Genomic DNA, 57,671 nt, shown 5'->3' with positions numbered 1-57,671 from the left:
GCCGGCGAGAAGCTGCACACGGGCCGCTCCCGCAACGACCAAGTGCTGGCCGCTCTCCGGCTCTATCTCCGCAGGGCCCTCGCCACAATCGGCCGCCGGACCGCCGCGCTGGCCGAGGCGCTGTGTGACCTCGCCGAGCGGCACCCGGACGTGCTGATGCCCGGCTACACGCACCTGCAACGGGCCATGCCCTCCACGGTCGCCCTGTGGGCCCTAGGCTACGCGGAGACGCTGACGACCGACCTGGAGGCCCTCCGGCATGCCCGGCACCAGATCAACGTCTCCCCCCTCGGCAGCGCTGCGGGGTACGGCGTGCCGGTCCTCGACCTCCCCCGTGAGGCCGTCGCCGAGCGCCTCGGCTTCCGCGACGTACAGACACACGCGACCGCCGTGCAGCTGGGCCGCGGCAAGCACGAGCTCGCCGTCAGCCACGCCTGCACGCAGGTCGGCGCCACCGGCAACCGGCTGGCGTCCGACCTCGTGCTCTTCGCCACCGCCGAGTTTGATTTTGTCGACCTTCCCCCCGAGCATTGCACCGGCAGCAGCATCATGCCGCAGAAGCAAAACCCGGACGTGCTGGAGCTGGTGCGGGCCTCCCACCACCGCCTGGCCGCCGAGATGCAGTCACTGGCCACCGGCCCGTCGAACCTGCCCGGCGGCTACCACCGCGACCTTCAACTCACGAAGGCGGCCGTACTGCGCAGCGTGCAGATGACGTCCGATATGCTCACGGCGCTGACCAACGTGGTCCGTGGCGTCGCCTTCAATCCCGAGCAGACCCGGGCAGCGTGCACCCCGGCACTCCTGGCGACCCAGCGGGCATTGGAGCAGGTCGCCGAGGGCGTGCCATTCCGGTCCGCCTACCGGACGGTGGGGCAGGCATCTACCGCCGAGCGCGCCGACCCGGACGCCGTTCTCGACGCATACGAGACCGACGGCACTCCGGGCCAGGAACGCCCCGACCGCGTCCGGGCCCAGCTCGACCCGCACCGCGCCTGGATCGCGACCTCCTAGCCCTCACGTTGCGTCCAGGGCTTTTTGCTCGGTCACCGCTCCTTTTCAACCGCACGCTCCACCGCCCGCCGCAGCTTGTACAGGTGCATCGGCGCCTCCGTCTCCTCGTCGCGCACGGCGCTCAGGTTGAGCATCTCGACGGGCAGCGAGAAGGCCATGGCCGAGTAGATGTACCCCTTCGAGATCTGCTGGCCGAGCCCCTCCGCCACGAGTGTGACGCTAACAAGGGGCAGAGAGCTCAGTGCCAGGGTAGCATGTCGGTCCTATGAGCCCCTTCCCTCTCAGACAGGACGTGGATTTCCGTCGTCGCCTTGCCGATCAAGAAGCACCCACCGACCCGCAAAGTCAGATCGCGCCCGCTGAAGGCGTACGCGAACACGGAGAAGAGGGGCGCAGTGAGGAACATTCCCCGGCTGATGGAGAACAGCAGCGGGATGCGTCCGGCGAAGGCCAGTCTCGGCCCTACCTGGTGCGCGAGGGGCTGCTGATCCGTCGGCAGCTTGTTCGACAGGATCGAGATGAAGACGATGTTGTCGATCTTCAGGGTCGTGAGCGCGCCGAGGGCGATCCAGGCTTCGGGAGAGGCGGTCCACGCCGTGGGGCTGGAGATTTGCCTTGAGACCGCGCCGGGGGGTAGTCGGGACTTGCCCCGCTGACTACGCGAGCGGCTCGGCCAGAAAGGAGGCGAGGTCCTCGACGTGCTCGCGGTCGAGAAGGGGCTCAAGGGCCTGCACGATGAGACTCACACAGGTGGCCCGGTAGATGAGCGGCTGTTCCGGACGGCCATTCTGAGCCGTCTGGTGCTGGATGCGTGTGTTGAGCATCGTCCAGTGGCACTTCATCTCAGCGTATCCGAGGGCAAGACCTCGCCTGAGTTCATCGACCGTGTCGGCGGCCAGCAGGCTATCGAGCACCCGGTCTCGGAGCTCGGTCACGTACCGGCGCACGGCCTGGCGTTCGGACGGGCTTCCTTCCGCCCACTGCCCCAACACCTCGTCCCACTCTTTCTCCAACGAGCCGTGCAGGGCCGTTTCGACCTGCTGTCTAAGATCGTCGAACGTGGGGGTGGCCCCCGTCGGCTGGCCTGTGTTTTGTCCCATGTGCTTCTGCCACAGATTCAATGACGGTCGCTGTGCTCTCCCAGTTGTGCTCTCCCCAGTTCGGCGACGACTTCGAAAAGTGATGCGTAGTCCGTAGGTTGATGTCCTCGATGGAGTCATATTGAAGGCATTAGCCAAGGATTCTCGCGGGCTGCCCGGGACTTTGTTCATAGCGGATTGGTTACATCCGCCTCTTCCCCAAAACGAGGACGCCACCGTCCACACGGTGGATTGAGGCCGTTCATCCCGAACGCAATGTTTTCCGACCACGACAGGGGACGTGAACTGCCAGAAAGGGTCTCTTCCACCGCCTAGACGTGGGCCTGCAGACATCACCACCTTCTTGACAGTCTCTCTGCCGCGCTCGCCCTCATGTCTGACGCCCAGAATCCATACTCATACCTGCGCGAGGACGGCCCGGAGTCGTCCTCCGGCGACACTGATGGCCCCAAGGAGCCCGAGCCCCCGGCGACAGACCTGGAGTTCGGCGACGACGGCGTGGGGGAGGCGCTACGCCATGCCGACGAGGACGAGTTGAACGCAGCTCCGTTCGGCATTATTCAGATCAACGACGCTGGGGTTGTGCAGCTCTACAACCGCTACGAGTCGAACCTGAGTGGCATCGATCCCGCAGATGCCGTCGGGGCCAACTTCTTCACCGAGCTGGCCCCGTGCAGCAACAACCCTCTGTTCTTCGGCCGCTTCAAGGATGGGGTTCGGGAGGGGGGGCTCGACGAGTACTTCACGTATACGTTCACCTACCAGATGCGCCCCACCCTGGTGGACGTGCGGCTCTACCGCGACGAAGCAGAGAACAACTGGATTCTGATTCAGAAGCGCTGAGGGCACACGGGCCTACGCTCCTCCACTGACCGCTGATACCTCTCCTGTCGAGGGCGTGGTGGTGCCGGTCGTGTCGGACGATGTCGGGGGCGGGACGGTGCCGGTCGTGTCGGGAAGCGGCACGTCGTTGAGGACCCGCTGCAACTCGTCGAACCGATCGCCAAAGGTGGCAAAGTCGCCTCCCTGAAGGGCATCCCGTGCCTCCTGGATAAGGTCTTTGGCCCGCTCCAGCCCCTCCACCTGCTCCGGGGACGCCGCCTGTGCCGTCTGTGCGGCCTGCTCCATCTGGGCCAGCGCCTGGTCGCGGGTCTCCACCACCTGCTCCCCTAGCACGCTGTTGAGCGACTGGCGCAGGGTGCGCTGCATGGCCACCCCCTGATCGGTCGCCGCGATGACGCGCTGCATTTCCGGAATCTGGATGTCGTCGGCAATCAGGTAGATCGGCTCCACGTAGAGGAACGACTCCTCAATAGGCACCACAATCAAGTTGCCGCGGATGACGCTCGACCCCCGCTGGTCCCACAGCGACAGCTGTTGGGAGATCTCAGTGTCCTGGTCGATGCGCGACTCAATCTGGTTGGGTCCGCGAATGAGCCGGTCCTTCGGGAGCTCGTAGACGACGACCTCTCCGTAGTTTTCAGGGTCGGAGCGGGCCGCCACCCAGCCGATCATGTTGTCCCGCCCGTCGGGCGTCATGGGCAGCATGAGCATGAATTCCAGCCCGGCATCGTCTTTTCCCGGCAGGTCCGTGAGAATGTAGTACGGCTCCATCTTGCGCTGCCGGTTCGCGTACTGCTCGTTCGGACGCGTCCAGAGGTCCTCGTTGTTGTAGAAGACCTGGGGCTGCGTCTGGTGGTAGCGCCGATACCGCTCCATCTGAATCTCGAAAAAGTCTTGCGGGTACCGGATGTGGTCCTGCAGCAACTGCGGCATGGTGTCAAGCGACTGGAAGAGCTCCGGGAAGATTCGCTCGTAGGTCTGAACAATTGGGTCTTCCGAATCCGACACGTACAGGGACACCTCTCCACTGTATGCGTCGACCACCACCTTCACGGAGTTTCGGATGTAGCGCGTGCCCTCGTAGCCCTGCTGCCCCCGAATGGGCTCCGAGTAGGGAAAGAAGTTGCTGGTCGTGTAGGCGTCCACGATGTAGTAGTGGCGGTCGTCGCCGTGGACCAGATAGGGGTCCTTGTCGAGCTTCAAGAAGGGCGCCACGTGGCGCACCCGCTCTTCCACCTGATTCCAGAACTGAATCTGACTGTCGTCTTGGACGTAGTCGGTGAGGAGGATGTTGAAGTCGCTCAAGTAGTACGAGAAGAGCAGCTGCTTCCAGAAGCTCCCCACGGACACGCCTCCTTCGCCGCCGTACCGGGTGTACTTGTTGCCTCCAGACCGGGGAAAGTCCAGCTCCAATGAGTCTTCCGAGACCCCCGCCGGCACGATGCGGTAGTTGGGCGTGCGCTCCCCGTAATAGAGCGCCGGATTGTCGACGTCCAACGACTCGTACCTGGACTGCGGCGGAATGTCCTGCGTGAGAAACTCCGGACTCCCCTCCGACCCCTCCCGCGCCACGAGGTTGGACACCGAGCCGTACCCGTGCGTGAAGCGGACATGCCGGTTGTCCCAGGTATCCTCCGGAAGCTGCTGGGTAAGCTCTCGGGGCGACACCATTACCTGCCGGTAGTCCCCGTCAAGCATGTACCGGTCCACGTCCACGTTGTAGAACTCATAGTAGAGACGAATCTCCTGCAGCTGCCGGTAGGTGTCGATGAGAAGCCGGGGGTCCCAGAGCCGCACGTTGTCGATGGTTGCCTCGTTGTCTTCCACGGCGTCCGCCGGAAGGTCCGGCTGGGCCGGATACGACCGCTCCTTGAAGTCCTTAAGCGCGTACGCCTCCCGGGTCATGTCGATGTTGTTCTGCAGGTAGGGGCGCTCCACCTGCAACTCACTCGGCAGCACGGTCAGCTGCGTGACGAGGGACGGGGCCAACACCAGCCCGCCGATCAGCAGCGCAATGTACCCCACGGCCCCGATTCCAAGGAGCCGAAGCCGCCGCCGGTACAGGTTGAGCCCAATCAGTGCCGCGAGCCCGATGGTAGCCGCGACCATCACGTAAAGGGCCGGAATCATGACATTGACGTCCGTGTAGCCCGCGCCATAAACGGCCCCTCCCCCCTCCTGCAACAGCTCATACAGGTCCAGATAGAAGCCCCAGGCCCATCCAACCAGAAGAAAGATAATATTCGCCCCCAGATGCCGGAGGGCCCCCGAGTCGGCCTCGAACCCACCGTCTTGAATGCCGATCTGTCCGGCGATAACGTATCCGGTCACGAGCGCCAGCAAACCGAGAAACGCCAGTCCGACGACACCGCTCTGGAGGGCCTGCAGAAACGGAAGCTCCAGCATGTAGAACGCCAGGTCCACCCCGTAGACAGGGTCGCTTTGTCCGTAAGAGCCCGCGTACCAGAACCGGAGCAGGTCATTCCACCGCCCCGAAAACCCCGCAGCGAAAAGCAGGCTGAGCACCCCCGCAACAACGTAGGCCAGGCGCTCCAGGCGACCGCGCGTGAGCGGCTCGCCCCCCACTTGGGGCGCCTCTCCCTCCTGCGCCCACCGCGAGGCCCAGAGGGGGGGAATGTTGCGGACCAGGACGCGAAAATTGCCCCCGAAGTACAACCCCGCGACCAAAAAGACGAGCACAAACAGCAATACCTGCGTGCCCCGAATCGTCCAGAACACGCTCGAGTAGTCCAGCTCGCTCAACCAGAAGTACTCAACGACCAGCTCCGGGGTCACGAGCAACACGGTAAACACGACACCAACGACGCCGAGCAGGACCTGGAGGAGGCGACTCGACCGGAGAATCGACATAAGGCGGGGAGGAAGTATGGGAAATGTAATGCCGAGGCCGGGGAAAACATTCCGGTCAGCAGTTTAAGTGGATTCAAATCCAATGCACGCGGACGAGTGGGGTTCGATTGTGCACCTCAGATCCATCTGGTCTCCGCATTTTTCCCCGTCTCCACGTGGACGACACAGACGGAGGTCACCGATCGGCACCGTCGGTCAACAGAAACGATGGGGCAGAACCAATACGCGAGGTGTCCCCCAGTCCCGCGGGAGGATCTGTGTCCAACGTCCCCCTCTTGTCTCCACCGTCATGTTTCTCAGGGCCAAGGGGACCTGTCCCCTTGTCGGGATTGTCCGCCGGATCTCTGGGAAGAGCATCGATTCTTTTGTACACGCCCCTTCATCTACTCACAACAACTTGAACTTCTTCCTTCATCTGATGATCGTCGTCGTAAAGATCTATCTATCCCAAAACTGTGGGGGCTTTCTCTTGTATTACCTGATCCGGCTTCGAGGAGGCACAATACCACAAACTGGTCTAAAAAGTTGGATTGTCTTCCTCAACGATGCCCCCAATTTTTTCGGGCACGCTGCCCATCGACCTCATACATTCTAATCAAACCACATAAGCTTCATATGGCTGTATATCTTACACTCGCTTTTCTCTGGACTGCGTACGTTGGGCTCGAGACGTACATTTTTGGGCGTCCACAGTCGCGTCCACACATCGTCGGGTTCTTGATTCTCAACACACTGCTTGCCCCGGTCTCATTCATGCTTTCCGCAACGGGCGGCGTGCTTCGCGAGCGCGTTGAAACGGCCTACCGGACCGCGTGGGCGTCCAAGCAACAGTTTGCACGAACAGACCGCAAGAAGCTGATTGGGTGAGTCCTTCCCGGTCCTGCATTCCTGCCGGACTGGTATTGTAAGAAGGCTGATACGCCTGTCCGTTTGGCCGCTGTGGGACAACCCCCCAGCGGTCATTTGCATTGGGGCAGCTCCCCGGTTTTCCGTCATCGCTGCGTCGCCCGCCCATGTCTAAATCTCTACTTTTCACAACGGGCAGTCTCATGCTCGTGCTCATGGCCGGCGGCCTACTGGGCGTCCCGGCCCCGAACATTCCTCCCACACAAGTCCCTTCCGCTCGGTCGGACACAACCGATACATCGGAGGTCTACACCCAGCGCTCGCCGAGCCGAAACGGCATCGGCAAGGTGTACATGGGCCGTGAAATTTCGAAGGTCATGGGCCACCGCGGGGCAGACTGGCTAGAGCGCCCTGCGCGGGAGAAGAAGGAGCGCCCCGACCTGCTCGTCGACAGTCTGCCGCTCGACCCGTCCGACACCGTGGCCGACATCGGGGCCGGAACAGGGTATCTCTCGTTCCGCGTCGCCCCGCGGGTGCCGCGGGGCAACGTCCTCGCGGTCGACATCCAGCCGGAGATGCTGACCATGATGCGGGAGCGCATCGACGAGCGGGGCGTGGAGAACGTGGTGCCTGTCCGCGGGACGGCGACGGACCCACAGCTCCCAGCCGACTCTGTCGACCTCGCCTACATGGTGGATGCCTACCACGAGTTTTCCCACCCTTACGAGATGATGACAGCACTCGCAGAAGACCTCACACCCGGCGGGCGCGTCGTGCTTGTCGAGTATCCCCGGGAGGACCCAAGCATTCCCATCAAGACGCTGCACAAGATGACGGAGACCCAGGCCCGAAAAGAGATGCGGGCGGTGGGCCTGGAGTGGGTGGAGACCAAAGACATGCTTCCCCGCCAGCACTTCATGGTCTTCCGAAAGCCAGTCGAGTAGCCGGCACACGGCTTCGTCGCCAGCACCGCTCTAGTCGCTTTGCGATCGGCTTTCTCCGGCCGCGCCATCCCCAGACGGGTGCGACGTCTCACCGTCGGACCGCAGCGTGAACTCGTCGAGCGAGAGGCCATCGATGACCGACTCGTACTTCGTCAGGTCGGCCGGCAAGAGCACCTCGTTCTCCTCTTTGCCCAGCTTGGCAATCGTGTCGAGGTACTGCTCCGCCAGGCGCAGCTTCACGGCCTCCTCTCCCCCCGGGGCGGAAACGGACGCGGCCACGCGCTCGATCGCCTCCGCCGTCGCCTCGGCCAGCGCTTCGATTTCTTGGGCCTGGCCTTCGGCCTCGTTGATCCGGCGCTGCTTCTCCCCTTCCGACTGGTTGATCAACTCCTGCTTCTCGCCCTCCGCGTCGTTGACCGTGGACTGCTGCTTGCCCTCGGACCGGGCCACCGTGGCGCGGCGCTCCCGCTCGGCAGTCATCTGCCGCTCCATGGCCTGCTGCACCGTGCGGGGCGTGTCGATGTTCTTGATCTCGTAGCGGTGCACCTTGATGCCCCACGTCTGCTCCACCTCGCTCAGCACCTCGACGACCGCCTGGCTGATGGCCGCCCGCTCCTGGAAGGTGGTGTCCAGCTCCATGCGCCCGATGACCGAGCGGGTCGTGGTCTGCGCCAACTGAATGGCCCCGCGGCGATAGTCGGTCACGCCGTAGGCCGCATTCTCCGGATTGGTGACGCTCAGGTAGATGATGCCGTCAACCTCGACCCGCACGTTGTCTTCCGTGAAGCACTCCTGCGGTTCCACGGGGATGGCCTGCTCCCGAAGGTCGAGCGTGTAGGCGACACGGTCGATGAAGGGGATCAGGGCATGGAAGCCGGCGCGCAGCGTCTTGTGGTAGTTGCCGAGCCGCTCCACCACGTATGCGTTCTGTTGCGGCACGAACCGGATGGCCCGCAGGAACTTGTAGGCCACGTAGATCGCCAACAGCGACAGGATGCCGAGGCTGAGGGTGTTGAGGAATTCAAGGGGAGACGCGTCCATAGAACTAAGGGACTTGACGTAGAGAGCGGAGCAGGCGGGAAGCGGACTACGTGTTCTGGATCGGGTTTGTAACCTCGGACGCCCCTTCGAAGAACGACTTCAGGTTGGCAGCCTCCATCGGAAGCACACTCACGTTGGCACCGTCCACAACCTCGCCGAGGCGATCCACGAATTGCTCGGTAAGGCGCATCTTGACGGCAAGGGAGCCACCGGGCTGAGCGATCGCGTCCGCGATGCGTTCAATGCCGTTGGCCGTCGCCTCCGCAATGAGCTCCATTTCGCGGGCCTCGCCCTCCGCCTCGTTCACGCGGGCCTCCCGCTGGCCCTCCGACATGAGGATCGATTTCTGCCGGTTTCCTTCCGACACGTTGATCCGGGCGTCGCGCTCTCCGCTCGACTCCGTGATCTCGGCGCGCTTCTCGCGCTCGGCCTCCATCTGCTTCTCCATCGTGAGCACGATGTCCTGCGACGGCTGAATGTCCTTTAGCTCGTAGCGCATCACCTTCACGCCCCACGGGTCGGAGGCCTTGTCCAGCTCCTCCACGATGGCCTCGTTCATCGAGTCTCGCTCACTGAACGTATCGTCGAGCGTAATTTTGCCCACCTCGCTCCGCATGGTCGTCTGTGCCAGGTTGACGGCGGCCAGACGGTAGTTGTTGATGCCGTAGCTGGCCTTGTAGGGGTCCATCACCTTCAGGTAGACGATGCCGTCCACATCCACCTCAATATTGTCCTGCGTGATGCACTTCTGGTGCGGCACGTCGAGCACCTGCTCACGGGTCTCCTGCCGGTAGGCCACACGGTCGACCAGCGGAATGGTAAAGTGGAGCCCGGGATGCAGCGTGTCGTGATACTTGCCGAAGCGTTCGAGGATGACCTCCTCGCGCATCTCGACGATCACGAACGTGTTGTAGAAGATAAACAGCCCCAGGGCAATGAGGGCAAGCAGAAGGGTCCACATGAGCACGAAGAAAGCGGGTGTGAGAAGCGAACGGGCAGGGGACTAGCTGGGCGAGCGCGCGGATGGGTCGTATCCCAACCCCGAGCCTTCCGACGTCGTGTCGTCGGTGCCCGACGAACGGTCGGCGCTCCGCTTGGACACGTCGGAGCCGATTGCCTCCGACAGCTCGGCGTCAAGGTCGGCGTGGGCGGCGGGCTCCACAACCCACGTCAGGTTGTCGCGGTAGAGCAGCTGGGCCTCGGCCCCCTCCGGCAGTCGGCCCTCAAGCGTTCGGGCGTCCCAACCGGCCCCTCGAAAGCGAATGCGCCCCGGGCTCTCCGGCCCGACCGGTTCAAGAACCGTGACGGTCTCCCCCATGGCCTCCGCGTCCTCGTCGGTCATGGCCAGCGACACATCGCCCCGCACAAAGCGCAGCATGAGGGGCCGCAGCGCAATCGTGAGGCCGGTCGACAAAAACACCCACGTCACGACCGACGACAGGGGATCGACCAGGAGGCCCATTCCCCGAAGTCCCCCCACCACCACACCCCCGATCCCGAGAAAAAATGCAATGCCGCCCGGCACCACGGCCTCGATCAGCATGAGGAGCACCCCGCCGACGACGAAGGCCCAGGTGAGGAGGGTTGGATCCAAGTCCATAGAGCAAAGAATCGTGTTTGAGAGCACTCGCCCTTTGGAACCAGGGAATTTTTGGCACGCGTGAAGGAGGCAGAGGTTGCATCGGCTTCGCCGTTCCGATCCCCCCACTCCACGTTTCGCGAACCGATCCGCGCACTTTCTGTTAGGTCGACGAACTACACTTTTTTCCATTCACCGTCCTCCCTCGTGCCTCGGGCCTCCACGACCCACCGGTCGCCCCTTCTCCGCCCCCGCATCTTTGCGCACGTGCCATCCGTGGGGGCCGGCATGAGCACTCGTCACGGCGGCGTGAGCGGCCCGCCCTACGACACCCTCAACCTGGGACGCCACGTGGGGGACACAGCCAGTTGTGTAGAAGAGAACCGACGCCGGTTTTGTGCCTCCTTCCACACCGACCCGGCCCGGTTGGCCACGGCCGGACAGGTCCACGGGTCCACCGTACGGGTGATCGATGCGCCACGACACGAGCCCTTTTGCGACGGCCTCGTCACGACGACCCCCGGCCTACTCCTCGCCATCGCCACGGCCGACTGTGCGCCTGTGCTTCTGGCCGATCCGGCGCACGAGGTCGTCGGGGCGTGCCACGCCGGGTGGCGGGGCACGGTTCGTCGGGTCGCCGGCGACACGGTGGCGACCATGGTGGACTGCGGGGCGGAGCCCGCACAGATCCGCGCCTACGTGGGACCGTGCCTCTCCCGGCAGGCCTTCGAGGTGGGCCCGGAGGTCGCGGCCGAATTTGACGACGCCGTCGTGGCTCATCCCGAGGACGCCGACCGTCCCCACGTCGACCTCAAGGCCGCCCTCCGCCGCCAGCTCGAAGCGGCAGGGGTGCCGGACGACGCCATCGAGGTGTCTGCCCGATGCACGCGACAGAGCTCAGACGACTTCTTCTCCTACCGCGCCGCCGACGGTCCTACGGGACGCATGTTCGGGGCCCTCGTGCTCCGCCACTAAGACCACGGCCCCGGCGTTGCCCTGCCCGAGATTGGGGCCCCGGCTGCTTCTCGTTCCCCCCACGTCCCTCCGCTAGCAGTGCCCATCGCCCACTCGACGTACTCGTCCCCTCTGTGCCTCGACGGCGGCCACCGGCAAACCCTGTACGCGTCGCTGGTGCGGCGCGTCGACTTTGCGTACGACTGCCGCGAGCGACTGGACACCCCGGACGGCGACTTTCTCGACCTCGACTGGGCCTGGGCCGGCTCGTCGTCCCCCTCGGACCGCGTCGTCATTCTGACGCACGGGCTGGAGGGCAGTGCCGACCGCGGATACATGCGGGGCATGGCCCGGGCGTTGGTCCGGCGCGGGTGGGACGCCTGTGCGCTCAATCTGCGCGGCTGCAGTGGCACACCGAACCAACAAGTGGCCACCTACCACAGCGGCAAGACCGACGACCTTGCCCGCGTCGTCGACCACGTGTTGGACTCCGGATACCCGTCCGTGGCCCTGATCGGCTTCAGCCTCGGCGGCAACCTCACGCTCAAGTACCTTGGCGAGCGTGGCCCGGACGTGGACGCCCGCATCCGCGGCGCTGTGGCGCTGTCGGCCCCCGTCGACCTCAGTGCCTCGGCCGACCGGATCGATCGGTGGACGAACCGGCACTACGTCCAGTACTTTCTCCGATCGCTTCGCCGGAAGATGCGCGTGAAGGCCCGGCAGCATTCAGATCGGGTGTCGACCCGGCACCTCCAAAAGATTCACACTCTTCGTGGGTTCGACGAGGCCTACACGGCCCCCCTCCACGGCTTCACGGACGCCGCCGACTACTACCGGCAGGCAAGCAGCAAGCCCTTGCTCTCGGACCTGGCCGTACCAACCCTCCTTCTCAACGCCGCCGACGACCCGTTCCTTCCGCCCTCGTGCTATCCCCGCAAAATTGCACGGGACCACCCTCCGTTGACCCTGGAGGTGCCAGAGAGCGGCGGTCACGTCGGCTTTGTGTCCTTCAACGACCGCGGCGAGTACTGGTCCGAGCGCCGCACCACGTCGTTTCTCTCGTGATGCCCTGATCTCGCCGTCACGCCTCCTCCTCCACGAGTCGTACGTCCCGCGCCTTCAGCTGTAGGGTTGTCCGCCCATTCCAGGTATTTTCCTCCAGTGAGAAGAGCAGCTCCACTGGGGTACCAGTCTCCTGGCTCTCCCGGAGCACCGACAGCTTCTCGCCCATCCCGAACCCGATCGCGTCGTAGGTCGCACCGGTCGGGGCATCTCGCTGTCGTACCTCAAACTTGAGGTGACTGTCGTCCCCCCCCACCGTGCGGGCGGAGACAACCTCCAGGTCCTCGGCGTGGAAGACCGGCGTCGGGTTGGAGGGGCCAAACGGGCCGAACTGCTTGAGCACTGCCCAAAAGCGATCGTTGACCGCTCCGATCGTGCCGAGGTCTACCGGGGCGTCCACCTTGATCGACGGCCTGAGCAGCTCCGGTGTCACCCGCTCGCCGACGGCGTCGTCGAACCGGTCCCGGAAGGCATCGACGGCCTCAGCCTCCAGCGACATGCCGGCCGCGTGGTCGTGCCCCCCAAACTGCGTGAGCACGTCCTCGCAGTCCGCAAGGGCCTCGTAGATGTTGATGCCCTCGATGGAACGGGCCGAGCCCTTGACCGCCTCCCCGTTGTGGGTGAGCAGGATGGTCGGCTTGTGGAAGCGCTCGACAATGCTGCTGGCCACGATGCCGATGACCCCGAGGTGCCAATCCGGGTCGTACAGCACCAGTGCGTGCGGGCTGCGGGCCGTGATCTGGCGCTCCGCCCGTTCGATGGCTTCTTTCTCAATGGTGTCGTCGACGCGGCGGCGCTCGCGGTTCAGTTCCTCAAGCTCGGCGGCGAGCGGCTCGGCCTCGTCATCGCTTTGGGCTAGGAGCAGCTCGACGGCCGCCGAGGCGTGCTCCATGCGGCCCGCGGCGTTGATGCGGGGGCCGAGGGTGAACACGATGTTGCCGGTGGACGTGACGGTCTCCAGATCAAGGTCGGCGGCCGCCGCCAGGGCCTGAACCCCCGGACGCGTGCTTCGCTGCAGGGCGTCCAGTCCCTCTGCCATGAGCACCCGATTCTCGCCGTAGAGCGGAACGATGTCGCTCGCCGTGGAGAGGGCGATGAGATCGAGGTACTCAAAGGCCGCGTCGGGGGCCGCGTCGCGGTGCGCACGGGTGGCCTGCACAAGCTTGAAGGCAAGCCCGCACCCGGACAGCTCGTCGAACGGATACTCGTCGTCCGGCCGTTTCGGGTCGAGCACGGCGAGCGCCTCGGGCAGCGTCTCCTTGGGCGTGTGGTGGTCCGCAATGATGAGGTCGAGCCCTAGCTCCTGCGCATGGGCCGCCTCCTCGTGGGCCGTGATGCCACAGTCCAGGGCCACGACCAGGGAGGCCCCACGCTCAGCGGCCACGTCGAGGCCCCGCCGGCAGAGTCCATATCCGTCCTCGTACCGGTCCGGGATGAAGAAGGACACGTCCACGCCCTGGGAGCGCAGAAAGTCCGTGACGAGCGCCGTGCCCGTCGTCCCGTCCACGTCATAGTCGCCGTAGACGAGCACAGACGCCCCATCGTCGATGGCCGCGGACAGGCGGGCCGCCGCCGCGTCCATGTCGGTCATGTCGAATGGGTCGTGCAGGGCCGCCCGGTCGGCCCGGAAGAAATGCTTCGCCTCCTCGAGGGTCGTGATCTCGCGCAGGGCAAGGGCGCGGGCCAGGGACTCGGGCAGGTCGTTGAGAGCACGCTGTAGACGAGGCACTGTGTCGGGCTCGTCGAGGGAACGCGGGATCCATCGGTAGGTCATCAACAGCAGGGCAAGATGGCCAAACAAGACGCGTAACGGGGTTGGAATATGTAAGACACACCGAAGTCCCCGTTGTAACGCGACGGACTCATTCCGTTTAAAAACAGACGCATATAAGAAGATGGCAAAAAATAGGGTCTGGGCGAGGGGACTCTCAAGAGTGTGGGAAGAGGGCCTCGACCGTCCGAAACGGCTTACGGTGCGCCCCTTTTGCCCCCCCAGACCGTCTGTTCTCGTGAATCAACTGGGTGCTCAGCCCGTAGCAGCGAGTCCGATTTGCCGCAGGTGCCATCTCAGATGAGGGCCTTGGGCCCATTCAGGCCTCGGCCGCATCGTCCCTAACGGGTGAGGTTCCCGCCCCTCGCCCGAGCGCTGACGGTCCGGACTGTCTGTTCCACACCGGACCCGACCGATTCAGGTTTTCCGCCCCCATGCCCTTCCATCACCACGGCCCTTGCCGTCGCCAGCCCCACGAGCGATCAGCCTGTCGCATCGTCTCTTGCCTCGGCAGGTCGTTTCCACTTCGGCCCCTTCGATAACCCATCGGCCCCGAGCGGCCCTTTTGACCCGTGAGCAACTCAATGAAAATCTCTACCCTGCAGGACAAGAAGCTCGACGAACTCCGCCAGATTGCGCAAGAGCTCGATCTTGCCGACTACTCCGACCTGCGGAAACAGGACCTCATCTATCAAATCTTGGAGGCGCAGGCCGAGGGCGCCGCGTCGGAGGAGACCCCCAATCTCGACGAGACGACGAACTCCTCCGCGCCGGGCAGTGACTCCACGGAGTCCGACCAGGCCTCCCCCGAGGAGGCAGGAGGGACGGGGACCGGAAAGCCGGACTACATGCGCCGGTACGATCCCAACCAGACGGAGCTCCGGGGCATGATCGAGAAGACCGGTGTGCTTGAGGTTCTGCCGGACGGGTACGGGTTCCTCCGGTCCGACGAGTACAGCTACCAGTCGAGCCCCGACGACATTTACGTCTCGCCCTCTCAGATCAAGCGCTTTGGGCTCGAAGAGGGCGACACGGTCGCAGGGCGGGTGCGTCCGCCAAAGGAAGGGGAAAAGTTTTTCGCCCTCATTCAGGTCGCCTCGATCAACGGCTGCGACCCGAGCGAGATCGACGAACGGTCGGACTTTGAGTTTTTGACCCCCATTTTCCCCGACGAGCGCTTTACGCTCGAGGCGGAGGCGGACAGCTACGGCCCACGGATTCTCGACCTGTTCGCCCCCATCGGGAAGGGACAGCGGGGCCTCATCGTCTCGCCGCCCAAGGCCGGCAAGACGGTGCTGCTGCAGAAGATCGCCCACGGCATCACGACCAACCATCCGGACACGCACCTCCTGACCCTGCTCATTGACGAGCGCCCGGAGGAGGTCACCGACATGGACCGGACGGTGGAGGGAGAGGTCGTGGCCTCAACATTCGACAAGGAGCCGGAGCGCCACGTGGAGGTGGCGAACACGGTGCTACTGAAGGTTCGTCGCCTCGTGGAGTCAGGGCAGGACGTGTGCGTGCTGCTCGACTCGATCACACGCCTGGCGCGGGCCCACAACGCCGTGACGCCGGAGAAGGGACGCACGCTGTCCGGTGGCATTGAGGCGGGGGCGCTGCGCGGCCCGAAGCGGTTCTTCGGCGCGGCGCGCAACGTGGAGGAGAGCGGGTCCCTCACCATTATTGGCACCGCCCTCATCGACACGGGCAGCCGCATGGACCAGGTCATCTTCGAGGAGTTCAAGGGCACCGGCAACATGGAGCTCGTCCTCGACCGCGAGATGGCCGACCGGCGCCTCTACCCGGCCATCGACCTCATCCTGTCCGGCACCCGCCGTGAGGAGGAGCTGCTGCCCAAGCCGATGCTCAAGCGCGTGTGGGTGATGCGCAAAATTCTGGCCGACATGGAGCCAATCGAAGCCATGGAGTTTCTGCTCGACAAGATGAGGGGCACTGACGACAACGAGGAATTCCTGGAGATGATGAACTAGACATTCTGTTCGGCCCTTTCTTTTTTGCCGAGCACAACTCTCTTCCGTAGCTACACGTCTTCCCACGTCCAGCACGTCTGTCTGCGTTCCCATGCAAACCACTCTGCGCACGCTAGGACTCTCGTTTCTTTCCCTTCTCTTTGCGGCTGCCCCGGCGTCGGCCCAGGATGATGATCCGTTCGTCCGCCACCCGGCCGTGCACCCGGACGGCGACCGGATTGCCTTTTCCTACCAGGGCGACCTCTGGACCGTCCCCGTGGGCGGCGGCACGCCCGAGCGCCTCACGATCCACGAGGCCTACGAGGGAGCGCCCCGCTGGGGCCCCAACGGCGACCGGATCGCCTTCACGAGCGACCGCTTCGGCAACGACGACCTGTACGTGATGGACGCCACCGGCAGCACGCCGACGCGCCTCACGCACCACTCCACGGGCGACGCCATCGGGGGCTGGACGCCGGACGGGCAGCTCCTCTTCACCACGCGTCGCACCTACGCGCAGGCCGAGTGGTCGGACGAGATCTACACGGTAATCGGGGACGGCGGCACGCCCGACCGGCGCCTCGACGCCGTCGGCAGCGCGCCCCGCATGTCGCCCGACGGCCGCTTCATCGCCTTTGAGCGCGGGGCCAACGACGTCACCAAGAAGGGCTACGAGGGCCCCGCCGATCGGAATGTGTGGGTGTACGACACGGAGGACGACACGTACACACAGGTCACCACCTATGCGGGCAACGACCACACGCCGGTCTGGACCGGCCCACGCACGCTGCTGTACGTGAGCGAGCAGAGCGGCACCTACAACGTCCACCGTCTCTCCCTCACCGACCAGGGCGCGGCGGACGGGGCGCCCGAGGCCGTCACCACGTTCGACGATCACGACGTGCGGAGCCTCAGCGCGAGCCAGGACGGGTCGGTCGTGGCCGTCCAGCGACAGACCGACGTCTACCTGATTGAGAACGGCGGCGAGCCGCGCCCGCTCGACGTGACGGTCCCGAGCGACTACCGGTTCAGCCCCACCGAGAAGATGCAGATGACCAAGGGCCTTCGCGACTACGCCGTCTCGCCCGACGGCGAACAGGTGGCCCTCGTGCTCCGGGGAGAGATCTTCCTCATGCGGAACGAACCGGGCGAGCCCCGCACCACACGCCTCACCGACCACACGCACCGGGACCGCAGCGTGGCCTGGATGAACGACTCGACCCTCGTCTTCTCGTCTGACCGCAAGGGGAACCAGTACGACCTCTATCGGCTCACGTCCGCCGACCCCGAGCACCCGGGCGACCTGCATGACGCCCTGCAGCACGAGGTGACCCGGCTTACCGATACGCCGGAGAGCGAGCGTGTGCTGGCGATGGCGCCCAACCATTCGCGCGTTGCCTTTCGACGAGGTGCGATGACGGGCTACGGAGACGGGCAGCTCCTGACGGCCACACTCTCCGACGGTACGATCGAGGACGAGACCGTGCTCGTGGAGGGCTGGAACGCCCCCACCGACGTGGCCTGGAGCCCCGACGGCGACTGGCTCGCCTACAGCCAGAACAACCTCAACTTTAACGCCGACGTCTACGTCCACGCCGCCGACGGCTCCACCGGCCCGGTCAACGTGAGCCAGCATCCCAAGAGCGACGGCGAGCCGGTGTGGAGCCCCGACGGCTCGAAGCTGGGCTTCGTCTCCAACCGCAGCGGCAACGACGCGGACGTCTGGTTCGTGTGGCTGCAGGAAGAGGACTGGGAAAAAACGGAGCGCGACTGGGAGGAGCTTGAGGACGAGTCCGGCGCGGAGCGCTCCGAAGACGACGGGCCCCCTGAAGTGAACATCGACCTCGCCAACATCCACGACCGCCTCGAGCGCGTCACGGCCCTGCCCGGGGGCGAAGGCGACCCGGTCATCGCCGAGGACGGGGACACCTTCTACTTCGTGGGCGGCCGGGATGCCGGCCCCGCTGACTACGACTCGGAGGTCGACCTGTACAGCATCCAGTGGGACGGCTCCGAGCGGACGCGCGTCACGGAGCGGGACGTCGGCCCCTCCGACGTCCGCCTCTCGCCGGACTACTCCCAGATTTTCTTCGCCCACTCCGGCGGCCAGTTGGCCCGCGTCCCGGTCAAGAGCAACGAGCTGGAGCCCCTCTCCTTCAGCGCCTCCATGACGGTCGACCACGCGGCGGAGCGCACCCAGATCTTCGACGAGGTGGGCCGGGCACTCGGCCAGGGCTTCTACGACCCCGACTTCCACGGCGACGACTGGCAGGCACTTCTGGAGGAATACCGCCCGCGGGCCCTGGCGGCCTCGACCGCCCAGGACTTTCAGGTCGTCGTCAACCGCATGCTCGGCGAGCTCAACGCCAGCCACATGGGGTACTACGCCGGCGACCGGGCCGAGACGCAGGACGAGCGCACCGGCCGCCTCGGCGTGGAGCTTGATCCGGTCGAGGCCGGCGTGGAGGTGCAGCGAGTTGTGCCTCGCTCCCCCGCCGACCGGGAGGCCAGCACGCTCCGGGAGGGAGACGTCATTACCACCGTGGACGGACAGCCTGTGGCGGCGGCCAACAACTTCTACGGGCTGCTGGAAGGCACGGTTGAGGAGAAGGTCCTCCTTGGCGTCACGGGGGCCGGCGGTGAGGAGCGTACCGTTCGCATCCGCCCCACCGTCGACCTCGGCGACGAACTCTACCGCGAATGGGTGGAGGACCGCAAGGAGCTCGTCGAGGAGTACTCCGACGGGCGCCTCGGCTACGTCCACGTGGAGGGGATGAACTGGGAGAGCTTCGAGCACTTCGAGCGGGAGCTGTACGCCAGCGGCCACGACAAGGAGGGACTCATCATCGATGTGCGCTACAACGGCGGCGGCTGGACGACCGACTACCTGATGACGGTCCTCAATGTGCGCCAGCACGCTTACACGGTGCCCCGCGGCGCCACGGACGACCTCGACCAGAACCACGAGCAGTTCCGTGGGCACTATCCGTTTGGGGAGCGGCTCCCCTACGCGGCCTGGACGAAGCCGGTGGCCGCCCTCGCCAACGAGAACAGCTACTCCAACGCCGAGATTTTCTCCCACGCCTTCAAAAATCTCGACCACGGAACGCTCGTGGGCCAGCCCACCTTCGGGGCGGTCATCTCAACCGGCGGCGCGGGCCTCCTCGACGGGTCCTACGTGCGCATGCCCTTCCGGGGCTGGTACGTTCACCAGACCGACAAGAACATGGAGCACGGCCCCGCCCGACCGGACATCCAGGTCGCAAACCCGCCGGGCATTAAGGCCGAGGATGAAGACCCGCAGCTGCGCCGCTCCGTGGAGACCCTGTTGAATGAGACGGGCGAGTAGCCGCACACCTCTCGCCCATGTTCTCTTGGGTCGGTAGTGGCGTCCTGGAAGAGGCCGCCTCCGGAACGAGGCAGTCCTCGGCCCTCCCTGCGAGGGCCTGCCCCCAGGCTGCTCCGGAACTGAATCGCTGCTCCATTGTGTGAGAAGATTGGCCGCAGTCGTCTCATCCATCTTCCAACCCCGCTCCATGCCCGAGAACGTAGACCTGAATGCGTTGCTGTTCGACATGGATGGCGTCCTGGTGGACGTCTCCCGCTCGTACCGGCGCGCGATTGAAGAGACCGTCGAGCACTTTACCGGCCGCCAGATCGGCGAGAATGCCATTCAGCGGTACAAAAACTACGGCGGCTTCGAGGACGACTGGAAGTTGACCCACGCCATCGTCACCGATACGGCGATGGAGGTCCCGATCAGCCGCGTGATTGACGAGTTTCAGGACCGCTACCGCGGCGACGACTGGGATGGCTTTATCACCGAAGAGCCCCCGCTGATCGACGACGAAACCCTCGCCCAGCTCAACCAGAACCACATCCTGGGCATCGTCACCGGACGGCCCGAGGAGGAGGCGCAGTGGACCCTCGACCACCAGAGCTGGACGGACTACTTTCCCCTTCTCGTGGGCAAGGAGAAGCAGGGCGACCGCGCGAAGCCCAACCCTTTTCCCCTCGAACACTCCCTCACCATGCTGGCCGCCGCCGGCTGCCCCATCGATCCAGAGGAGGCCGTATACGTTGGCGACTCGGTTGACGACATGGACGCGGCCCAAGAGGCTGACATGTGGCGCGTCGGGGTCGTGCCGCCCTACGTGGAGACCGACGAACACAAACCCCTGCTTGAAGAGCACGGGGCGCATGTTGTCATCGATGACCTTCACACGCTGCCCGAGGTGCTGTCCACCCTCGGAGAACGCACGCCCGCCCAGACGACGCGGTAGCCCTCTATCATCGTGGGGCCCATGTGCCTCCAGTGTTTTGGCAGACTCGGGTACCGCCTGGGTCTGCCATTTTTATTGCCCACGCCCCCGCACCGCCTACGAACCGCCCTCTACGACAATCTCCACCCGGCGGTCCTCACGCCTTCGCTCCGGCGTTTCGTTCGGCCCGACCGTCGTTCGCGGCCCGAACGCCTCGATCTCAAGGCTTTCGGTCCGGATGCCGTGATTCGTGTCAAGGTAATGGGCCACCGCCGCCGCACGCTGGGCCGACAGGTACCAGTTGCTCGGATACGTGTCCTCGAGACTGGCCCCGATGGGCACCGGATCGGTGTAGCCCTGCACACGAAATCCCGCATCCGGATGCTCGTCCTTGAGTGTAGCGGCGTGCTCATTGAGCCGCTGGCGCCCGCGGTCCGGGATCCAGGCGCTACCCGAGGGAAAGTAGATCGGCGGCCGAAGCGTGGTATCCTCTTCCGGGACCTGTATCGAGTCGCGAAGGGCCTGCACCTGACGCTTCAGGTCCTGGGTGGCCGTCTGAAAAGAGTCGACCCGTCCCTGCAGGTCCTGCAGCGCGGCGCCCTGGTTTCCCTGCTGGCACCCCCCGAGGACAATTGCCAAAAGAAGCCCAAAAAAGAAGCGCATGGACTCGACGAGACTGTGGATGCAGAACAATGAGTTTTCTCTAAAGTGTCCACTGAGCAGACCGAATGCAACACACGAGCCCTGGCTGCCAGGGCAATTGCGTGTTGAAAGATTCGTCGAGTGATGGAGGCGCCACTGCGGCTGATCGTAGGGGGAAGCCAGGAATGCACGGGAGAATGTGCGAGTGGAGACGCCGGGGCACCAAATTTCCGCTTCTACCGGACCGTGCAAACAGCTTCCGTCGCTACGATGCGATTGCCCTGGGCCCGAGCATCCACTGCGAGCACGGGGCTCGTTCCGTCGCCCCCCTCCGGCGTCGTCCACAGTCGCAGGTCCTCCTCGACGGCGGGGAGTCCACGCTCCGTAATCGTAGACAACGCAGGATTGTGGGCCGGGACAGACGCACACAAAAGCATGATCAACGCACCGCGCCGTAGGAACTCCTGCCGTGCCCTCCCTTCGCTCCGTGCTTGCCGCTCCGGCTTCACAACTGTTTCGGGACACAGGCCCCAAAACACGTTCGACCAACACGTAGACGAGCGTCCTGTGGCCTTGTTTGTCCTCGCCCACAAAGTCCACCGCCACTCTCTCAGTTCTGGGATTCACCAAAGGAACGACTTTGCTCTGCCCCAACAGGCATGCGGTTTGCTCCGTAGGGCAATAACATTCTTGTATTCACTTCACAATGGACCCGGATCAACAGTCGCCGTCTCTCTTTCCGGTGCTCTGTATCCCGTCTGGTTCTCCCTCGGGCCCGTCCAGCTACACTCGCTCCTTTTTGAGACTAGGTCGGTTGCAAGACGCATACCATGTGGATCCAAGCCTGGACGTGGCTTCGCGACACACTTCCGCTGCTTCAGTGGCTTCCGGACTACACGACGGAGGCACTGCGCGGGGACGCGACGGCCGGACTCACGGTGGGCGTCATGCTCATTCCACAGGGCATGGCCTACGCCGTTATCGCGGGCGTTCCCCCGATCTACGGGCTCTACGCCGGCCTCGTGCCGCTGCTCGTGTACCCGTTGATCGGAAGCTCGCGGCATCTTGCGCTCGGGCCCGTGTCGATCGACATGCTGATCATCGCGGCGGGCGTGGGGGCGATCGCCCAGGCCGGAACGGAGCGCTACGTGGCCCTTGCCATCCTGCTCACCGCCATGGTCGGGCTGCTGCAAATGTCCATGGGGGCCATGAAGCTCGGGTTCGTGGCCAACCTGCTGTCGCGTCCCGTCATCGCCGGCCTCACAACGGCCGCCTCGTTCATCATCGCCTTCAGTCAGATCGGAAATCTGCTCGGCGTGGAGCTGGGGCGATCCCAGTACATCCACGTGCTTCTGGGGGAGGCTGCCCAGCACGCGGGCGAGACACACCTCCTCACGTTGGGAATTGGGGCCGCAAGCATCGTGCTGCTGACGGTCCTTCCCCGCTGGCTCCCCACGGTTCCGGAGGCCCTGGTCGTCGTCACGGCCGGCACCCTTGCCGGGTGGGGATTCGGGCTCCGAGAGGACGGCGTCTCCGTCGTCGGATCCATCCCAGAGGGCCTTCCCGCCCCCGAGCTGTGGGCACTCAGCTTCTCGGACCTCAACACGCTCCTGCCGGCGGCCATCACCCTCGCGCTCGTGCAGTTCATGAAGGACATCTCGCTGGACCGCATCTTTGCGGCCCGGCACGGCTACACGATCGACGCCAACCGGGAGCTGATTGGGGTGGGGGCGGGGAACTTCTTCGGCAGCCTGTTCCAGAGCATTCCCGCGTCGGGTAGTTTTTCCCGCTCGGCGGTCAACGAGCAGTCGGGGGCCCAGACGGCCCTCGCCAACGTCTTTGCGGCCGGGGTCATCGCGCTCACCCTACTCTTCCTGACGCCGCTGTTCTACCACCTTCCCACGCCGGTGCTCGCCGCCATCATCATCGTATCGGGCTTCGGGCTGTTCGATCTGCGAGAGCTGCGCAGCTTGTTCAAGGCGCGACGGCGAGACGGGTACATCGCCCTTTTCACGGCGGGCTGCACCCTCTTCATCGGCATTCAGGAGGGCATCCTGCTGGGCATCGGCACGTCCGTCGTTGTGATGCTCTACCGCATCAGCCGCCCCAACGTCGCGGAGCTCGGGCACGTCCCCGGCACCCGCCTCTTCCGCGACCTGGACCGCTTTGAGCAGGCCGCCCGCCTCCGCGACATCATGGTCCTGCGGGTGGACGCGGCCTTCTCGTTCGCCAATGCCGAGTACTTCAAGGACTTCATCCTGGAGAAAAGCGAGCGCGAGGGGCGCCCGGTAAAGGTGGTGATCGTGGACGGGAGCAGCATCAACGGCCTCGACACGACGGCCATCGACGCCCTGTTTTCGGTGACCGAGTCGCTGGAGGAGGAGGGCATCGAGCTTCACCTGACGGGCCTCATCGGCCCGGTGCGCGAGGTGGTCCGGCGCTCGGGGCTGCACGCCCTGCTCGGCGAGAACAAGTTTCACCTCGACCCCCACGAGGCCGTCGTGAGCGTGCTGGAGCGCTGGGACGCCGGGGAGGAGACCGACCGCGTCTCGCACTACTTCAACATGGCGGAGTCGGAAGAGACGGAGGCCACGCCCGCGGCGTCGTAGGAGGCGCAAGAATCACGGGCGGGCACCCGGGACCGGGCGTCACGCCTGCGCTTCCTCCTGGACGAGCGCCCCACACTCCTTCGCCCGACGAATCACCTGCCCGACTGTGAAGGCCCAGCGCGGGGATGCGTCGCACCCCGCCGCCTCGAGCGCCGCCGCGGCCCAGTGGTTGCAGTTGTTGAAGACGTGGTACGTAAAGGGCGACGCGTAGAACCGGCCGTCGGCATCGTTCCCCGGGGCAGTAGGCACGGCGCTCCCCGTTGCGTCCGTCGCCAACGACGCCGCCACGAACGCGGTGAGGGCGTCCAGCTCAGCGGGCGACACCGATACCCGCACGACGGTCTGCGCCGGAAACCGGTCGGGCACAGGCCGGTCGAGGGGCACGACATGCACCACGCTGCCCGTGGGCCAGGCGCCGGCCCGAAGCACGCCCCACACGCCCCGCGACCGGCCCGGATAGTACCGTGCCTCCCCCCAGCCCACCTCTAGGTACTGCGCGTCGGGAAATGCTTCGAGGGCCGGCCACCGTCCCTCCGGAACGTCGGCCCGACGCACGGCGATGCCTGCGTGCCACCCGTGCTGCACGACGTAGACAGCATTCGTGGGCTCTCCCCCGTCCGACGAGACGGTCGGGCGCGGCAGGTGGCACCGGGCCGCCAACACGATGAGCCAGACGGCCACTGCACCGGAGAGAAGACTCCGCCACCACTGCATATACCTGGGCACGCGAAGCGGAAGAACAGCGAGGGCTTCCTTCAATCAGCAGCGCCGCTCTCAAGGTCCGGGGTATTCTCCCCCCCATTCCGCCGAGGCCTCGTCTCTCCTGCCCTGCATTCGCGCCGTCCAGTAACTATGCTGGGGCCACACGACGTTCTCGGAATCAACAGCCCCCCATGGACTCAAACGCCGCCCTCCGCTCCCATCTCACGGACCTCCTCACCGCCCGGCAGGCCCACTGCACGTTTGCGGACGCCGTGGCCCACATGCCGACGGAGCGTCGGGGCGAGCGTCCCGACGCCCTCCCGTACTCGGCGTGGGAACTCGTCGAGCACATCCGGCGCGCCCAGCGCGACATTCTCGACTACTGCCGCACTCCGGACTACGAGGCTGGCGATTGGCCCCACGACTACTGGCCCGAGGCACCCGTTCCCTCCCCCCTCACGGCATGGGACACGTCCGTGGCACAGGTTCACGAGGATCAGGAGGCCCTGTGCGATCTGATTGCCGACGAGACGACCGACCTCTACGACACGGTCCCGTCCAGCGACGAGCACACGTACCTCCGCGAAGTCATGCTCGTGGCCGACCACACCGCCTACCACGTCGGGCAGATTGTCACCGTACGCCGCGAGCTCGGCCTCTGGCCCCCAAGCGGGGACGCCCAATGACCGGCAACCTCTACGACTCCGACTGAAGGGACTGGTCCAGGTAGTCTTCGGCCTCCGCCTGCACTCGCCCTTGCATCGGCTGCAGAAAAGCACTGAGGTTGATTGCGACGTGCACCGCGTCGGCCTCCACCTCGATGTGCCCGTCGGCCCCCTGCCCACTAAACTGCAGCGTGTCGCCCGTCCACTCGGCATCGACCCCAAGGTCGGTTTCGAGCTTATCGGCGACGCGCCCGACGGCCGCCCGGCCGTCGTCGAGCCCCAGAGAATGCGAGCGAGTGATGTCGATGTCGGCCATTGTCGGAGATGCGTTTTCGAAGGGACAAGTTAGAGTAAGGACTACGGGGAGCCACGGGGTCCGTTCGCTCCGTTTGCGATTCGTTCGTGGAGTCCCTTGTTCGTGGAGTCCCTTGTTCGTGGAGTCCCTTGTTCGTGGAGTCCCTTGTAAGTGCCGTGCCGTCGTCGTTTGTTATGGAGGCGCATCGTCCATTCTTCTCATCGCCATCGCCCCCATGCGCACTGCCGTTCGCTCCCGCCTTGGCCTCATGGGCCTCGCCCTCCTGGTTCTCCCCCTCACGGCTCCGGCCCAGCCGTCGGAGGCCCTGCAGTCCCCCACCACCTTCCTGGGCTACGAGCTCGGCGAGCAGTTCACGCCGCACCACCGCGTCGTCGACTACATGCGACACGTGGCCGCCCACTCGCCCCGGGTCGCTCATCGCCAGTACGGCACGTCGGTAGAGGGCCGTCCCCTCCTCCTCGCCACCGTGACGGCGCCGAACAACCACGACCGCATCGGGACGCTCCGCCGCGACAACCGAAAGCGCGCCGGCCTCGTGGAGGGCGCCCCTACGGCCGCCCCCACGGCCGTCGTCTGGCTCAGCTACGGGGTACACGGCAACGAATCCGTCTCCACCGAGGCGGCGCTCCGCACCCTCTACGCCCTCGGCAATCCACAGAACAGCCGCACCGGCGCTTGGCTCGACGATACGGTGGTGCTGCTCGATCCGCTCCTCAATCCCGACGGCCGGGCCCGCTACGTGCAGTGGTACAAGCGCATGACCGGCGATTCTCCCAACGCCCGGCCGGCAGCTCGCGAGCACCACGAGCCCTGGCCCGGGGGGCGCACGAACCACTACTACTTCGACCTCAACCGCGACTGGGCCTGGGGCGTGCAGCCAGAGACCCGACAGCGCCTCGACGCCTACCACCGCTGGATGCCACACGTCCACGTCGACTTCCACGAGATGGGCGTCGACGAGCCGTACTACTTTGCCCCGGGTGCCGAGCCGTTCCACGAAACCCTGACCGAGTGGCAGCGCGACTTTCAGTTCACCATCGGCCGCAACAACGCCGACTACTTCGACGAGAACGGCTGGCTCTACTTCACCGAGGAGGTCTTCGACCTGTTCTATCCGGGCTACGGGGACACGTGGCCTCTCTTCAACGGCGCCGTCGGGATGACCTACGAGCAGGGCGGCTCGGGCCGGGCCGGGCGCGCCATCGTCACCGCCGAGGACGACACGCTCACGCTGCAGGACCGCCTCCGCCGCCACCACACCACGGGCCTCTCCACCGTCGAGGCGACCGCCGAGCACCACGAGCGGGTGGTGCGGCAGTTTGAGGACTACTACGCCTCGGCCCAGGAGACCCCGCCCGGCGAGTACCGGACCTACGTCGTGCGGCGGGACGCGCAGGGACACCGACTTTCGGCCCTTGCCGATCACCTCGACCGCCAGCGGATCCGCTACGGCTACGCGACCGAGCCGCGGACGGTACGCGGGCGCAGCTACCGCAGCGGCGAAATGGAGCAGACGCGCCTGCAAAAGGGCGATCTGCTCGTGAACGCGGCCCAGCCGAAGGCCCGCCTCGCAAAGGTGCTCCTGGAACCGAAGACGACGATTGTGGACTCCCTGACGTACGACATCACCGCCTGGAGCCTGCCGTACGCCTACGGCCTGGAGGCCCTCGCCCTGCCAGAATCGGTCCTCCCCGACACCGGCGCCGCCCCGGCCTCGCCCGCTTCGATGACCGGCGACGCGGACGCCCCCTACGCCTACGTCACGCCCTGGACGAGCCGGGCCGACGCCCGCTTCGCGGCGGCGCTGCTCAAAGAAGGACTTCGTCTCCGCTTCGCCACGGAGTCGTTCACGGTGGACGACCGCTCGTTCGAGCCGGGCGCCCTCGTCCTCACACGGGCCGGCAATACAAACCGAACCGACCGCTTCGACACGACGGTGCGCCGACTGGCCGAGGCCCATGGTCAATCGCTCCACGGCGCCTCCACCGGATTGACCTCACAGGGGCCGGACTTCGGGTCCGACAACGTGGGATTTCTGGAGGCCCCGCACGTGGCCGCTCTTTCGGGACCGCCCACGGGTCCGTCCCGGGCCGGCGAGGTGTGGCACTTCTTCGACCGGCAGCTCGACTACCCCGTTACCCTCCTGCCCGCCGACGACTTTGAGGCCTCGATGCTGGACGACGTGGACGTGCTCGTGCTTCCTGGGGGGCGATACGGCGAGTGGCTCACCGACGCGCGGGCCGAGGCCCTCACGGACTGGGTGCGGCAGGGCGGACGCCTCATCGCCATGGGCGCCGCCAACGACGCCCTGACGGGACAGGCCCCGTACGTCCTCACACGCAAACCGGCTGACGCCACGGACTCGGCCGCGGACGATGCACTCACGCCCTACGACGCCCAGACGCGGCAGCGCCTGTCCGGCGCCACCCCGGGCAGCGTGCACCGCGTGCAGCTGGACGACTCCCATCCGCTCGGCTTCGGCGTCGAGCCGCCCTACTTCACGCTCAAGCGCAACGACGATGCGTTTGCCTATCTCGACGAGGGGCAGACCGTAGGCGCCCTCCAACCCCCAGCGCCCGTCAGCGGCTTCATGGGCCACGAGGCACAGCGGACGGTCGACGACACGTTCCTCTTCGGCACGCAGCCGCTCGGGGACGGGCAGGTGACGTACTTCGTCGACAATCCCCTCTTCCGGGGCTTCTGGTACAACGGACAGGTTCTCTTCGCCAACGCCGTCTTCTTCGTGGGAAATGGGTAGGACGGCGACGGGCAGGGGCAATCATTTTGCCCCGCGGGCTCAGTCCATGCCAACCCCGAACATGTTCTCCAGGTTGTGGCTGGAGTGGACGCGAAACCCGATGAGCGTTTCGGTGTCCGTGATGCCCTCCACCTGGCGAATTTGGTTCGTCACGAGATCGGCGAGCGCCTCGTTTTCGGCAACGCGCAACATGGCGACGAGGTCGACGCGCCCCGCCACGGAGTGGACTTCGGTGATGCCGTCGAGGGCCGCGAGGGTGTCGGCCACCTCGTTGACTTTGGCACGCTTGGTGTCGAGAAGAACAATTGCAGTGACCATGCTGCGGGAGGGGAGTTGTGTGCAGAAAGAGGCCGTTAACGTTTCCGCAGTTAACATACACCTAAACTCCCAGACCGCCAAACGCACACCCACCAGACCACAGTTCTCTCCCGTGCCCCCCTCGTCCTCCCCCCATTCCGATGCCTCCGGCGGGCACCACGTGTACGTCGTCGAGTGTAGCGACGGCACCTACTACACCGGGTACACGACGGACGTGGAGCGGCGGGTCGCGGAGCACAACGACGGCACGGCGGCGAAGTACACCCGCGGGCGGCGCCCCGTCGAACTGGTCTACACCGAGCCCCACGAGAGCCAGTCGGCGGCCATGCAGCGGGAGTACGCGATCAAGCAGTTGCGACGGGCAGCGAAGGAGCAGCTCATACGCCCCGCGGAATAGGATCTTCTGACTGCCCAGCGAACGGCTGTACGGCGCCCCCTGCCGAGGTTGGTTGAGGGCATAGTGTGCCGCCGGCTGCCCGAATACATCCACGCCCCTATTGCCGACACAAGCAACGGCACTGCCCCTCCTCCGCCCCCCACTGGCCGCGCCGTCGGGGTCCAGAGTCCAGACACTGCCGATCTCCAGCGTCCTGCGTCGCCGAATGGTCCCGGCTCACGCAACGACGGCCACAACCATTTCAGGCGATGACTGGGAAGGGGAGAGCGGAGCGCCTTCCGGGCTCTTCGGCTTCACAGATGCGTCATCAGCGAAGTGTATACCGCAGTTCGACGAAGAGATTTCGCGTCGCCGCCGGGTAGAACCGGGGGCCGCCCGTCCCCAGAAAGCCGTGCCGGAGCACGTGCGTGTCGAACAAATTATCGGCTTTCACCTGTAGCCGGAGGCCACCAAACAGAGACGTTGAGGGGGCTCGTAGGTGAGAGATGCCCCGAAGAGGGCGTAGGGGACAACCGTAAAGGTGTCCTCTTCCTCCTCCGTCACCGTCCCGTCTTCTCGTCGCGAAGCCGTTGTGCCCCCTGCGTTGTCGACGTACTGCACAATCTCATCCCAGAACTCCATCCAAAAGCCGTTGACCGAAAGGCGATAGCGACGACGCTCCAGGGTGCCCCCCAGCTCTACGTCCACGAGCTGCTCGGGCTCAATGAGCGTCTGGTCGTAGTTGTAGGTGCCGTCGGCGCGTTGTTCGAACCGGGGCGTGGCGCCGAGCCGTGGATTGGCAAAGAAATAGGGCTTTGTGAACGTGTGCGACCGCATGTTCTCACGGCCGAACGTGTTCTCATCGTAGAAGCGATACCGGCGTCCGGTACGCTGCAGATCGGCCTGAATGGCCAATTGGTCGACCGGACGAAACAGATGCGAAGCAAAGGCCGACGTGATGATCTTTTCGCTCCGGTACTGCCAGAGTCGATGGGTCGCGTCCGCCCCCACTACAGCGTCGGGGATCGGCGTCGGTCAGCCTCTCCCCGCCACTTGCAACGTCGTCCGGCAGGCGGAGAAAGGCGGCTGAGTGGTACGGAGCGCCGTAGTCGAAGTGTCCGTCGCCCTTGATCCAAAAAGCTGTCTGATTGAGCATCCACGTCGGCGAAACCCGCCACTCGTGGGTGAGGTGAATCTGCGGTGGATGAACCGCTCGCGGTCGTCGGAGACGGCACTTGGGGTCTGTCGGCGTGCCTCCACGTCGTCGTTGGCAGATTTGGGAATGCCACTGAACGCGAGCCCGTCTTTCTGGAGCCCCCCAAACGCCTGCACCTTGAGGGTCGACCGGTCCCCGTAGCGGGCCAGTCCCCCAAAGAATCGGGTAAAGGTGGTCCATGCATTTCGGCGGTAGCCGTCCGAGGACACGCGGCTGAAGCGGGCGTTGACCACGTAGCGGTCGCCGAGCAGGCCACTGTTGGCCGTCACCGAGAGGCGGCGCGTGTCGAACGAGCCGGCCCCAACTCGCGCCCGAACAAACGGCGTGGGCTCGAAGGGATCGGTAACGACGTTGATGCCCCCTCCGATGCCGACCGAGCCATACGTCGAGGCCCCGGCCCCCCGCTGCACCTGCACGTCCTCAATCGCGGGCTCCATCCCGTAGAGGTTGACCCAGTAGACGTCGTAGTCCTCCGGGTCGTTTTGCGGAACGCCGTTGAGGGAGACTGCGAGGCGCCGCTGGCCAAATCCGCGAATGCGGAGGGTGGAGTACCCAATGCCGTTTCCGTTCTGGGAGTGAAACGTGGTGGACGGCATGTCCGAAAGGAGCGAGGGCACGTCCTGTACGCCGAGTTGACGGTCGACCTCTGTCTCCGTCAGGGTGCTCACCGTGACGGGATCAAGCCGGGCCTCGGCGCGGCGTGCCGTTACCGTAACCTCTTGTGCAGAGAGGGCCCGTGCATCAAGGGCAATCGTGTCGTGCACCGTCGTGCCGGCCCGGACCCGCAGGCGGTCGGTGTAGCGGGCATGGCCGACGAAGGTGACGACGAGCCGGTAGCGCGCCGGGGCGACGTCTTGCAAGATGAAGGCGCCCGTCGAGTCGGCCCCGGTGCCGTAGCGGCGGGCCGCCGTGTTCGGGTCACGCAGGACGATGTTGGCCCCTGGAAGCGGGGCCCCGGTTGCCGTTTGAACGACGCGTCCTGCAACGGTCGCCGTCGGGTCGGATTGGGCATGGGCGCCCACACCATCTCCTGCACACAGGAGGATGCTCAACACAAACACGGAACGCGCAAACGTATGCCGGAACGAAGCCATCAGTCAGTCGGAGATGCGCAGACAAGGCGGTGAAACACTGAGAAGCTGTTTGGCGGACTGTCTATGACCTGCGACTTTGCGGATCTTGGGCAGAACAGGTTCTGCACTCGCCCGGTCGCTCACCACGGGCATGACCTCGCTCCTGCTCGGCCCCCGCTACAGGGCTCGTTTGGGCCCCGCTCGTGCCCGTCGCCCGCTGTGTCTCGGTAAAATATCCATTCACCAAACAGCTTCTGATGGGGGCCACCAAAAAAGCCGCCTCCATCAGAACTGATGGGAAGCGGCTCGTGCCATAGGACGGCGCCCAAACGGGCACCGAACGCAATCCATTCCTACGCCGGTGTGAACCGGGTCAGGTTCGAAGGGTGCAGTCTCAGCCCCAGTCGTGGCAGTACGCCACGCCGGGACGCCCCCAGCAGCGGGTGCTCAAATGTCGAGTGCGGTGCCTGCCCATTCTGTGGATGATTCGAACGCGCCCCTCCTTTGCGTGGGGTCTTCAAAAGAGGGGGGCTTCAAAAGAAGACCGTCACGCCACCGTGGATCGCGCTACAGTGGCATGTTGCCGTGCTTCTTTCGCGGATTGTTGACGACCTTGTTTTCCAGCATGTCGAAGCCTCGGATGAGACGCTCGCGCGTTTCGCTGGGTTTGATGACATCGTCGACGTAGCCGTGCTCCGCCACCACGTAGGGGGTGGCGAAGCGGTCGCGGTACTGCTCCGTGAACTCCTCCTTCGCCGCTTCCGGGTCGTCCGCCGCGTCCAGCTCGTCGCGGTAGATGATCTCGACGGCGCTCTTCGGCCCCATCACGGCCACCTCGGCGGTGGGCCAGGCGAAGTTGAGGTCGCCGCCAATGTGCTTCGAGTTCATCACGTCGTAGGCCCCGCCGTACGCCTTGCGCGTGATGACGGTAACCCTGGGGACGGTGGCCTCGCAGAAGGCGTAGAGCAGCTTGGCCCCGTGCTTGATGATGCCGTTCCACTCCTGGTCGGTGCCGGGCAGGAAGCCGGGCACGTCCTCCAACACGAGCAGCGGTACGTTGAACGCGTCGCAGGTCCGCACAAAGCGGGCGCCCTTGATCGACGCGTCGATGTTGAGCGTGCCGGCCAGCACCGCCGGCTGGTTCGCGACGATGCCCACCGGGCGCCCCCCGATGCGCGAAAAGCCCGTGATCAGGTTCTCGCCGAAGTCGGGCTGGATCTCGAAGAAATCGTCGGCGTCGACGAGGTGCCGGATCACGTCGCGCATGTCGTAGGGCTTGTTCGGGTCCTCCGGCACCAGCGCGTCGAGGGCCGCCCCGTCGTGCGCATCCTCCACCTCCGCCCGCGGCACCCGCGGCGGGTCCTCCTCACAGTTCTGCGGCAGGTAGCCCACGAGCTCACGGATCCGTCGGAGGCAGTCCACGTCGTTCGCGCAGGTAAGATGACTCACGCCGCTCTTGGTGGCGTGGGTGCGCGCCCCACCCAGGTCGGCCGCCGTCACCTCCTCCTGTGTAACCGTCTTGACCACGTTGGGCCCGGTCACAAACATGTAGCTGGTGTCCTCCACCATGACCGTAAAGTCGGTGATGGCGGGGCTGTAGACCGCTCCCCCGGCGCACGGCCCCATGATCGCCGAAATCTGCGGGACGACACCGGAGGCCTCCGTGTTGAGCTTGAAGATGTCCGCGTAGCCGCCGAGCGACTTGACGCCCTCCTGGATGCGCGCCCCGCCAGAGTCGTTGAGGCCGATAACGGGCGCGCCGTTTTCGAGGGCCTTCTCCATCACGTTCACGATCTTGTCGGCGTGCGCCCGGCCCAGCGAGCCGCCGTAAACGGTAAAGTCCTGGCTGAAGACGTAGACGAGACGGCCATTGATGGTGCCGTAGCCGGTGACCACCCCATCACCTGGCGGGCGGTTCTCGTCGAGATCAAAGTGGGTCTCCTGGTGGCGGACGAACGTGCCCAGCTCCTCAAACGAGTCGTCGTCGAGCAGGATGTCGAGCCGCTCGCGGGCCGTCAGCTTGTCCTTGTCGTGCTGCCGCTCGATGCGTGCCTCCCCCCCTCCGGTTGCGGCCTCCTCGCGGCGGCGCTGCAGGGCCTCGTACAGCTCGCGATGGGCACGGGCGGCGTGTTCGGATGTACTCATGTTAGCACGGGGTTGCACTCGGGAAAACGCGATGGAGAACGGACGACCGGGATCGAGAGGATCGCGTCGGCGCCCGTTACTTCTTCGTTTCGTTCGTGGATGGGTACGGGGAGGCTTCTGCGTGTCGTCGGGGTGCACATTCAAGCAAAGGATACATCCTGCGCTCGTCGACCTCAAAAATTAGCACGTACGTTCTACCATGCAACCCCGTCAATTTCTTTCTTCGATGCGCCGCTGGGGGGCCGGCCTCGGCGTTGGCCTCCTCGCCGTTGCCCTCGTGGTTACCGGGTGCGACAGCGACGACAGTGGAATGGATGACTTCGATGACCCCAGCACCACCCTTACCCTCGCGCAGCGGGTCTCAAACCAGGACGCGCTGAGCACACTCAACACGGCCCTTGGCGTCACCGGCCAGGCCGAGACGCTCGGCAACGACGACGCGACCTTCACGGTCTTTGCCCCCTCGAACGCCGGCTTCGGCTCCTACGACGTCGACGCCCTTACCAGCAACGAAGACCTTCTGAGCTCCGTGCTCGGCTACCACGTCGTGCAGGGCGACGCGCTCACGGCGAGCGAGTTGGAAGATGGGCAGACCCTCACGACGGTGCAGGGCGACGAGCTTACGGTCCGCATCGACGACAGCACTATCTTCGTCGAGGGCGCGCGGGTGACCACGCCCGACGTGGAGGCGACGAACGGCGTGGCGCACGTCGTCGACGATGTCCTTCTCACCAACCGCACGGCCGCCGAGCGGCTGCAGTTCACAAACGCAACCGAGACGCTCTTCCAGGCCGTCGACGAGGGCACGGCCTCTACGCTCAACGATCCCGACCAAGACCTGACGATCTTCGCGCCGGTCAATGATGGATTCGAAGGCTTGGCCCTCGATGCCCTGACCGGAAGCGACCAGATCCTGAGTCGCGTCCTGGACTACCATGTCATCTCCGATCAGCGCCTCGGATCCGGCGACCTTCCAACAAGCGGCGAGACCCCCGCGACGCTCGAAGGCGGGACAATCGCGGTTGGGGAGGCCGACGACGGAACGCCGACCGTAAACGGCATTCCGGTGAGCACGACTGACATTCAGGCGAAAAACGCGGTCATCCACTTGATCGACGGCGTGCTCCTGGAGCGCCTAGACGTGGTCCAGCGTGCCACCGTCACGAGCGCCCTCAGCACGCTCGCCACAGGGGTGAGCGGGGCCGGTCTCGCCAGTCGCCTGAAGGGCGACGGGCCGTTTACGGTCTTCGCACCGACGAACGACGCGTTCGACCAGTACAACACGGACGCGCTGGTCGGCGAAAACCGGCCGCAGGGCCTCCTGGAGCGCATCCTGAAGTACCACGTCATCCCGGGACAGGCCCTCGCCTCCGGAGACCTCTCCGAGGGAGAAAGTCCGGGAACGCTTGAGAGCGGGACCCTCACGATCGGCCTCGACGACGGCGTCACCCTGAATGGACGCGTGACGGTCACCACCGCCGACATCCAAGTCCGAAACGGTGTGGTCCATCTGCTCGACGACGTGCTCCTGCGACGAACCAATGTTGTGCAGCGGGCCACGGTGGCCCCCGGCTTCAACATCCTGGTGGACCTGGTCGGTCAGGCGGGTCTCGCGGGCAACCTGAGCAAGGAGGACGCTGCCCTCACCGTCTTCGCACCGACGGACGACGCGTTCCTCGCCGCCCTCGATGCGAACGACAATGGCGAGATCGACGACGACGAGGTGCCCGCCAACGCCAAGGAGCTCCTGGAGTATCACGTCGGCGACGGCGTCTTCTACGCCGCCGACCAGCCGACCGCCCCCTCCGGCACAATGATTCCCGATGGGCAGGACACCGACGTGGCGACGCTCGAAGGGTCAAACATTCTCGTCCGGCGTGACGGCAGTAGCGTCACGCTAAACCCCGAAAACAAGGCGGCGAGCGTGGCGGCCCCGGACGTGGATGTCACGAACGGCGTGATCCACGGCATCGACACTGTCCTGCAGATTCCGTCGGGCAATTAGCTTTCCCGAGGAGGCCGGGCCCGCACCGCGAAGACGCCGTGCCGGTTCAGACCTTCCGTAGCAACGCCGGGCCCCTTCCTTAACACGGAAGTGGGCCCCGCGTATTTTGGGGTCCTTCGGGACCGGGGCCCGATGGGGTCGTGACCTTCTGATACCGGATGCCGAAAATCGGCATGCACATGCGCAAGAACGCCGCTTCGATCCTGAAGGAATTGGCGCCTCGGAGTCCCCGAGAGCAAGACGCCCGGAAGGCGGGCAAGACATGCTTCGTAGCAGCCGATGCCAACTGTTTCTAGTCTTCACTTTTTCTTCTCAAAAACAGAAACGCATACGCTGGGTGCTTCCGTTGTGATCTGTGTCTCTTGAGTGTTGTGTGGCACCGTAGACGAAAACACTCTGAATGGGCCGGGGACAGTCACATGGTAGAGGATTCTCTTCGCATCCGGTCTCTCCAAGAGCCAGGCGCTGTGTGTCGTGGCCGCTTTTCAACCGATGGACGATGCTGCTGCACACGACTCGTCACGCGAGTCCAGTCTCCAGCGGGATGTGGCTTCGACGGAGCCTTCCCTCGACGCTCTGTGCACCCGCCTCGCAAATGGCGACGCGGAGGCGTTCGAGACGATTTTTCGGCGCCTGTCGGAGCCTATCTTCCGGTACGTGTGCGGAATGGTGTCGGACGAGTCTCTGGCCCACGACCTCACGCAGGACACATTTGCCAAGCTGTGGACGGCCCGCGACCGGATGACCTCGGTTGGCTCACTCCGCGCATACGTCTTTCGGATGGCCCGCAACCGCGTGTACAACCAGCAGCGGGACGCCCAAACGCGCCGCAAAAACCGGGATCAGCTGCGGAAGGCGCCCCCACATGGATCCCCCCCGGCCCCGGACCGGGCCCTCGACGCCAATCTCCTCCGGGACCGTCTCCGGGAATGGATCGACGAGCTTCCCAATCGACAACGGGAGGCCCTCACGCTCCGGCGCCAACAGGACCTAAGCCACGACACGATTGCGGACCTCATGGACATCGCCCCGAGCACCGTCAACAACCACATCACCCGGGCCCTGAAGCACCTCCGGGAGCGCCTCCGCGAACATCGTTCTGACCCGCACTCCTAATTTCTTTCTCCTGCTTTTTTCGCTCGTCCCGCGAGCCCATGGACCACAACATGCCCCCCCTTCCCCCAGACCTCCGCCCGCCCGATGCGGATGCGGCACGGGACTACGAGCGGATCTGGACGGCCCTCTACCGAACCGACGCGGCACAAGCCTCCGAGTACGACGTGGACGCCGCCTGGGCCGACCTGGCCGATCGGCTTGACCTCGCCCCCCTCCCCGACCCGGTGGAGGATCGGCGGAACGAACGCACGGCCCGCCCGCCTCATGAGAAAGACGACGCTCGCTCGTCGCGCTACGTCCGCACCCTGGCAACCGCAGTGCTCGTGGTGTGTGCCGTGGCGGCGGGGTGGTGGTGGCAACAGCCCGTCTCGGTCACGACGGCGGCGGGCGAGCAGACGACGGTCACCCTCCCGGACGGGTCGACCGCAGAGGTCAACAGCGCCACCAGGCTTTCCTACCGTCGAGGGTTTCAGTCTCTTCCGTGGGTGCCCGCTTCGAGGCGGCGCGTGCGGCTGACCGGAGAGGCCTTCTTCGACGTTGACGAGGCGGACCGTCCCTTTCACGTCGTCACGCCCAACGCCCGCATCGAGGTCCTGGGCACAACGTTCGGCGTGCGTGCACGAACCGCCGACGATCGTTCCGAAACGACCGTCACTCTCTCGTCGGGACGGGTGCGCTTGACGCCGACGACCGCGACCTCCGCCACTTCGGAGGTCACCCTCTCCGAAGCGGGAGACAGGAGCCGGGTCGTGGAGGAGCAGGGGCCCACCTCGCCGGAGACCGTTGACCTCAAGTACGTACGGGCGTGGCGGAACGGAGGGTTTGCCATCCGGAACGCCGCACTGCCCACCGTTCTTGATGAACTCGAACGCCGGTTCGGCGTGCCTCTTTCGCTCCGCGTGGCCCCCTCCGAAACGGCCCCCATGACGCTGCACTACGCAGCAGAGGCCCAGATCGAAGAGGTGCTCCGCGACATCTGCGTGATTCAGGGCCTCTCGTATCGCGAAACGAGCCAGGGATACGAACTCGTCCGCGACGACTAACAGCATGCGCTCTTCTCTCTACGAGCCCCTCCACAGGCTCCTCTTACGGACCGTGTTCGGCGTGGCCGGTGTGGTGCTGCTCTTCTGCACGGGCCCGTCCCCGGGCCACGCCCAGTCCACCGAAGACAACTCGGGGGAATACACGATGACACTGCGCGACGTGTCCCTCGAAACGGCCCTGCAGCGGCTCGTGGCACACACGGGCATCGACCTCGCCTACTCCACCGCACTCGTGGAAGGCCGCCGCGTCTACTGTCAGCGGCGCGACGCCCCGGTAGAGGCCCTGCTCCGGTGTCTACTGACCGGAACGGGCGTCGACTACCTCCGCACCGCCAGCGGCAGCTACCTCCTCGTCGAGTCTCCGGAGACCCCGCCCGCAACCGGACGCATCGCCGGGACGGTCGTGGACGCCGCCACGGGCGAGCCGCTGCCCAGCGCCAACGTCCTGCTGGCCGACGCGGAGTCCGGCACTGCAACCAACGACGCCGGACAGTTCACCGTGGCCCCCGTGCGAACCGGACTCCACCGCCTCGTGGTAACCTACGTCGGCTACACCCGGGCCGTCGACAGCGTGCGCGTGCCCCCCAACGGCCGAGACACGATCCGCGTGGCCCTCACCCGCGACGTTTTGGAAACGACCCCGATCGTCATCGACGGCCTTCAGCAACGCCTTCCCTCCGCTGGGCTCGGGGCCGCCACGGTCGACGCGGCCGCCCTTCGGCAGCCGTCGGGGCAGGGGACCCCCGAGGTGCTGCGGCAGGTGGGACGGCGAGTCGGAGTCTCGGTCAACCGTCCCCTCGCGGAGGTGCATGTGCAGGGGGGAAACAGCGGCGAGCACGTCACGCTTCTGGACGGAGTTCCGGTCCGAAAGCCCGTCAGTGTGGGACGGCTTCTCAGCGCCTTCAGCCCGCAGGCCCTGGAGCGCATAACGGTGCACAAGGCGGGCTTTGGGGCGTCGCACGGCAGCTACACCGCCGGCGTGCTGGGGGCCTCTCACGACCTGTCCCGGTCGACGGCCCGGTACGCCACTGCCACCGCCGATCCGGTCAGCGTCAACGGCCGCGTCGACACGGAATGGGGCAGCGCAGACGGCCGGAGCGGGCACGCCATGGGGGCGGGCCGCACGAGCGTGTGGGACCTTCACCGTGCTGCGTCTCTCCACACGCTTCTGAACGCCCGAACGACCCTCGACCGCCCCCTCACTCCCACCTGGACCGACGCTCCTCTGCCGGAGGCCTCCGCCCCCCTCTCGCAGAGTCAGGCCCCGCGTGTGCAGTTTTCGGACGTACACGGGGCCGTGCAGCAGTCGATCTCCCCGTTTGAGCAGGTGTCCGTGTCGGGCTATCATGGGCGTACGCGCCTGAGCACCGACGTGGCCACCGTCGTAGCCGACGGCGCGGATCGGACCCGCTTTCTGCTCTCGGAGAACCACTACGACTGGACCAACACGGCCCTCCAGGGCCGCTACGAGTGGATGGCAAGCAGCCGCGTGACCGGCTCGGCCCAGGTGTGGGGCAGCCGGCACGACGCCCACACCTTCTACGGCTTTCGGGACTCCACCCGACGCACCTCTCCGGACGCTTCGCCCCCATCGTTTGCTCCCCGCGCCGGCGCCCACGCCACGGAGGGCAATTCGGTGGCCGAGTGGGGAGGGCGCTTCGCGATGGACGCAAGTCTGTCGTCCAGCACGCGCCTCCGGGCGGCCGTTTCTCCACAGCGCCTGCGCGGGGAGTTTCGCGTGCGCAACCGGTACCTGGGCGTACTGTCCCACGAAACGGCGGCCTGGCAAATCGGCAGCTACGTGGAGGCCGAAACCACCCCCGGCCTTCACCTCACAGCCACCGCCGGCGCACGCCTCACGTACGTGCCTGCCCAACACGGCGTCTATGCCGAGCCCCGCCTTTCCCTTCGCTACGACCGGGCGGACACCCCGCTGGGCGACCTGGCGGTCCGCCTGGCGGGGGGCCTCTATCGGCAGTACGTGATGCAGTCGGAACTGAGCAGCACGGGCCCTACGTCTGTCGTGCCGTCGGTTCAGTTCTGGCTTCCGCTCGACCGGAGCGTCGCGCCCCCTCGGGCCTATCACACCGCCGGCAGCCTCCTTCTGACCCCTATGCCCGGCTGGACCGCCCGCCTCGAAACGTATCACAAATGGCAGCCGCGCACCCTTCACGTCGACTACGCCGGGCTGGTGCATTCCCCTAGCGATGGGGCCCCGCTCCCGCGGCGGTCGCTCGACGACCAATCTGCGTTCATGGCGTCCGGGCAAGGGCGCTCCTACGGGGTCGCCTTTCATCTGCAGCGCGACGGGGAGCGCGTGTCGGCACAGGCGAGCGCGGCCTGGAGCCGCACCACCCGTCGCTACCCAGGCCGATTTGATGGCCGGTCGGTCCCAGCCCCATGGTCCCAGCCGGTCCGCCTCACCACCGACCTCGACGTGTCGCTTGTCGACGGATTTGAGGCCCACGCCCACTGGCAGGGCACCTGGGACCGCCCGTGGGCCCTGCGGCGCGCCTACTACGACTACCTCGCCCGCACAGAGGACCCGCAGGATTTTGCCCCGTACGACCTTAGCCGCCCCGGCGATCAGGTCCTCGCTCCATTCTCACGGGTTGACCTCGGCCTCACAGCAAAGACGACCCTCCGATCACTCACAGCAGAGGCTCGGCTCAACCTCGTGAACGTGTTCGACCGCCACAACACATTCGATTGGAGCCTCGCCCCCGCCGGCTCTCGATCAGCCCCCGTCCGGCGCACCCTGCCCGGACGCCGTGTATCGCTCCTGCTGGAACTGCACTATTGACCCCGAGGGCATTCCAGGAGACCCCACAGGGTCCCGTTACGGGCGACAGCAACGCCCCGGCACGCCAGCGGGGCACCAGAATCCTTGGCAGCGTCCGGGTCGTTGCCCTCCACTCGGCCCCGGCATGATCTTCGGTCTTACGGGTCCCTCGTGGGGGTTTCCAATGAGCCCTCCCCTCTTCCAATGGGCCTTGCAGAAAGCCTTTCTCCGTTTTTCGCCCCGAAACGGCCCATCCTACTGCGGCCTGCCAGACAGTGGACGGAAATTTGCGGAGGCAAAATGTCCTCTCGCCTACGTGTTTTCCCTATTGGTTGTAGCCATGTTGGACCGACTCCCCTCGTCTTTCGTCAACCACATCGAATTGTGGCTCAGTGGCCTGGGCCTCGTCTTGATTTTCGGCATTCCCGCCATCGCCGGGGGAACGGGCCTCGTCCTCTGGCGCCTGATTGCATTGATCGCCGTGGGGGTCGGCGTCGTACACGGGTTCATCTTCTGGACGGTACGACGGCGGCAACGGCAGGCGCGTCGGCAGTCGATTCGCGAGATCCAGCAGATGCTCTCCGACGTGCTCAAAAACAAGCTCGCCGCCATCAACATGTACCTGCCCGAGGAGACGGACCAGGAGCTCGTCGAGCAGGAGCTGACCGGCATCCGCACCTCCATCGAGGACATTGCCAACGAGGTCGAACACCTCTCAGAAGAGAGTCTTGAGGGGTGGAAGGAGCACTACAGCGACGCGATTGACCGGACGACAGATCTGTAGGTGCGGATTGCAACGTTGCACCGTGGACTGCACAAGCACGGACGCCCCAGGCTTCTTCCATGACCGGTGCCACTCCCCTGGCCTCGTGCACAGGATGCTTTTCGACGTGAAGGCGGGGATGGGGCGGGAGGCCTCGTCTCGCCAGAGTGCAGACGAGCCCACGTCCCCCTTACTCCAGTCCCTCGTGCCTCTGCCGGTCCTGCTCCGTCGCCGGCTCTAAGATCACCGCCTGCCCTCCGCCGCGCGCCAGGTTCGCCTCGATCACGTCCTCATGGGTCACCAGCCCACGGCGGACGCGGTAGGCATGGGGGGTGTCCTCGTAGTCCGTGTCCGGCGTGTCTTCGAAGACGTGGGCCACGTAGGCCTTTCCCGCGTCCAGAAAACCAAGCGGAACGTTCAGGGTGCGGGCCTCAGCGTTCGTCGTGGTGCCCACGTACCATTCGTTGCTGTTCTTTTTTCGGCGGGCGATGGTAGTGTATTCCCCAATGCGGGCCTGGAGGACGTGGCTCTCCGCCCAGTCCGCCGGCACACGCTCGATGAACTCGACCGCGTCGTGCCCCTCGTAGTTTTCAACGAGGTCGGCCGCCATCTGCAGGGGGCTGTAGAGCACGACCATGTTGGCCAACTGCTTCGAGAGGGTCGTGAGCACGCGGTGGTCCGGCATCGTCTCCTCCGGCGTGAGGTTGAACACCCCGGGCGTGTAGTCGAGGGGACCGGCCAGCATGCGCGTGAAGGGCAGGGTGACGGTGTGGGACGGCGGATTGGGCTCGGCCCATGCGTTGTACTCCATGCCGCGAACGCCCTCTCGGGTCATCATGTTGGGCCAGGTGCGCTCGATGCCGGTGCCCATCACCGGCTCGTGCACGTCGAGCACAATCTCGTGCTCGGCAGCCGTCTTCACGACCCGCCGGTAGTGGTTGACCATCTGTTGGCCGTGGTGATGCACGCCCTCGGGCCGGATGGGGCCTGCGTAGCCGGTCTTGATGGCCGGCACCCCCACCGAGTCGTACAGCGCGAAGGCCTCGTCCATCTGCTGCTCGTAGGCGGGTACGTCGCCCCCGGTTTCGTGGTGGCCGATGAGCGCGACGCCCTTTTCCTCGCCGTAGTCCACGATCTCCTGGAGATCGAAGTCGGGGTAGGACTCGGTAAAGTCGAACTCGTCGCCCCCAAGCCAGGTCTCCCATCCCGTATTCCATCCTTCCACGAGCACCCCGTCGATGTCGTGCTCGGCGGCGAAGTCCATGTACCGCTTCGTCCGCTCGGTGGTGGCGCCGTGGGTGCCCTTCTGTCCCCACGAGTACTTGTCAATGTGCATGCCCCACCAGATGCCCACGTACGTCATCGGAGCGATCCAGGAGGGATCTTCGATCTTGGACGGTTCGTTGAGGTTCTGCAGGAGATGCGACTCGACGAGCGCGCCGGGCCGGTCGGCCACCTGAATCACGCGCCAGGGCGTCTGGTGGGGCACGCTGGCCTTCACCTTCACGCCGTCGGGCCAGGGCACGAGGGTAGTGTGGAGCGTGGTGGCCGTCTCCGAGTCGGCCCGCAGCGTCATGCTCGAATAGTCGGTGAGAGCGGCCTCGTGGAGGGCAAGGTATCGGCTCTCGTCCGGGCTGCGCAGCGTGAGCGGCGGGTTGACGGTCCCGGGGGCCGCTTCTTTCTCACTCGTGTCGGGCGCGCCCCCGTCTGCCTCTTCGAGATACGAGTTATAACTGATCGCGGCGGCGCTGTCGCGAATAGCACTCAGTGGGGTCTCGCGGTAGACCCACTCGTAATTGTCGTGGTCATCCGGAATCCACCAGGCGGTGTGGTCCGCTGTGAGGCGAAACTGCGTGTCCTCCGACGCAATGCGGAGCGTGTCGAGATTGGGCTGCTCGGGCCAGCGGTAGCGGAACGCCACCCCGTCGTCGTACGCCCGCAGGACGAGGGTCAGCCGCCGTTCTGGACCATTCGCCTCCCGCAGCCGAATTGTGCGCTCGGCGAAGTGGTTGCGCACGGTGTCCTGCGTGCCCCAGACCGGCGTCCACGAGGCCTCCACCGTGCGCTGCGTCGTCTCTACCACCTCAAACCCGTCGCGCAGGGGCGGGCCGTTGTTCAGCTCGAAGCCGAGGGGAGAGGGCGCCACCAACGACTCACCGTCCGCCTCCACGTGGTAGTGGGGACGCCCGTCGCGTAGCTCCACGCCAATGGTGAGGGTGCTGTCGGGGGAAGTCACAATCATGTGCTCGTTGGAGGAACAGGCGGGCAGGAACAGTGCGAGTGCGGCGACAATGCTGACAGCAAGGCCGAACGAGAAGCGGAAGGCCATTACGGCAGGTACGGACAATGAGAGTATGGGACGAGCTCCCTTCGGGCGCAATGTTGACGACTGATGACGGGATTTTCTGATGCGCCACCGATCAGGATACGACGTGCAGCGAGGAACCCCCAAAGGCCCGCGTCAGAGTGGGCGCTCGTTCACGGACCTGTTTCGGTCGTTGTTGTGCCGTAACGCCCCCATCGACGAGACAACGGAATCTGTCCTTTGTTGTCTCGTCGCTCCTCTTTCCGATGTACGACTGCTGCCCCCACGACCTCACGGAACTCGAATCTACAGAGGCCCTCCTGCGGCACATCGAGCACGAGCGCTCTCTGAAAAACACCGCCGTGCAGGGCGTCGACCTTACCGCTGCGGACGCCGAGGCGACCCTGACCTCTGTGTCGGCCGAAGATGCGTGCTTCCTCGGCTGCACCCTCTCCGACGCCGCCGAGGAGCACGTGCGTGAAACCGGGGGGACAGTCTTTCCCGGCTTTGTGGGCGTGCCCTTTCGCCCGTACCGGTCGTCGCTGTACACCCCCGCCGAATTGATGGACGGCTACGAGCGGGGCCACCCCGAGACACGCGACGAGACCACCGACGCCCGCATCTACCGGTACTTCAAAGACCGGAAGCGCGACGGGCGCGACGCACCCGTGATGGACGCTCTCGCCTTTCGCATCCACGACCACGCCGTCGACAATGCGCTGCGCGACCTCTTGGCCCCCGGCGAGGGGGCCGAGCGGCGGGTGGTCGGCATCATGGGCGGCCACCAGCTCGACCGGGACGCCTCCCTCTACCGACAGGTGGCCCGACTGGCCTGGCGCCTGACGCGGGCCGGCTTCTTCGTCGCGACGGGGGGAGGGCCCGGCGCCATGGAAGCGGCCAACCTGGGCGCCGCCCTGGCCCCCCACGAGTCCGAGGCGCTCGACGACGCCGTTGACTGCCTCGCCGCCGCCCCCCACTACGAGGACGACGCCTACCTCGACCGCGCCTACGACGTCCGCGAGCGCTACCCCGACCGCGCAGAGAGCCTCGCCGTGCCCACCTGGTTTTACGGCCACGAGCCGTCCAATCTCTTCTCTACGCACGTGGCCAAATACTTTGCGAACAGCATCCGGGAGGACGGCCTGCTCGCCATCGCCACGTACGGGATCGTATACGCCCCCGGCAGCGCCGGCACGATCCAGGAGGTGTTCATGGACGCGGCCCAGAACCACTACGAGACCGTCGGCCCCGCCAGCCCCATGATTTTCCTCGACCGGACGTACTGGACCGAGACAAAGCCGGTGTATCCGCTCGTGGAGACCTTGGCCACGGGAACTCCCTACCAGAACTGCCTCACGCTCACCGACGACGTGGACACGGCCGTCTCGCGCATCGAGGAGTACGCTCCACCCCGAAGGACGTAGCTCTTCACCGTGCAGGTCGTCGGAACTGGGCACGTCCCTCTTTCATCATCGCGACGTTCTCGCGGAGCCTGAACCGGCCCGGCTCCGTTCTCGCCGCTTCCAGACCTCACGGGGGTTCTGGGCACCTCGCTCCGCCGTGCCCCCCGTCTCGTTCCCAGGGCCTCACGTCGACGGCCCCAGGGGATGCCGGGACAGGCTTGGACTTCCCTGTGCCAACGGGTACGGTTACAAAGACGAGGCCGAGAAGACATCAGCTCACGTGCGCGAGAAACGTCTTTAGGAGAGCGGAGGGAACGGCGGAAACGCCCTCGGCACGGCAACTCGTCTCTCACGTGTTCTCCCCTCCACTGACAACCCTTCTCGTCGTTCGCGCGCAAAGCAAAGTCGCGCGCAAGAAGGGGAGTGACACTATGGAAAGATGCCCATCTGGTCGTAGGAGCTCGCAATCTTGTCGATGGCACTGACGAAGGCCGCCGTGCGCATGTCGATGTCTTTCTTCTCACGGATGGCCCGGATCTCATCGTAGGCGTGACTCATCGTGTCCTCGAGCCCCGAGTGCACAAGGTCCCGCTCACCCGCCCCGAAGCCGACTTGTTCGATGAGCGTCTCCATGAGGTCCTCGTTGAAGTCTTCCGCGGTCAGTTCGTCGATGGCCCGGAGGATGCGCTCGGCGTTGCGCTCCTCGAAGCGGCGACTCATGCGCCCGTGCCGCACGTGCGAGAGGTTGCGGAGCCATTCGAAGTACGACACCGTAACGCCGCCCGCGTTGAGGTAGACGTCCGGAAGGATCATAATATTCTTCTCTTGAAGAATCTCGTCGGCCTCCGTGGTCACGGGGCCGTTGGCCGCCTCCGCAACGATGCTCGCCTGGATGTCCGGGGCGTTGTCGGCGGTAATCACCCCCTCCAGCGCCGCCGGGATGAGGATGTCGCAGGGAAGTTCGAGCGCCTCCGCGGAGGTCTCAATGTTTTCGGCGCCGGGGAAGCCAAGGATGGACTCCGTCTCCTCGCGGTGGGCGACCACGTCGTCCACGTCGAGGCCGTCCGGGTCATAGATGGCCCCTTCAATTTCGGCGATGCCGACGATGTCCGCCCCGCCCTTCTCCAGGAACCGGGCGGCGTGGTAGCCGACGTTGCCGAGTCCCTGGATGACGATGTTCTTCCCCTCCAGGCCCGGCTCCAAGCCGAGGCGATTCATGTCTTTCAGATACTCGCACGCCTCTCGGATGCCGTAGTAGACGCCACGCCCGGTGGCCTCGGTCCGGCCCCGCACGCCGCCCTGCCCCACCGGCTTGCCGGTCACGCACGCCAGGGCGTTGAGGTCTTCGTCGCCAATCTGGTTGTACGTGTCCATGATCCACGCCATCTCCTGCGACCCCGTGCCGTAGTCGGGCGCCGGCACATCCGTCCCCGGCCCGATGAAGTTCTTGCGCTCGAGCTCAAAGGTGTACCGGCGCGTGATGCGCTGCAGCTCTGTCGTTGAGTAGTTGCGGGCGTCAATGCATACGCCCCCTTTCGCCCCCCCGAACGGGACGTCCACGATGGCGCACTTGTAGCTCATGAGCGCCGAGAGGGCCATCACCTCGTCCACGTTCACACTGGGGGCGTAGCGGATGCCGCCCTTCGTGGGCTGCATGTGATGGCTGTGCTCTCCTCGGTAGCCCCGAATGACCTGGATACTGCCGTCGTCCCGCTCGATGGGAAACTCGAACCGGACGATGTTGTCACAGGCCCGAATCTGGTGGAGCACACCGCGTGGGTGGTCCGTTTGGGCCGCCGCTTCATCAAACATTTGGTTGACCTCGCCGAAGAAGCCGTCGGACGATTCAGCGTGGGCGTTGGGTTGCGAGGATGAGGTGGACATGGAGGACAGAAGGGACGGCCTGTGAAAGGAGACGCGGTGCACATATAAAAATGAGAACTGTCCCAAACCGCAAGCACTTCCACGTCCGTTCGCTGCGAAATTTCTTCGGAGGCTCTGTGTCTTTTGCCTCGGCAGTGCCCTCCAGCGGGGGGACGGGACACGCCTGCGGCTCGCCAGTAACATGCGTGGCCATTTTGCATTGTTCTCTCCAGGTCGCGCCCCTCAACCTTCCGGCCTTCGCGGTCGGGACGCCCGGGTGCGACTGATCGAAGGCATTCGCTAGGCTCTCTTCCCCGGACGCTCCGGGTTCGCGGTTTTCTCGTCGATTCCTTCAGGCCGTGCCTGAATCCATTCTTCTCAGCATCACCGTCGTCGTCGTGCTGGGCATTGGGGCCCAGTGGGCCGCGTGGCGGTTTCGGCTGCCCTCCATCCTGCTGCTGCTGCTGGTGGGCTTCCTCGCCGGCCCAGTACTGGGCGTGCTCGACCCCCAGTCCCTTCGGGGCGACTGGTTGTTTGCGTTCGTGTCTCTGTCGATCGGCATTATCCTATTCGAAGGGGGACTGAGCCTCCAGTTGTCCGAGCTGCGCGAGGTGGGCAGTACGGTCCTGAACCTCATTACGATCGGGGTCCTTACGACGTGGGGCCTCGGCGCAGCCGCAGCCCATTACATCCTCGAGTTCGAGGTGGGCCTGGCGGTCCTCATCGGGGCCATTCTCACGGTGACGGGGCCGACTGTCGTCGTTCCCCTCTTGCGGCACGTTCGGCCCAAGGGACGGGTCAATACCGTTGCCAAGTGGGAGGGCATTACGATTGACCCAGTGGGGGCCATCCTGGCCGTGCTGGTGCTCGAGACCCTGATTCTGCTCAACGACCCCCAGCGGGCAGGAGCCGGCACGGCTGCCGCCGCCGAGCACGTGGCCATCGGCATCGGCCTCGAAATTTTCGTGGCTCTGGGCATCAGCGTGGTCGCTACCATTCTGCTCGTGGTGATCCTGCGGCGGCGCATGGTGCCCGATTTCCTCCGGAATGCCGTGACACTAATGGTGGTGGTCGTGGCGTTCGTCGTCGCCAACGTGCTCCAGCACGAGTCCGGCCTCCTGGCCACCACGCTCATGGGCATCGCTCTGGCCAACCAGCCCTACGTGTCCGTCCAACGCATCATCGAGTTCAAGGAAAACCTCCAGGTGCTGCTCATTGGATCCCTCTTCGTGCTTCTCAGCGCGCGGCTGGAGCTGAGCGCCCTGGAGTACATCGACCTGCGGGTGCTCGTCTTCTTGGGCATCCTGGTGGTGCTCGTGCGGCCCCTCGCCGTCTTCTTGTCTTCGTTCGGGTCGAACCTGGACTGGGAGGAGAAGGCGTTCCTCTCGTGGCTCGCCCCCCGCGGCATCGTGGCCGCCGCCGTGGCCTCTCTGTTCGCGTACCAGCTGCGCCCCTTCTACCCGGAGGCGATCGACGGCATGGTGCCAATTATCTTTGCGGTCATCGTAGGGACGGTGGCCATCTACGGCCTCACGCTCTCGCCCCTCGCCCGGTGGCTCAACCTGGCCGAGCCCAACCCAAACGGACTCCTGTTTGTCGGCGCGGCGCCCTGGGCACGCACGGTGGCCCAGCATGTGCAGGAGCTCGGCCATTCCGTCCTGCTTCTCGACAACAACCCGGACCACGTCCACGCCGCCCGCGAGGCGGGCCTGCCCGCTCACCAGGGCAACGCCCTGTCGGAAAACATCCTGGACGAGATTAGCCTCAGCGGGATCGGGCACCTACTCATTACGATCCCGAACGACGAGGTGGCCTCCCTCACGGCCCTCCACTTCTCCGAGGTGTTCGAGTCGACCGACATCTACCAGCTGGCGGCCCAGCCCGACAGCCGCCACGGGGGCGAGGGTGTGATGCCAGGGCACCTCCGCGGCCGCCCTCTCTTCGGAGAGAACACCAGCTACCAGTCGCTCAGGGCGCACGTCCAGCGGGGCGACCGAATCGAGGTCCTCTCGCTGGTCGACGAGGACACCGATGAGGCCCAGGAGTACTACACCTACGACGACCTGTCGGCCACGTACGAGGACGCGACCGTCATTCCCCTCTTCATCCTTCGCGGGGGCGAGACGCTGGAGATCGTGTCCGAGACGAGCCAGTTCCAACTGCGCCCCGACGATCAGTTCATCGCCCTCGTGGGGACGGAGGATGATGTCCGCGATCAGGATCACAAGACCCCCGAGGTGGACCGGGTGGCCAAGCACGAGGGACCGGCCCTGGAGAAGGCCCCCACTGACGCAAGCGATGGGGCTTCGTAGAGCCCGTTTCGTGGAAGACATTTCGAACCACCCCTCAGCACGCATGTACGAGGCCTGCGGTGTTTGCCCGACAGGAGACCGAGCCCTCGGTAGTGACCGATGTGGTGGATGCGGTGCGCCGTCACGTGCCCGATCTCCTCGCGGCCCAGGCCATACAGGGCGGCAAGTGCCCGACGGAGCTCGCCGAGTTCACGATGTCTCCCGAAGAGCCACCTCGAGTCCGGCGGACACTCCGCGGCCGCTCGATTCCGATCGCCATTTGTTCTGCTGTCCCGCTCGCTCTTCAAGATGAAGCCTGATCTCGATACGCTCCAACGCTCCGCCGAGGCCGACCAACAGGAGGTCGTCGCATCGGGAAAACCGGGGGGACTGGGGATGTTCGGGGGCGTCTTTACCCCGTCGATCCTCACGATCCTCGGTGTCATCATGTACCTCCGGTTCGGGTGGGTGGTGGGCAATGCCGGGCTGCTCGGCACGCTGCTCATCGTCACCATCTCGACAGGCATCACCTTCCTGACGGCCCTGTCGATCGCGGCGATTGCCACCGATCAGCGCGTGCGGGTGGGCGGGGCGTACTACATGATCAGCCGGTCGCTCGGAATCGAAATCGGCGGGGCCGTGGGCATCCCCCTCTACATCGCGCAGGGGCTCTCGGTGGCGCTCTATACGGTGGGGTTTGCGGAGAGCATGGTGAACGCCTTTCCGGCACTCCAGACCCTGAGCGTCTTGGGCCTCTCCGGCATTCAGATGGTGGGGATCGTGATTACCATCCTGGTCGCGGTGCTGGCACTGGGGTCTCCGAATGTCGCCATCAAGGCGCAGTACTTCATCCTCGCGGCCATCGTCGTGTCCCTCGTGTCGCTGGTGGCGGGGCGCCCGGTGGAGCCGTCCGACATTCAGATGTGGGGGGCGACGGGCGACACCCAGGCCGCCGGCTTCTGGGAGGTCTTTGCCGTCTTCTTCCCGGCCGTGACCGGCATCATGGCGGGCGTCAACCTGTCCGGCGACCTCGAAGACCCCAACACGGCCATTCCGTGGGGCACCTTCGGGGCGGTGGGCGTGGGGTATCTCGTGTACATGGCACTGCCCCTTCTGCTGGGCCTGTGGGCCAACTCCGCGACGCTAATCGAGGACACGCTCATCATGCGCCGCATGGCGTGGTGGGGCGACGCCATTCTGCTGGGCGTGTGGGGGGCGACGCTCTCCAGCGCCATCGGCTCGATCCTGGGGGCGCCGCGCGTGCTGCAGGCCCTGGCGCTCGACGGGGTGCTGCCCAGCTCCCTGAAATGGCTGGGGAAGGGAGCCGGCGAAGAGAACATCCCGCGGAGCGGCACCGTCCTCACGCTGGGGCTCGCGCTGGGGGCGGTGATGACGGGCAACCTCAACGCGATTGCGCCGGTCCTCACGATGTTCTTTCTCACCACCTACGCGGTCCTGAACGTGGCGGCCGGCGTGGAGACCTTTCTGGACAGTCCCTCCTTCCGGCCCGAGTTCAAGGTGCACTGGTCCCTCTCGCTTCTGGGGGCGGCGGGCTGTACAGCGGTCATGTTTCTCATCAACTGGTGGGCCACGCTGATCGCCATCGTGTTCGTGGGCGTCGTGTTTGCCTGGCTGCAGCGCCGCAGCCTGCGCACCGCCTGGGGCGACGTGCGGCAGGGCCTCTGGATGAGCCTGACCCGGGCGGGCCTGCTTCACCTCAACGCCAACCAGGACCCCAAAAACTGGCGGCCCCACATTCTCGTCCTCTCGGGGGCGCCCCGGCGGCGCTGGCCCGTCATCGAGCTGGCGAGTGCCCTCACACACAACCAGGCACTCATGACGGTGGGCACAGTGCTCCGGCCGAGCGAGGCGTCGGACTTTGAGAAGCAGCAGGAGGCCGAAGCAACCCTCCGCGAGTACCTCAGCAGCCGGGGGGTGCAGAGCCTCGTCCGCACCACGACCGCCGAGGACCCGTTTGCAGGCGGCGAGCGGCTGATCGAGGACTACGGGCTCGGCGTACTGAAGCCCAATACCATCATGCTCGGGGACACGGAGGACTCGACCCATCACCAGAGGTTTTGCACGCTCATCGAGCATCTGTACGCGGCCCACCGCAACGTCGTCGTGCTGCGCGGCCGGGAACAGGGGTTCGGGGATCGGGCGCGCATCGACGTGTGGTGGAGCGGACTGAAGGGCAACGGCGGGCTCATGAAGATCCTCGCCTACCTGCTCCAGACGAGCCTTGAGTGGCAGGGCGCCCAGGTGCGGGTCAACGTCGTGGCGACCGACACCGAGGAAGCCGAGGAGCGGCGCCGAACGGTGGCCCCGATTCTGGACCAACTGCGGACGGGCGCCACACTGAACGTAATTGAGGCGGGCGGGCGCGTCTTCGACGAGATTGTGCACGACACCTCCGCCGACGCCGACATTGTCTTTCTCGGCATGGCGACGCCGGAGGAGGAAGAGGACTATGCGTCGTACTACACCCGCCTGCTTGAGCGGACCGCGGGCCTGCCGCCGACTGTGTTCGTGCTGGCCGCCGAGGACATCTCGTTCCGCGAAGTCCTGGCCTGACCGTGTGGGGATGCCAGAGGCATCGGAACACACAACTCCCGCCAGAAAACGGCCTGCAATCAACAATTGCCCTCGCGCTCTTTTCGTGGGTTCCAGATTGAAACGATCGATTTCGTCCAGTCTAGACGGGTGCGGGGAAGGCCGAGCATCGGAGCGTTGTCCTCTCCAGCCCCTTCTCCGCCAGCGTCTTCGGAGCCCCGCATGTTTCTCTCCCGACCAGAATGGGATAGCGCGAACGCCTGGGTGCTGCCCGCGCTAGCCATCGGCACGGGGACGAGGACGTGAATGCCGCCGAACAGACGACGCAGGCCCGGGCGTCTTGGCGGCAACGAGGTACGCTCGGCCTCAGCACGTCCCTGCCAGAGATGCGGCGAGGGCTGGACGCTCTGGTTACAGGGGTGGTGTAGGCTGAGAGCCCGACAGTGAGGAGCTCAGTGGAAGAACTGTTCTTCGAAGCGCTGCACCCCCTCGTCCGTACCCACCACGACGAGCTCGTCGCCCTCCTCAAACGCGTGTGCCTCCGGGTCGAGCGACGTGATCACGTCCCCCTCGCGGACCGCCGCAACGACGGTACACCCCGTACGGGCCCGCACATCCTCCCCTGCGAGCGTGCACCCGGCCAGACGCCCCGCCGGAAGGCGCACCACGTCAATCTTCGTCCGGAACGAGAGCACCTCTTCTCGATCGAGGACGGTCGCGGCCATCATGCGCCCACTGATGGCCGCAAGCGACTGAACGTAGTCCGCCCCGGCTCGGTAGATCTTCCGCTCATTTTCCTCTTCGTTCGCGCGGGCAACGATGTGGGCCCCGGGGTTGGCGTCCCGCGCGATGAGCGTGGCAAACAGCGTGGTCGTGTCGTCATCGAGGTCGATGATGATGGCGTCGGCCGCCCCGGCACGTGCCTTCTCGTACACCTCGGGATCGCGGGCGTCTCCCACAATGTCCACGTCCAGGCGATCCTTCGCGTCGATGATGGTGAGCCGGGCCTCCGTATCTGCCAGTACGTCGACGGCGGCCTGTCCGGACTGGCCGTACCCGATGACAACGACACGCTGCCGCTTCCGCAGCTGAAGCGTCGAGCTGTCTTCCCGCCTGAGCGCCTGGATGCGCCCCGGCGCCCCGGACACGAGGAGACGCGCCCGGCAACTGATGGTGGTTTCCGGGCCGACGGGGCTCTCGAACGTACCACCGAACCACGCGCCAATCACGTCAATCCCGAAGCGCTCGCGCAGCCGCAGCTGGCCGATCGTTTGGCCGCAGAGCGGGCTCCCCGTCTCGATGTCGAGCTCGGCGACCTCCAGGTCCTCGCCGATTCCAATCGTCGCGCCTTCCGCCATCGGGAGGAGGAACGGAATCTCTCCGGCCAGTCCTCGGCCCAGTAGCTGGCGCGGGGAGAGGACATGGTCGGTCCCCGCCATGCGGTGGTAGGATTCGAGCGCCTTGTCCTCAATGACGGCCACGGTCTGAATCTCCTCGCTGATCTCCCGCGCCGAGAGGATCACGCTCGTGTCCACCTCGTCCCGCCCATCGACCACCAGCGCGGAGGCAGCGCGGAGATCGACCCGCTCGAGGGCGGATACCGACTCCGGATCGCCATAGGCGACTGAGTACCCATCGGCGTGCAGGGCCTTGGCCTTTTCGCGGCGCGGCTCGAGGAGCACGTAGCTCCGGCCTTGGGCCTCCAGCTCGCCGATCAGTGCCTCGATGCGGGACGTGTGGGGCGCGAGCACGATGTGGCCGGCCTCGGAGAACGTCTCCGGCGGGCGCTGCTCGAAGGCCTCCCGCAGCACCGGGACGGCAAACAGCGGAATGGCGAGGAAGACAAACAGCACCCCCGTCAGGTTCATGAAGAGAACCAGCGCGTTCATCTGCGGGCTCGACCAGGGCGCGTGGCTCCCAAACCCCGCCGTCGTGACCGCCTCGATCACCACCTGCAGCGCCTGAACGAAGAGCACCGATTGGCCTTCATGCACCCCCATGCCCCACTGGTAGACGAGGGCATACGACAGGAGGATCGTTCCCACGATGCCCACCGCTCTCAGGACGCGTCGCTGCCAGTCGCTCATGCGCTCGTCGGGTTGGCCTCATCCCCGGCGGCAAATCTCCAGCCTGGCGGATCTGAGAAATGAAAAAGCCTAGTTTGTCTGAAGCGAGCAGCCGTTCCCTTCGATGACGACGGGCCGTGCCAGACCGTCCCCCTGCGGACCCACGGTCATTTTTCCCTATGCCGCGGACGAGCCGATCTACGAACCGAAGGAAATGTATGAGTCTTGAATGTCTTTGGGAAATAATGGTGCCCTCGCGTACAAGAGTGGCAAGCCGGCCGCGGCGTGGATGCAAGACCAAGGCCTCGACCCAAGTCGTCTCGAACTCGACGCCACGATGGTCGACGTGTCCATCATTGTTGTTCGGAACCCGGCCAAAAACGTCAACGCTGCCGGACAGTTACTGTAAATGGGATCCGTCAAGAAAAGGAAAGCACTGGGTTGACTGTTGGCCTCTTGTCCCTAAAAAGGGGCCCTCGTATCCGTGCGTTCCATTGATCCGTCGTTCATTTCGGTGTCGACCGGTTCCATCTATGAAAACGATCAGTACCCATCTTTCCTACTTCCTAAAGGACCGGGAGGTCAAGCGCAACCTGTCGATCCTGCTGCGCTACGTCGCCGTGCTCGTCGCGGTCATCGCCGTCTTTACGGTGGTCTTCCACTTCATCATGCTGTACGTGGAGGGAAAGGAGCACTCCTGGATCACGGGTCTCTACTGGACGCTGACCGTGATGAGCACGCTCGGGTTCGGGGACATTACGTTCCAGTCGGACATCGGGCGCCTCTTCAGCGTGTTCGTCCTGATGTCCGGCATCGTGATGCTGCTGATCGTGCTGCCGTTCGCGTTCATTCGCTTCTTCTACGCCCCGTGGCTGGAGTCGCAGATCCGCAACCGGGCCCCGCGGTCGCTGCCGGCCGATGCCTCCGACCACGTCATTCTCACGAACTACGATCCCATTGCGAGGGGGGTGGTGCGACGGCTGGAGCGAGACGAAATCCCGTACGTCGTGCTGGAGCCGGATCCTACCACCGCGGCGAACCTGCAGATGGACGGCGTTCGGGTTGTGACGGGAGACATCGACGATAAGGAGACGTACGAGGCGGTGCGGGCCGACCGGGCTCAGTTCATGCTCGCCAACCACGACGACCAGACGAACACAAACATTACGCTCACGGTGCGCGAGGTGGCGCCGGAGGTGCCGGTCGCGGCCCTCGTCGGCCACGAAAACTCGCAGGACATTCTGGAGCTGAGCGGGGCCACGCAGGTACTTCCGATCAAGCGGTGGCTGGGCGAGCAGCTGGCCACCCGCATCACCGCGGAGTACGGCGAGGTGCACCCGATTGGCCAGTACCGCGACCTGCGCTTTGCGGAGCTGCCGGTCCAACACACCTCGCTCGAACACCAGACGATTCGGGAGGCTCGAATTCGCGAGCAGACGGGCGCGACCGTAGTTGGCCTCTGGGAGCGGGGCTCCCTACAGCCGGTGCGGCCGAACACGCCCCTCGCCCCGACGAGTGTACTGGTGGTGACGGGCACGACGGAGCAGCTCCGGGCCCTAAACCGAATGGTCGTATCCGACGACACCCACACCGAGCCGGTCGTCGTCATCGGCGGCGGACGGGTGGGTGGCGCCGCCGTGCAGGCCCTCCACAAGCGCGGCGTGCCCGTGCACCTCGTCGAGCAGAAGCGGGCACGCTGCAAGGTCCTTCGCCCCTACTGCGCGGAGGTGTTCTGTGGGGACGCGGCCGAGTACGCCCTTCTGGAAGAGGCGGGGATCGAGACGGCCCCGTCCGTGTTGCTCACGACTCACGACGACGCAATCAACATCCACCTCGCCTCGTACTGCCGCCGCCTCAACTCCGAGATGCGCGTGGTAAGCCGCATCACCCACGAGCGCAACCTGGAGGCCATCCACCGCGCCGGGGCCGACTTTGTCCTCAGCTACGCGACGCTGGGCATCGACGCAGTCTACGCGGCGCTGCGGGGACGACGCCTCGTGGTGCTCGGGGAGGGGGTCGACCTCTTCACGCAGGCCGTGCCGCCCTCACTGGCGGGGACAACACTGGCGGGAAGCCACATTGGAGAACAGACCGGCCTTAACGTGGTGGCCCTCGAGCACAACGACACCTTCAAGACAAACCTTGGCGGCGACACACCCCTGTCTTCAGACAACCATCTGGTCCTCATCGGATCCGACGACCAGATGGAGACGTTCGTTGAGCACTACGAGTGACCGCCCAGGACAACTCCCTCTCCCTCTTTTTCGTATCCCCAGACCCTCATGGCCGAGCAAGCAGGCTTTGAACGAAACGTGGGCCTCTTCATGGCCGTGATGATCGGCATCGGGGCCATGATGGGGCCGGGCGTCTTTGCGCTGCCCAGCGAGGTGGCCGGGTCGGTGGGGCCGCTCGGCATCATTGCGTACCTGCTGATGGGCGGGCTCACGCTCTTCACGGCACTCAGCTACAGCGAGCTCGGCGCCGCCATCCCGATTGCGGGGGGCGGCTACTCGTTCGTGAGCCGCACTCTGCCGGATCCAGTGGCCTTCCTCACCGGCTGGTTCTTCTGGATCGGCAACACGCTAGCCTGCTCGCTCTACGCCGTCATCTTTGCGCTCACGATCAAGAACTACTTCTTTTCCGAGCTCAGCGTGGTGCTCGTGGTGGTGGCCACGACGGTGGTGTTCACCGCCTCCAACTACCGCGGCCAGGCCGAGGCGCTGCAGGTGATCACGGTCATGAACATCGTCGAGCTCATCATCCTCATCGGCGTGGGCGTGCTCGGCGTCCTGCAGGTGGAACCGGCGAACCTGGAGCCGTTCGCGCCGATGGGCCTCGGCCCGCTGTTGCCCACGATGGCGTTCATCTACATCTCGTACGTGGGCTTCGACCTTATTACGGTCGCCGCCGAGGAGATCATCGAGCCGGCGAAAAATATCCCGCGGGCCATCCTCATCACCCTCGGCGTGGGCGTAGGCATCTACATCCTGCTCCTCTACGTGATGATGGGGGCCGTAAACTACACGGAGCTGGCACAGACGGGCACGCCATTTATTTTCATCGCGGACGTTCTGTTTGGGACGTGGGGCCGCTGGGCGGGCGTGCTGGCGACCATCATGGCGAGCCTCTCGGCCTTCAGCGTGACGCTGGGCGCCAGTGCGCGGGTCCTCTTCGCGCTCGGGCGGGACGGGTACGTGCCCGATGTCCTCGCACGGCTGCACCCCACGCACAACACGCCGCACATCGCGCTCTTCGTCTGCGCCGGCATCGTCGCGCTCCTCGGCGCCTCCGGCATCGTGCGGCTCCTGGCGTCGGCCAGCAGCTTCGGCTACCTGATCGCCATCGGCGTCGTGAACTACGCGGTGATCGCGCTGCACCAGAAGATGCCGGCCCTGCGGCGGCCGTTCAAGATTGCGCTCTACCCCACCGTGCCGATCCTGGGCATGATCGCATGCTGGTTCTTCGTGCCCCTGCTGGAGGTACAGAGCCTGCTGCTGGGAAGCGGACTCACGGCCGTCGGCGGCGCGCTCTACCTCATTCAGCCGAGCAACCGCCCGGACTTCAGCGGACTTCCGGCCGCGATTCACCGACTCAACCTTCTCGTTCAAGCATACTGGAGGCCTGACATGAACGTACTGATTATTGGCGGTGGCAACCAGGGCAGCAACATTGCCGACCGGCTCCTCAAGCAAGACGAGTTCCGAATGGTCTTTCGCTCCTCGGAGTATCAGATCACCTTCATCGAACAGGACGAGGCGCGCTGTGAAGAGCTGGAGCATCGCTACAACGTCCCCATCTTCCAGGGCGACGGCACCAAGCAGGAGATTCTTGAGCAGGTGGAGCCCCGCAAGATGGACGTGGCCATCGCCGCCACGAACAGCGACGAGCGGAATGCCATCGTGGCCCTGCAGGCCAGGCGGATGGGCATCGATCGGGTCATCGCCATCGCCCGCGACCCGGACTACGTTTCCTTGATGGAAGACAGCGGCATCACCTGCATCAGCGCGCCCTACGCGACGTCCGCCATGGTCGAGAACTATCTGGATCGCCCCGAGGTGGCCGACCTCTTCGAGATCGAATCGGGCGTGGCCAGCCTGATCGACCTGGAAGTCCCCGACGGCGGAACGGTCATCGAGCGGAAAATTCAAGACATCGACATTCCGGAGCAGTGTGTGGTGGCCGCCATCATTCGGGAGGACAAGTTCGTTGTGCCACGGGGGCAGACCGAGGTGTGCGGAGGCGATCACATCGTGCTCGTCGGCCCCAGCGACGCGGTGCAGACGGCCCACGACATCTTTTCGGCACAGACGGAGACGGAACTGTCGACGTGACCGGCCCACGGTTGCATCTCCCAACGCATGTGGGCGACGCACATCCAGGCCCGCCCGACGGAGGAGCCCATTC

General features: G+C 65.4%; 44 protein-coding genes (1 of these 44 running past the window's edge). 25 read left to right on the top strand and 19 right to left on the bottom strand.

Going from position 1 to position 57,671, the window contains the following annotated elements; translation table 11 throughout:
* Positions 1 to 1,014, top strand: partial view of an argininosuccinate lyase gene (gene argH, locus B7R93_RS09585; protein ID WP_103020531.1) — the 3' portion only. It extends 309 nt beyond the left edge of the window; only the last 1,014 of its 1,323 coding nucleotides appear in the window; its start codon lies beyond the left edge, outside the window; it ends in the stop codon at positions 1,012 to 1,014.
* 32 nt (positions 1,015 to 1,046) lie between these two features.
* Here the strand turns inward: argH and B7R93_RS16150 are convergent, their stop codons facing one another.
* The 3 genes from B7R93_RS16150 to B7R93_RS09575 are packed head-to-tail and all read right to left on the bottom strand — an operon-like array spanning position 1,047 to position 2,114.
* Positions 1,047 to 1,223, bottom strand: a complete 177-nt coding sequence (locus B7R93_RS16150) for a hypothetical protein (RefSeq protein WP_232798265.1) — start codon at positions 1,221 to 1,223, stop codon at positions 1,047 to 1,049.
* Positions 1,224 to 1,252: 29 nt separating this feature from the next.
* Positions 1,253 to 1,738 (bottom strand): TerC family protein, encoded by a 486-nt coding sequence (locus B7R93_RS16230; protein WP_232798264.1) that lies wholly within the window; start codon positions 1,736 to 1,738, stop codon positions 1,253 to 1,255.
* On the bottom strand, positions 1,671 to 2,114 hold the full coding sequence (locus B7R93_RS09575; RefSeq protein WP_103020530.1) for a hypothetical protein: 444 nt from the start codon (positions 2,112 to 2,114) through the stop codon (positions 1,671 to 1,673). The genes B7R93_RS16230 and B7R93_RS09575 overlap by 68 nt, the downstream gene beginning before the upstream one ends.
* A gap of 372 nt (positions 2,115 to 2,486) precedes the next feature.
* On the opposite strand from B7R93_RS09575, the gene B7R93_RS09570 reads away from it, so the two are divergent.
* Positions 2,487 to 2,957, top strand: coding sequence for a PAS domain-containing protein (locus B7R93_RS09570; RefSeq protein WP_103020529.1), 471 nt, complete (start codon positions 2,487 to 2,489; stop codon positions 2,955 to 2,957).
* Positions 2,958 to 2,969: 12 nt separating this feature from the next.
* Here B7R93_RS09570 and B7R93_RS09565 read toward each other — a convergent pair whose 3' ends face one another.
* Positions 2,970 to 5,828 (bottom strand): UPF0182 family membrane protein, encoded by a 2,859-nt coding sequence (locus B7R93_RS09565; protein WP_103020528.1) that lies wholly within the window; start codon positions 5,826 to 5,828, stop codon positions 2,970 to 2,972.
* A 615-nt stretch (positions 5,829 to 6,443) separates the two neighbouring features.
* Between B7R93_RS09565 and B7R93_RS09560 the strand changes: the two genes are divergently transcribed.
* The gene (locus B7R93_RS09560; protein WP_103020527.1) at positions 6,444 to 6,695 is read left to right on the top strand and encodes a hypothetical protein; all 252 of its coding nucleotides are present in this window, start codon (positions 6,444 to 6,446) and stop codon (positions 6,693 to 6,695) included.
* A gap of 146 nt (positions 6,696 to 6,841) precedes the next feature.
* Complete coding sequence (locus B7R93_RS09555; RefSeq protein ID WP_103020526.1) at positions 6,842 to 7,618, top strand: class I SAM-dependent methyltransferase; 777 nt, start codon at positions 6,842 to 6,844, stop codon at positions 7,616 to 7,618.
* A gap of 30 nt (positions 7,619 to 7,648) precedes the next feature.
* On the opposite strand, the gene B7R93_RS09550 is transcribed toward B7R93_RS09555, so the two are convergent.
* From B7R93_RS09550 to B7R93_RS09540, 3 genes are read right to left on the bottom strand one after another with little or no spacing between them, the layout of a single operon-like run.
* The gene (locus tag B7R93_RS09550; protein WP_103020525.1) at positions 7,649 to 8,659 is read right to left on the bottom strand and encodes an SPFH domain-containing protein; all 1,011 of its coding nucleotides are present in this window, start codon (positions 8,657 to 8,659) and stop codon (positions 7,649 to 7,651) included.
* Between the two features lie 46 nt (positions 8,660 to 8,705).
* Positions 8,706 to 9,620, bottom strand: coding sequence for an SPFH domain-containing protein (locus tag B7R93_RS09545; protein WP_103020524.1), 915 nt, complete (start codon positions 9,618 to 9,620; stop codon positions 8,706 to 8,708).
* A 42-nt stretch (positions 9,621 to 9,662) separates the two neighbouring features.
* A complete protein-coding gene (locus B7R93_RS09540) occupies positions 9,663 to 10,259 on the bottom strand; it encodes an NfeD family protein (RefSeq protein ID WP_103020523.1) in 597 nt (198 codons plus the stop codon).
* A gap of 267 nt (positions 10,260 to 10,526) precedes the next feature.
* Between B7R93_RS09540 and pgeF the strand changes: the two genes are divergently transcribed.
* A complete protein-coding gene (gene pgeF, locus B7R93_RS09535; protein ID WP_232798263.1) occupies positions 10,527 to 11,213 on the top strand; it encodes a peptidoglycan editing factor PgeF in 687 nt (228 codons plus the stop codon).
* Positions 11,214 to 11,291: 78 nt separating this feature from the next.
* Entirely contained in the window at positions 11,292 to 12,257 is a 966-nt protein-coding gene (locus B7R93_RS09530; RefSeq protein ID WP_232798262.1) for a YheT family hydrolase, read from the top strand.
* 16 nt (positions 12,258 to 12,273) lie between these two features.
* Here the strand turns inward: B7R93_RS09530 and recJ are convergent, their stop codons facing one another.
* Entirely contained in the window at positions 12,274 to 14,055 is a 1,782-nt protein-coding gene (gene recJ / locus B7R93_RS09525; protein WP_232798261.1) for a single-stranded-DNA-specific exonuclease RecJ, read from the bottom strand.
* A gap of 554 nt (positions 14,056 to 14,609) precedes the next feature.
* Between recJ and rho the strand changes: the two genes are divergently transcribed.
* From rho to B7R93_RS09510, 3 genes are all read left to right on the top strand, one after another.
* Positions 14,610 to 16,016: a transcription termination factor Rho gene (rho, locus tag B7R93_RS09520; protein WP_103020520.1), complete on the top strand. Its 1,407-nt coding sequence runs from the start codon at positions 14,610 to 14,612 to the stop codon at positions 16,014 to 16,016.
* Positions 16,017 to 16,107: 91 nt separating this feature from the next.
* The gene (locus tag B7R93_RS09515; RefSeq protein ID WP_103020519.1) at positions 16,108 to 19,344 is read left to right on the top strand and encodes a S41 family peptidase; all 3,237 of its coding nucleotides are present in this window, start codon (positions 16,108 to 16,110) and stop codon (positions 19,342 to 19,344) included.
* Between the two features lie 187 nt (positions 19,345 to 19,531).
* A complete protein-coding gene (locus tag B7R93_RS09510; RefSeq protein ID WP_103020518.1) occupies positions 19,532 to 20,278 on the top strand; it encodes a TIGR01548 family HAD-type hydrolase in 747 nt (248 codons plus the stop codon).
* A gap of 96 nt (positions 20,279 to 20,374) precedes the next feature.
* On the opposite strand, the gene B7R93_RS09505 is transcribed toward B7R93_RS09510, so the two are convergent.
* Entirely contained in the window at positions 20,375 to 20,920 is a 546-nt protein-coding gene (locus B7R93_RS09505) for an OmpA/MotB family protein (protein WP_103020517.1), read from the bottom strand.
* 215 nt (positions 20,921 to 21,135) lie between these two features.
* On the bottom strand, positions 21,136 to 21,297 hold the full coding sequence (locus B7R93_RS15320; protein WP_157942262.1) for a hypothetical protein: 162 nt from the start codon (positions 21,295 to 21,297) through the stop codon (positions 21,136 to 21,138).
* A 432-nt stretch (positions 21,298 to 21,729) separates the two neighbouring features.
* Here B7R93_RS15320 and B7R93_RS09495 point away from each other — a divergent pair, with 432 nt between their 5' ends.
* On the top strand, positions 21,730 to 23,508 hold the full coding sequence (locus B7R93_RS09495; protein ID WP_103020515.1) for a SulP family inorganic anion transporter: 1,779 nt from the start codon (positions 21,730 to 21,732) through the stop codon (positions 23,506 to 23,508).
* A 39-nt stretch (positions 23,509 to 23,547) separates the two neighbouring features.
* Here B7R93_RS09495 and B7R93_RS09490 read toward each other — a convergent pair whose 3' ends face one another.
* A complete protein-coding gene (locus tag B7R93_RS09490; RefSeq protein WP_103020514.1) occupies positions 23,548 to 24,222 on the bottom strand; it encodes a DUF2459 domain-containing protein in 675 nt (224 codons plus the stop codon).
* A 179-nt stretch (positions 24,223 to 24,401) separates the two neighbouring features.
* On the opposite strand from B7R93_RS09490, the gene B7R93_RS09485 reads away from it, so the two are divergent.
* Positions 24,402 to 24,896, top strand: coding sequence for a DinB family protein (locus tag B7R93_RS09485; RefSeq protein ID WP_232798260.1), 495 nt, complete (start codon positions 24,402 to 24,404; stop codon positions 24,894 to 24,896).
* 10 nt (positions 24,897 to 24,906) lie between these two features.
* On the opposite strand, the gene B7R93_RS09480 is transcribed toward B7R93_RS09485, so the two are convergent.
* Positions 24,907 to 25,191: a polyhydroxyalkanoic acid system family protein gene (locus B7R93_RS09480; RefSeq protein WP_232798259.1), complete on the bottom strand. Its 285-nt coding sequence runs from the start codon at positions 25,189 to 25,191 to the stop codon at positions 24,907 to 24,909.
* A 214-nt stretch (positions 25,192 to 25,405) separates the two neighbouring features.
* Here B7R93_RS09480 and B7R93_RS09475 point away from each other — a divergent pair, with 214 nt between their 5' ends.
* On the top strand, positions 25,406 to 27,949 hold the full coding sequence (locus tag B7R93_RS09475; protein ID WP_103020513.1) for a M14 family metallopeptidase: 2,544 nt from the start codon (positions 25,406 to 25,408) through the stop codon (positions 27,947 to 27,949).
* Between the two features lie 39 nt (positions 27,950 to 27,988).
* On the opposite strand, the gene B7R93_RS09470 is transcribed toward B7R93_RS09475, so the two are convergent.
* On the bottom strand, positions 27,989 to 28,267 hold the full coding sequence (locus tag B7R93_RS09470) for an Lrp/AsnC family transcriptional regulator (protein ID WP_103020512.1): 279 nt from the start codon (positions 28,265 to 28,267) through the stop codon (positions 27,989 to 27,991).
* Positions 28,268 to 28,379: 112 nt separating this feature from the next.
* Here B7R93_RS09470 and B7R93_RS09465 point away from each other — a divergent pair, with 112 nt between their 5' ends.
* A complete protein-coding gene (locus tag B7R93_RS09465) occupies positions 28,380 to 28,664 on the top strand; it encodes a GIY-YIG nuclease family protein (RefSeq protein WP_232798258.1) in 285 nt (94 codons plus the stop codon).
* 429 nt (positions 28,665 to 29,093) lie between these two features.
* On the opposite strand, the gene B7R93_RS09460 is transcribed toward B7R93_RS09465, so the two are convergent.
* From B7R93_RS09460 to B7R93_RS09450, 3 genes are all read right to left on the bottom strand, one after another.
* Positions 29,094 to 29,654: a hypothetical protein gene (locus tag B7R93_RS09460; protein WP_103020510.1), complete on the bottom strand. Its 561-nt coding sequence runs from the start codon at positions 29,652 to 29,654 to the stop codon at positions 29,094 to 29,096.
* 24 nt (positions 29,655 to 29,678) lie between these two features.
* On the bottom strand, positions 29,679 to 30,953 hold the full coding sequence (locus tag B7R93_RS09455; RefSeq protein WP_103020509.1) for a TonB-dependent receptor: 1,275 nt from the start codon (positions 30,951 to 30,953) through the stop codon (positions 29,679 to 29,681).
* Positions 30,954 to 31,499: 546 nt separating this feature from the next.
* Entirely contained in the window at positions 31,500 to 33,077 is a 1,578-nt protein-coding gene (locus B7R93_RS09450; protein ID WP_103020508.1) for an acyl-CoA carboxylase subunit beta, read from the bottom strand.
* Between the two features lie 199 nt (positions 33,078 to 33,276).
* On the opposite strand from B7R93_RS09450, the gene B7R93_RS09445 reads away from it, so the two are divergent.
* The 5 genes from B7R93_RS09445 (at position 33,277) to B7R93_RS09425 (ending at position 40,807) form a co-directional block, all read left to right on the top strand.
* On the top strand, positions 33,277 to 35,082 hold the full coding sequence (locus tag B7R93_RS09445; RefSeq protein WP_103020507.1) for a fasciclin domain-containing protein: 1,806 nt from the start codon (positions 33,277 to 33,279) through the stop codon (positions 35,080 to 35,082).
* A 492-nt stretch (positions 35,083 to 35,574) separates the two neighbouring features.
* The gene (locus B7R93_RS09440; RefSeq protein WP_103020506.1) at positions 35,575 to 36,198 is read left to right on the top strand and encodes an RNA polymerase sigma factor; all 624 of its coding nucleotides are present in this window, start codon (positions 35,575 to 35,577) and stop codon (positions 36,196 to 36,198) included.
* Positions 36,199 to 36,248: 50 nt separating this feature from the next.
* Positions 36,249 to 37,241, top strand: coding sequence for a FecR family protein (locus B7R93_RS09435; protein ID WP_232798256.1), 993 nt, complete (start codon positions 36,249 to 36,251; stop codon positions 37,239 to 37,241).
* A 4-nt stretch (positions 37,242 to 37,245) separates the two neighbouring features.
* The gene (locus tag B7R93_RS09430) at positions 37,246 to 40,044 is read left to right on the top strand and encodes a TonB-dependent receptor (RefSeq protein WP_103020504.1); all 2,799 of its coding nucleotides are present in this window, start codon (positions 37,246 to 37,248) and stop codon (positions 40,042 to 40,044) included.
* A 319-nt stretch (positions 40,045 to 40,363) separates the two neighbouring features.
* On the top strand, positions 40,364 to 40,807 hold the full coding sequence (locus B7R93_RS09425; protein ID WP_232798254.1) for a hypothetical protein: 444 nt from the start codon (positions 40,364 to 40,366) through the stop codon (positions 40,805 to 40,807).
* A gap of 169 nt (positions 40,808 to 40,976) precedes the next feature.
* Here the strand turns inward: B7R93_RS09425 and B7R93_RS09420 are convergent, their stop codons facing one another.
* On the bottom strand, positions 40,977 to 43,028 hold the full coding sequence (locus B7R93_RS09420) for a glycoside hydrolase family 97 protein (protein WP_232798253.1): 2,052 nt from the start codon (positions 43,026 to 43,028) through the stop codon (positions 40,977 to 40,979).
* A 329-nt stretch (positions 43,029 to 43,357) separates the two neighbouring features.
* Here B7R93_RS09420 and B7R93_RS09415 point away from each other — a divergent pair, with 329 nt between their 5' ends.
* Complete coding sequence (locus B7R93_RS09415; protein WP_103020502.1) at positions 43,358 to 44,515, top strand: LOG family protein; 1,158 nt, start codon at positions 43,358 to 43,360, stop codon at positions 44,513 to 44,515.
* A 408-nt stretch (positions 44,516 to 44,923) separates the two neighbouring features.
* On the opposite strand, the gene B7R93_RS09410 is transcribed toward B7R93_RS09415, so the two are convergent.
* The gene (locus tag B7R93_RS09410; RefSeq protein WP_103020501.1) at positions 44,924 to 46,378 is read right to left on the bottom strand and encodes a Glu/Leu/Phe/Val family dehydrogenase; all 1,455 of its coding nucleotides are present in this window, start codon (positions 46,376 to 46,378) and stop codon (positions 44,924 to 44,926) included.
* 338 nt (positions 46,379 to 46,716) lie between these two features.
* On the opposite strand from B7R93_RS09410, the gene B7R93_RS09405 reads away from it, so the two are divergent.
* From B7R93_RS09405 to B7R93_RS09395, 3 genes are read left to right on the top strand one after another with little or no spacing between them, the layout of a single operon-like run.
* Positions 46,717 to 48,669: a cation:proton antiporter gene (locus tag B7R93_RS09405; protein WP_232798252.1), complete on the top strand. Its 1,953-nt coding sequence runs from the start codon at positions 46,717 to 46,719 to the stop codon at positions 48,667 to 48,669.
* 59 nt (positions 48,670 to 48,728) lie between these two features.
* Positions 48,729 to 48,968 carry a hypothetical protein gene (locus B7R93_RS09400; protein ID WP_103020500.1) on the top strand — a complete coding sequence of 80 codons (240 nt, stop codon included), beginning with the start codon at positions 48,729 to 48,731 and terminating at the stop codon, positions 48,966 to 48,968.
* The gene (locus B7R93_RS09395) at positions 48,958 to 51,222 is read left to right on the top strand and encodes an APC family permease (protein ID WP_103020499.1); all 2,265 of its coding nucleotides are present in this window, start codon (positions 48,958 to 48,960) and stop codon (positions 51,220 to 51,222) included. The genes B7R93_RS09400 and B7R93_RS09395 overlap by 11 nt, the downstream gene beginning before the upstream one ends.
* Before the next feature lie 431 nt (positions 51,223 to 51,653).
* Here the strand turns inward: B7R93_RS09395 and B7R93_RS09390 are convergent, their stop codons facing one another.
* Entirely contained in the window at positions 51,654 to 53,288 is a 1,635-nt protein-coding gene (locus B7R93_RS09390; RefSeq protein WP_103020498.1) for a potassium channel family protein, read from the bottom strand.
* 208 nt (positions 53,289 to 53,496) lie between these two features.
* On the opposite strand from B7R93_RS09390, the gene B7R93_RS15520 reads away from it, so the two are divergent.
* The 3 genes from B7R93_RS15520 (at position 53,497) to B7R93_RS09380 (ending at position 57,598) form a co-directional block, all read left to right on the top strand.
* Entirely contained in the window at positions 53,497 to 53,676 is a 180-nt protein-coding gene (locus B7R93_RS15520; protein WP_198598633.1) for a hypothetical protein, read from the top strand.
* A 124-nt stretch (positions 53,677 to 53,800) separates the two neighbouring features.
* Positions 53,801 to 55,501 carry a potassium channel family protein gene (locus B7R93_RS09385; RefSeq protein WP_198598632.1) on the top strand — a complete coding sequence of 567 codons (1,701 nt, stop codon included), beginning with the start codon at positions 53,801 to 53,803 and terminating at the stop codon, positions 55,499 to 55,501.
* Positions 55,502 to 55,549: 48 nt separating this feature from the next.
* Positions 55,550 to 57,598, top strand: a complete 2,049-nt coding sequence (locus B7R93_RS09380; protein ID WP_103020496.1) for an amino acid permease — start codon at positions 55,550 to 55,552, stop codon at positions 57,596 to 57,598.
* Positions 57,599 to 57,671: the final 73 nt, after the last annotated feature.

Origin of the sequence: Salinibacter altiplanensis, from assembly GCF_002894645.1 — a bacterium.
GTDB classification, from domain to species: domain Bacteria; phylum Bacteroidota; class Rhodothermia; order Rhodothermales; family Salinibacteraceae; genus Salinibacter; species Salinibacter altiplanensis.
Note: the sequence above shows the minus strand (reverse complement) of the source record. Positions and strands in the feature narration are given on the sequence as shown.

Bases quoted from the DNA above. Each gene is read 5' to 3' on its own strand.
- B7R93_RS09575 (WP_103020530.1), bottom strand. From the start codon at position 2,114: ATGGGACAAAACACAGGCCAGCCGACGGGGGCCACCCCCACGTTCGAC.
- B7R93_RS09570 (WP_103020529.1), top strand. From the start codon at position 2,487: ATGTCTGACGCCCAGAATCCATACTCATACCTGCGCGAGGACGGCCCG.
- B7R93_RS09565 (WP_103020528.1), bottom strand. From the start codon at position 5,828: ATGTCGATTCTCCGGTCGAGTCGCCTCCTCCAGGTCCTGCTCGGCGTC.
- B7R93_RS09560 (WP_103020527.1), top strand. From the start codon at position 6,444: ATGGCTGTATATCTTACACTCGCTTTTCTCTGGACTGCGTACGTTGGG.
- B7R93_RS09555 (WP_103020526.1), top strand. From the start codon at position 6,842: ATGTCTAAATCTCTACTTTTCACAACGGGCAGTCTCATGCTCGTGCTC.
- B7R93_RS09550 (WP_103020525.1), bottom strand. From the start codon at position 8,659: ATGGACGCGTCTCCCCTTGAATTCCTCAACACCCTCAGCCTCGGCATC.
- B7R93_RS09545 (WP_103020524.1), bottom strand. From the start codon at position 9,620: ATGTGGACCCTTCTGCTTGCCCTCATTGCCCTGGGGCTGTTTATCTTC.
- B7R93_RS09540 (WP_103020523.1), bottom strand. From the start codon at position 10,259: ATGGACTTGGATCCAACCCTCCTCACCTGGGCCTTCGTCGTCGGCGGG.
- pgeF (WP_232798263.1), top strand. From the start codon at position 10,527: ATGAGCACTCGTCACGGCGGCGTGAGCGGCCCGCCCTACGACACCCTC.
- rho (WP_103020520.1), top strand. From the start codon at position 14,610: ATGAAAATCTCTACCCTGCAGGACAAGAAGCTCGACGAACTCCGCCAG.
- B7R93_RS09515 (WP_103020519.1), top strand. From the start codon at position 16,108: ATGCAAACCACTCTGCGCACGCTAGGACTCTCGTTTCTTTCCCTTCTC.
- B7R93_RS09510 (WP_103020518.1), top strand. From the start codon at position 19,532: ATGCCCGAGAACGTAGACCTGAATGCGTTGCTGTTCGACATGGATGGC.
- B7R93_RS09505 (WP_103020517.1), bottom strand. From the start codon at position 20,920: ATGCGCTTCTTTTTTGGGCTTCTTTTGGCAATTGTCCTCGGGGGGTGC.
- B7R93_RS09495 (WP_103020515.1), top strand. From the start codon at position 21,730: ATGTGGATCCAAGCCTGGACGTGGCTTCGCGACACACTTCCGCTGCTT.
- B7R93_RS09490 (WP_103020514.1), bottom strand. From the start codon at position 24,222: ATGCAGTGGTGGCGGAGTCTTCTCTCCGGTGCAGTGGCCGTCTGGCTC.
- B7R93_RS09485 (WP_232798260.1), top strand. From the start codon at position 24,402: ATGGACTCAAACGCCGCCCTCCGCTCCCATCTCACGGACCTCCTCACC.
- B7R93_RS09480 (WP_232798259.1), bottom strand. From the start codon at position 25,191: ATGGCCGACATCGACATCACTCGCTCGCATTCTCTGGGGCTCGACGAC.
- B7R93_RS09475 (WP_103020513.1), top strand. From the start codon at position 25,406: ATGCGCACTGCCGTTCGCTCCCGCCTTGGCCTCATGGGCCTCGCCCTC.
- B7R93_RS09470 (WP_103020512.1), bottom strand. From the start codon at position 28,267: ATGGTCACTGCAATTGTTCTTCTCGACACCAAGCGTGCCAAAGTCAAC.
- B7R93_RS09455 (WP_103020509.1), bottom strand. From the start codon at position 30,953: ATGGCTTCGTTCCGGCATACGTTTGCGCGTTCCGTGTTTGTGTTGAGC.
- B7R93_RS09450 (WP_103020508.1), bottom strand. From the start codon at position 33,077: ATGAGTACATCCGAACACGCCGCCCGTGCCCATCGCGAGCTGTACGAG.
- B7R93_RS09445 (WP_103020507.1), top strand. From the start codon at position 33,277: ATGCAACCCCGTCAATTTCTTTCTTCGATGCGCCGCTGGGGGGCCGGC.
- B7R93_RS09440 (WP_103020506.1), top strand. From the start codon at position 35,575: ATGGACGATGCTGCTGCACACGACTCGTCACGCGAGTCCAGTCTCCAG.
- B7R93_RS09435 (WP_232798256.1), top strand. From the start codon at position 36,249: ATGCCCCCCCTTCCCCCAGACCTCCGCCCGCCCGATGCGGATGCGGCA.
- B7R93_RS09430 (WP_103020504.1), top strand. From the start codon at position 37,246: ATGCGCTCTTCTCTCTACGAGCCCCTCCACAGGCTCCTCTTACGGACC.
- B7R93_RS09425 (WP_232798254.1), top strand. From the start codon at position 40,364: ATGTTGGACCGACTCCCCTCGTCTTTCGTCAACCACATCGAATTGTGG.
- B7R93_RS09420 (WP_232798253.1), bottom strand. From the start codon at position 43,028: ATGATTGTGACTTCCCCCGACAGCACCCTCACCATTGGCGTGGAGCTA.
- B7R93_RS09415 (WP_103020502.1), top strand. From the start codon at position 43,358: ATGTACGACTGCTGCCCCCACGACCTCACGGAACTCGAATCTACAGAG.
- B7R93_RS09410 (WP_103020501.1), bottom strand. From the start codon at position 46,378: ATGTCCACCTCATCCTCGCAACCCAACGCCCACGCTGAATCGTCCGAC.
- B7R93_RS09395 (WP_103020499.1), top strand. From the start codon at position 48,958: ATGAAGCCTGATCTCGATACGCTCCAACGCTCCGCCGAGGCCGACCAA.
- B7R93_RS09390 (WP_103020498.1), bottom strand. From the start codon at position 53,288: ATGAGCGACTGGCAGCGACGCGTCCTGAGAGCGGTGGGCATCGTGGGA.
- B7R93_RS15520 (WP_198598633.1), top strand. From the start codon at position 53,497: ATGTCTTTGGGAAATAATGGTGCCCTCGCGTACAAGAGTGGCAAGCCG.
- B7R93_RS09385 (WP_198598632.1), top strand. From the start codon at position 53,801: ATGAAAACGATCAGTACCCATCTTTCCTACTTCCTAAAGGACCGGGAG.
- B7R93_RS09380 (WP_103020496.1), top strand. From the start codon at position 55,550: ATGGCCGAGCAAGCAGGCTTTGAACGAAACGTGGGCCTCTTCATGGCC.